The following is a 55,557-nucleotide window of genomic DNA, read 5'->3' as shown; positions in this document are numbered from 1 at the left end:
TCCTCTCCCTTGGCGTGCCAAGTCTAGCCCGCCGTCGACGCAAAAATGTGGCCCCGCATGGAAGGCTGCACAAGGGATCGACTCAGAATCGCACGCGCAAACTGCTTGGATGACGAGCATCGCCCCTCTAAAGCCGGTTCAGCACTGTCAAAAGCTCGGGGAACGCCATGAAACTCGACTCCTCCCTCGCCGCCATCGTCACCGGCGGCGCCTCCGGCCTCGGCGAAGGCACGGCCCGCATGCTCGCCAGCCATGGCGTCAAGGTCGCCCTGTTCGATCTCAATGCCGAGCGCGGCGAAGAGGTCGCCAAGGAGATCGGCGGGCTGTTCTGCCCCTGCGATGTCACCAGTGAGCAGTCGGTCGACACGGCCCTGGAGAAAGCACGCGCCGCCCATGGCGTCGCCCGGATCGTCGTCAACTGCGCCGGCATCGCGCCGGGCCGCCGCGTCGTCTCGAAGAAGCGCGACACCGGCGAGCTCGTCGCCCATGACCTCGCCACCTTCGAGAAGGCGGTCGCGATCAACCTGACAGGTACTTTCCGCGTCATCGCCAAATCGGCGGTCGCGCTCGCCGCGCTCGATCCGGTCACCGAGGATGGCGGCCGCGGCGTCTTCGTCTGCACGGCCTCCGTCGCCGCCGAGGACGGCCAGATCGGCCAGGCCGCCTATGCCGCCTCGAAAGCCGGCGTGGTCGGCTTGACGCTGCCGGTCGCCCGCGATCTCGCCGGCGTCGGCATCCGCGTGGTCACGATCATGCCCGGCCTGTTCGAGACACCGATGTTCGCCGGCCTGCCCGACGACGCCCGCGCCTCGCTCGCCATCTCGGTGCCGCACCCCTCGCGCCTCGGCCGGGCGTCGGAATATGCCGCGCTGGTCAGGAGCATCGTCGAGAATGACATGTTGAACGGCACCGCGATCCGCCTCGACGGCGCCATCCGCCTCGCGCCGAAGTAGGCTTCAGCCGAACTTCACCAGGTTCAGCACCGGCAGCGGCCCGCCCGGGAACTGGGCAAGGCGCGCGCCGACCGCGAGCGCGCCGAGATCGATGCCGAAGAAGCCGAGGCGGTCGATCAGGCCCGCAACCTCGGCCTTCGCCGCCGCGTCGTCGCCCGAAAGGAACAGTACGCGCGAGCCGCCTTCGGCGCGCGGATCACTTTCGAGCAACTTCGCCAGCAGATGGTTGAAGGCCTTGACCAGGCGGGCGCCGGGCACCAGCCCTGCGACGATCTCGCTCGAGGTGCGGCCATTGAGTTCGGCCGGCTTGAACAATGGCGCCTCGATCGGATTGTTGGCGTCGATCACGATCCGGCCGTTCCAATCCGGTAATCCGGCGAGTGCCACCGGCAGCTTCGACCAGTTCACGGCAACGAGCACGATGTCGGCGGACGCCGCCTGCTCGCGCGTTCCGGCCGTGATCACCGGGCCGAGTTCGCGCACCAGGCCGGCGAGCGAGTCCGGTCCGCGGCTGTTGGCGATGGTTGCCGGGATGCCCGCTTTGGCGAGCGCCCGGGCGAAGGCGGTGCCGATCTGGCCGGCGCCAATGATACCGATGCTGGACATGGGATTAGTTCCTTTCGGTTTGGGGTCTGGATGGCAGAGGTTCAGTTCGCCGCGCCGAGCTGGCGCAGCAGGCCGGCGGCGTCACCGACGCCCCAATGGTCGGTGATCCGCCCGTCGCGGACGCGCATGATGTCGATCACCTCGAAGCGGGTTTCGCGACCGGTCGGCGCAATGCCGAGGAACTCGCCGCGATGCGTGCCGAGATAGGTCTTGTGGGTGGTGACCAGATCGCCCTCGGCGATCTGGCTGTGAATCACCGCGCGCCAGTCGGGAAAGGCGCGGCGGAAGCCCTGGTAGATCGCGCGGGTGCCGTCGCGGTTCGGGGGGACGTCGCCAAAGGGCGTGCGATCGACATAATCCGGCGCGAAGAGCTGCTCGAACAGGGCGAAATCACCATCGCGCTGCACGCCCTCGATCAGCCGGCGCACCACCAGCTTGTTGGCTTCGAGACGATCGACCTCCGGGCTCTGGCCGATGGCCGGGCCGAGGCCCGACAGGGCAACCGCCGCGGAAGTGGCAGCGCCGAGCAGCATGCTGCGGCGGGTCGGGATGAGCGATGCGAAGTCCATGACCCTCTCCTTCAGGAGCTTCAGCCCCGAAGCGGTGCTGACGGGACTGGATATCGCCCATTCACTCCCTCGCGATTAGCCAGTAATGATTGGAATCATTTTCAAGCTTTGATTGAAGGTGGTTATGGAATCGCTCGCCAACCTCGAGGCCTTCGCCCGCAGTGCCGAGACCGGCAGCTTTTCGGAGGCCGCGCGCCGACTCGGGCTGACGCCGGCAGCGGTCAGCCGCAACGTCGCGATGCTCGAGCGCAATCTCGGCGTCAGGCTGTTCCAGCGCTCGACCCGTAAGCTCACTCTGACAGAGGCCGGCGAGAGTTTCCGGGAGGCCATATCCGGCAATCTGGAAGGGTTGCAGGCGGCGATCGCCGGGATTTCGTCAGCAGGCGGCGAGCCAGCCGGCGTGCTGAAGGTCTCGCTCAGCCCGACCTTCGGCACGAGCTATATCCTGCCGCTCCTGCCGTCTTTCCTTGCGCGCTATCCCCGAGTCAGGCCGGAATGGCACTTCGAGAACCGGCCGGTCGATCTCGTCGCCGAAGGCTATGACGCCGCGATCGGCGCCGGCTTCGAGCTAGCTCCGGGCCTCGTCACCCGCGCCTTGGCACCGGCCCATATCATCGCCGTCGCAGCGCCCGCCTATCTCGCAGGACGGCCACTGCCGATCGACCCATCGGGGCTCTCGGCCTTGGACGGCATCGTCATGCGCGCGAGCCGCACGGGCCGGGTCCGTCATTGGACGATGCGCGACGCGGCCGGAACGGAGATGGCCGCGACGCTGCCCGAAACGATCGTGCTCAATGATCCGGCGGCGATGCGCGAGGCGGCGCTGCTCGGGCTCGGCGTCGCCTTGCTCACCGTGCCCGACGTGTTGCCGCATCTGGAGAGCGGCGCCCTGATCCGGCTGATACCGCGCTGGTATGCCGATGCTGGCGCGATCTCGCTCTATTATTCGGGGCGGGCCTTGCTGCCGGCCAAGACCCGCGCCTTCATCGACCACGTGACCGAGGCGTTCCGCCGCGAGCAGCTGGCGCAGCGCTTCGCCGGCAGCCTCGGTTAGCGCAATCTCGCCTTGGCGAAATCGATGAAGACCCTGAGTTTCGGCAAAACCTGGTGGCGCGAGGGGAAATACAGGAAGAAGCCCGGCGTCTGCGGGCAGAACGGCTCGAGCACCCGTTCGAGCAGGCCACGCTGGCAAAGCGGCTCGGCGACGGGGTCGAGCATATAGGCGAGACCCAATCCCATCACCGCAGCTGAAATCATCACATTGGCCTCGTTGGCGATGATCGGCCCGTCGACGGCGAGCGAAAATTCGCGCCCGCCCTCCTCGAACTCCCAATGATAGAGACTGCGGTCGCTCTGGCGGAAATTGATGCAGGCGTGCCGCTTCAGCTCTTCTGGGCACTGCGGCCGGCCATGCCGGGCGAAATAGTCGGGTGAGCCGACCACGGCGAGCCGAAACGGCGCGCTCAACGGCACCGCCACCATGTCGGCCTCGACCAATTCGCCGATGCGGATGCCAGCGTCGAAACCCTCCGTGACGATGTTGGCGAAACTGTCGTCGACATGGATCTCGACCTGGACCTCCGGATAGCTTGCGCAGAACTCGGCTAGGATCGGCTCGATCAGGATCGGTAGCGCCACGCGCGGCACATTGAGCCGCAGCAGGCCGCTCGGCTTGTCCCCGAGGCTTGCCGCTTCCCGGAATGCCGAAAGGATGTCGTCGACCGCCGGCCGCGCCCGCTCCAGGAAGCGCCGCCCGGCCTCGGTCGGTGCGACATCGCGTGTCGTGCGTGCCAGCAGCGCGACACCGGCACGCTGCTCCAGCGCCTTCACACTCTGGCTGACGGCCGAGGGCGTGACGCCGAGTGAAGCCGCCGCCGCCGTGAAGGAGCGTTTCTCCGCCACGGTCAGCAGGGCCACGAGCCCGTCGAGGTCGCCACGTCGCATTATGCAGCAGTACTGAAAGATACGTTCAGAATATAGCCGATTATCACTGAAATGGTTGGCAATTAGGGTTCCCGCATCGGCCAGCACCGTTCGCAGGAGACCCCCATGACCGACCGACCCGACGACCGCCGCGCCTTCATCCGCACCGCCATGGCCGCCGGCCTCGGCGTCGGCCTGATCGCGACCGCCCGCGCCCAGCCGGCTCCGTCCGGCACTTTTGCCGGCAAGGTCGTGCTGATCACCGGCGCGACTTCTGGCATCGGTCGCATCACGGCCGAACTCTTCGCAGCGCAAGGCGCCAAGGTCGCCTTCTGCGGCCGGCGCGAGGCGCTCGGTCGCGAGGTCGAGGCCGGCATCCGCGCCAAGGGCGGCGACGCCTTCTATGTCCGGGCCGATGTCCGCGACGAGGCGCAGGTGAAGGCCTTCGTCGACGCCACGGTCGCGCGCTACGGCCGGCTCGACATCGCTTTCAACAATGCCGGCATCGACAAGCCGCCGGCCCCGATCGCAGCGACCGACACAGGCGAATTCGACGAGCTGATCTCGACCAATCTGCGCGGCGTCTTCCTCGGCATGAAGCATGAGCTGCCGCATCTGGTCGCCAGCCGCGGCGCCATCGTCAACATGGCCTCGATCGGCGGCCGTCATTCGCTGCCGAACATCGTCGGCTACGGCGCCTCCAAGGCGGCCGTGATGCACATGACCCGCTCAGCAGCGCAGGAATACGGGCTGAACGTCCGCGTCAACGCGATCGCGCCCGGCCCGATCGAGACTGCCATGCTGGAGCGCGTGCGCCATGACTGGAAGGTGACGAACGAGCAGCTCGCCTCGGCCTATCCGGCCAGGCGCATCGGCCGGCCCGAGGAGGTCGCCGAGCTCGTGCTCTGGCTGTCGAGCCCGGCAGCGTCCTATGTCAACGGCCAGATCGTCGGTGTCGACGGCGGTGGCTTCGCCTGAGAGGATCTATTCCGCCGCCTCGGTGCGCTTGATCTCGTGCTTCAGGATCAATGGCGTCTGGGCGAGGGCGAAGATCATGGTCAGCGGCATCACGCCCCAGACCTTGAACGCGACCCAGAAATCCTGGGTCTGCGTGCGCCAGACCCCCTCGTTCAGCACCGCGAGCACGAAGAAGAACAGACCCCAGCGCAGGGTCAGCTTGCGCCAGCCCTCCTCGTCGAGCTGCAGCACGCTGTCGAGCACCAGTGCGAGCAGAGAGCGGCCGAAATAGAGCCCGCCGAGCAGGATGCAGCCGAACAGCGTGTTCACGATCGTCGGCTTGACCTTGATGAAGAAAGCGTCGTCGAGCGCGAGCGTCAGCCCGCCGAAGACGGTGACCACGACGGCGTTGACGATCGCCATGCGCGGCAGGTGGTTCATCACGATCTTCGACAGCAGCAGCGAAAGCAGCGAAGCTGCGATGAAGATGCCGGTCGCGACGAAGATGCGCCGGTCCTCGGCGACGCCGAACCAGCGATCGCCATAGGAATTGACGAAGAAGAAGATCGCCAGCGGCCCGAATTCGAGCGCCAGCTTGAGCAGCGGATTGATCGGCTTTGCCGTTTCCGTCGTGCTCGCCGCCGTTTCGCTCATGCCGCTTCTCCCAATCCTGCCACCGCACGGGCGAAATCGCGCGCCGAGAACGGTTCGAGGTCGTCGACGCTCTCGCCGACGCCGATGAAATGCACGGGCAGGCCGAACTGCGCCGCCAAGGCCACGAGGATGCCGCCACGCGCCGTGCCGTCTAGCTTGGTCATCACCAGGCCGGTGACACCGGCGGTCTCGCGGAAGGCCTCGACCTGGCTGACCGCGTTCTGGCCGACCGTGGCGTCGAGCACGAGCAGCGCCGTATGCGGCGCTTCTGCATCGAGCTTGCGGATCACGCGCACCACCTTGGCCAGTTCGTCCATCAGCCCCGTCTTGTTCTGCAGTCGCCCAGCCGTGTCGATCAGCAGCACGTCGGTGCCATTGGCCTTGGCCTTCTGCAAGGCCTCGAAAGCGAGCCCGGCCGCATCAGCGCCCTGCTGGCCAGCGATCACTTCGGCTCCGGTGCGCTCGCCCCAGACCTTGAGCTGCTCGATCGCCGCGGCGCGGAACGTGTCGCCAGCCGCCAGCATCACCGACTTGCCCTCGGCCCGGAACTTGGCCGCGAGCTTGCCGATCGTCGTCGTCTTGCCCGAGCCATTGACCCCCACCATCAGGATCACGAACGGCTTTTTGGTGGCGTCGATCGCAAGCGGCATGGCGACCGGCATCAGGATCGCCTCGACCTCGCGCGCCAGGATCGCCTTCACCTCATCCGGCTCGATCTGCTTGTCATAGCGACCGTCTCCGACCGCCCTGGCGATCCGGGCCGAGGTCGCAAGGCCGAGATCGGCCTGGATCAGGATGTCCTCGAGATCCTCCAGCGTCGCCGCATCGAGCTTGCGCTTGGTGAAGAGGTCGCTGATGCCGGTGGTCAGCGCCGAGGAGGTCCGCGACAGGCCATCCCGCAACCGGCGCCACCAGCTGCGCTTCGGCTGCACCGGCTCCGGCACCGCGATCGGCAACGGCGCTTCCTCGCCGAGCAGGATTTCGGGCGCGATCGGCGCCTGCGGCTCTGCTTCCGGCACGATGTCGGCCACGGGCTCGACCGGCGGCTCGGGGAGAGGAGCGGGTGCCGGAGCAGGCGGCTGCGTCTCAGCCGGCTGGTCCAGCCCGAACAGCTTCGAGAAGAAGCCGCGTTTCTTCGGTTCGGTCTCGCTCATCACCCGTCCTGCCGCAATGCGCGGCAACGCTTCAGTTGCATGGCCTCGCAGCCTTGTTTAGCGCAATGCCATGACCACGCCCGAGCGACCAGCCCTTTCGCAGGATGATCCGCCCTTCGCGCTGCTCCATCGCGACGCGATGATGCTCGTCATCGACAAGCCCGCGGGGCTTCCGGTGCATCGCGGCCCGGCGGCGAAAGGCCGCATCATCCCGGTGCTGACCGATTATCTCGATGCCCTGCGCTTCGGTCTGCCGCGACGCCCGGAGGCCGCGCACCGGCTCGACAAGGACACGTCGGGCTGCCTCGTGCTCGGCCGGCACCCGCGCGCCATGGCCCAGCTCAACCAGCTTTTCCGCGACGGGCGCATCGAAAAGACCTATTGGGCGGTAGTCGAAGGCGATCCCGCCGAGGACCAGGGCCTGATCGACCTGCCCTTGGCCAGGCGCTCGCCCGAGCGCGGCTGGTGGATGAAGCCGGATCCGGCGGGCCTGCCCTCGCAGACACGCTACCGCGTGCTCGGCCGCGGTCGCTTCGATGGCTCGGCCGTCGCCTGGCTGGCGCTCGAGCCGCTCACCGGCCGCACCCACCAATTGCGCGTCCACTGTGCCGCCAGCTTCGGGCCGATTCACGGTGACGAAATCTACGGAACAGCGCCTCGCGACACCGGGCCGGGCTTGCACCTGCATGCGCAGAGTGTCGCGATCCCGCTCAACCCGAAGCGCGAGCCGGTGAAGGTTACGGCTCCGCCGCCACCGCATATGCACGCAGCGCTCGCGGCCTGTGGCTGGCCTGACGGCGATAAGCTTTCCTAAACCCTAACGCCGCGCCGACGTGCGACAAGACCTCGTCAACCATTCCCTAAGGCGTTCCTGCTATCCCCGGTTGCAGAGACTGCGGGGCTTTTCATGCTGGACAAGGTGGCGAGAACGGGGGAGGCGCGCGATGCGCTCCTGACCTTCGCGCAGGCGCGGGCCGACATCGCCGCGGAGCCCCAGACGAACGCCGCACTCGCCACGCTGCTGAGCTGGGTCGAGAGCTATCTGATGCGCGAGCATCCCGATCTCGGCCGCACCGGCGCTGTCTGTCCCTTCACCCGCCAAGCGGCACGCATCGACACCGCGCGCCTTGCGATCTGCACTGCCGGCCCGGGCGAGGAGGAGCGTGCCTTCACGCTGATCCGCAGCTGTTTCGGAGCGCTCGACGCCATTGCCTGCAAGCCGGGCATGGCGCATTTCCGCACAGTCATCATTGGCTTTCCCGGCTGCACCGACGAGCGCGGCATCGCGATGTTGCAACGCGTCCAGAAGCGGCACAAAGTCTATTCCCTGGCCCGTGGTCGCATGATCGGGCTGATGCATGAAACCTCCGAGGCGCCGGGGTTGTGGAACCATGACTTCCGGCCCTTGCGGGCGCCGCTGCCGGTGCTCGCCATCCGCCACATGGTCGAGCATGACGCACCCTTCGCTGCCCGCCATCCACTCCTGCTCGTGCCCTATCTCGCGAAGTTCCGTATGGCAGGTGGGAAGCGCCTGATCGACCATCTTCGCGGCCAGGGTTGAGCATGCGCGCCAGACCCGTGCGTACGGATGCCGACAGACCGCTCTCGCCTGATGGCAGGGCAGCCGCCGGCTTTAGCGTCGAAATTCTGACCGGACGCGATGCCTTCCTGGCCCTGAAGCCGGAATGGGACGCACTCTTCGCCCGCGCCGGCCTGCCGCATCAGCTTTTCCAACGCCACGCCTTCCTGCGGCATTGGTGCGACCACTACCTTGTTGCCGATGATCGCCTTTGCCTTGTCATCGGTCGCGAGGCCGGGCGCCTGGTCATGCTCTGGCCGTTGGAACGCCGGCACCGCCTCGGCCTCGTACTGGTACGCTTGATGGGAGCGCCAGTCGCGCAATTCGGTGATGTCCTGATTGAGGCCGACCCGCGGCGCGAACACTGGCTGGAGCGCGGCTGGGAGGCGCTGCGCCGGCGCGGTGTCGATCTGGTCGAGCTGCGCCTCGTGCGGGACGACGGGGCGCTCGGCCACTGCAACCGACTTGGTCTGACTACTCCTGTGGTGAGCCAGGAGGCGCCGTTCGCCGATCTGGCCTTGCGCGTGGCACCAGACGGACCGAGCCTTGCCTATCCCGGGCGCGACCGTTCCGGCTACCGCCGTCGCCTGCGCCGCCTCGCGGAGCGCGGCGAAATCGCCTTCATCAGCATCGCGCCAGGCAGGGAAGCGCGCGCTTTGGCCGAACAGGCCGTCGCGATGAAACGGGAATCGCTCGTCCAACACGGCGTCATCGCACCCACAGTGGCGGATCCGCGTTTCGCTCGCTTCTTTGCGGAACTCGCTGCCGACCTGGATGACGAAGCGGGCCTGCGCCTCTCCGTCGTCAGCTGCAGCGGCCGTCCGATCGGGATCGACCTGTCATTCGATTGCAAGGGACGCAGTTTCGGCCACGTCATCGCCAGCGATCCGGGTTTCGAGCGGGAAGGTCTGGGCCGCGTGCTGGTTCACCACGCCTTCGCCAGCGCCAGGGCACGCGGCAGCTCGATCTTCGACCTGCTGGCCCCCGCCGACCCCTACAAGCAAGAACACGCCGACGGGGCGGTGCCGGTGCGCGATTTCACCGTGCCGCTGAGCTGGCGCGGACAGCTCGCCTGTGATTTCGCCCTGCCGCATCTGCGCCCGACGCTGAAGGCAATCGCCAAGCGACTGCCTCCAAGCTGGGTCAGGCGCTTCGCTGGTCCAGGCTAGCTCGCCATCGCATCCATGGCGCGTGCCAGCCTGACGTCGAGCTCGGTCAAGCCGCCGGCATCATGCGTCGATAGCGTCACCTCGACCGTCTTGTAGACATTCGACCATTCCGGATGATGGTCGAGTTTCTCGGCGAGCAGCGCCACCCGGCTCATCCAGCCGAACGCCTCGTTGAAGTCGCGGAAGACGAAGCGCTTGCTCATCGCCTCGCGGCCCTCGACCAGCCTCCAGCCTGTGAGGACCGACAACGCCTCCTTGCGAGCCTCTGGACTCAAGCGTTTCGGCCGGTCGTGTCCCAATGTCACCTCCGCTGCGAAATCGCGCCGAGCGGGCGATTCGGATAGTGCAGACCGAGCGGATAGGCCGCCTCGAGCACATAGGGCCCACCGCCAATCGAATCGCGCGAGGACATCAGCGCGAACCGACGTGCCGTGAAGCTCATCGGGCGTACGATCGGATGCGTGGCGAGATAGTGCGCGACCTCGGCCGGCGAGGCATCGCGCAGCCGCGCCAGCGTCACATGCGGGATGAACTTGCGCGATTCGGGCGGCAGCCCGAGCCGGCGCATCAAACGTTCCAGCTCGGCCTGCAGCTCGTTCAGCTTCTGCGAGGGCTGGACCTTGGCAAAGACAGCGCGCGGCCGGTCGCCACCGAAGCTGCCGAGCTGATCGAGCGTGATCGACAGTGGCTCGCTGCCGACATCATTGAGAAAGCTGTCGACGTCATGGGCCGTGCGCCGGTCGACATCACCGAGGAAGCGCAAGGTGATGTGGTAGTCGGCGGGCTCGATCCAGCGGGCGCCGACCAATCCACCGCGATGCAGCGTCAGGCTCGAGGCGACCTCAGCGGGAACTTCCAGGGCGGTAAATAGCCGGGGCATGGCGAATCAGTGCCAGTGATTTGTGACTCTGGCGAGACGCGAGCGTCGCACCATGCATCGCTGCCGACAAGCCAGCTCTGCTTCCCGCTCATGGGCAAGGGTTGCCGACCCGCTGGTGGATCGCATCGATCTTCGCCTCGAGCTCGGGTGAGATCGCGACTGAGGCCGAACCAATCGCCGTCCTGAGATGCTCCATGCTGGTCGCGCCGATGATGTTCGCGGTGAGGAAACAGCGCGAGGTTACGAAGGCCTGTGCCATTTGCACGGGATCGAGCCCAGCCTCGTCGGCGAGCGCGATATAGGCCTTGATTGCCAATTCTGCGCCGGCGGTCTGGTAGCGCTGGCCGCGATCGAACAGCGTGGTGCGCGCGCCGGCCGGCCGGGCGCCGTCGAGATACTTGCCGGAGAGGTAGCCCTGGGCGAGCGGGGAGTAGGCCAGCAAGCCGACCTGCTCGCGCATGGCGATCTCGGCCAGCGCCGTCTCGAAGGTACGATTCAGCAGGTTGTAGGCATTCTGGATCGACTGCACGCGCGGGCGATCATTTCCATTCGCTTCGGCGAGGAAGTTCATCGTGCCCCAGGCGCTCTCGTTCGAAAGGCCGAGATGGCGGATCTTGCCGGTCTTGACGATGTCAGCGAAGGCGTCGAGCTGCTCGGCGATCGGCGTCTCGTCCTCAGCCTGCGTGAACGCCCCCTGATTGAAACGCGTCGGGTTCGAGCCCCAGGCCATCGGCCGATCGGGGAAATGGATCTGGTAGAGATCGATATAGTCGGTCTGCAGCCGCTGCAGGCTCTTGTCGACGGCCTCCTCGATCTGCTTGCGATTGACGCGGCTCGGGCCCTTGTCGTCGCGGAACCAGTCATTGGCCGAGCGACCAACCACCTTGGAGGCCAGGATCACCTTGTCGCGATTGCCGCGCGCCTTGAACCAGGTGCCGATAATCCGCTCGGTCGAGCCCTGCGTCTCGGCCGTCGGCGGAATCGAATAGAGCTCGGCTGTATCGAAGAAATTCACGCCCTGGTCGAGCGCATAATCCATCTGCTCATGGCCCTCGGCTTCCGTGTTCTGCTGGCCCCAGGTCATCGTACCCAGGCAGATCGCCGAGACCTTGAGGTCGGTGCGGCCGAGACGGCGGTATTCCATGGCGAAAGGCTCCGACGGCGGACGCACCGGACATGCGCCGCGCATAACTGGGGTGATGGCAGGATGCGCCCTGGCTCAGGAGCGCGGGCGCAGGGAGGCGAGGAACCGCTCAACCGTCGGCAGGATGCGCTGCGCGATGACGCGCACGCCCTCAGCCTTCGGATGCAGCATGTCGGGCTGGTTCAATACCCGGTCCCCGGCGATCCCGTCCAGAAAGAAGGGATAGAGAATGAGCCCGTGCTTCTCGGCGAGTTTCGGATAGATCGCATCGAAACGGGCGACATAATCCGGACCATTGCTGCGCGGCGCGTACATGCCAGCGAGCAGGACCGGAATGCCGCGCGCCTTGAGCCCGGTCACGATTGCGTCAAGCGACCTCTCGGTCAGCGCCGGATCGACCCCGCGCAGGGCATCATTGGCGCCAAGCTCGAGGATGACACCATCGGTTCCATCAGGCACCGACCAGTCGAGCCGCTCCAGCCCGCCTTGCGAGGTGTCGCCGGAGACGCCGGCATTGGCGATCTCGACCGATATCCCCTTGTCGCGCAGCATCTTCTCCAGCACCGTCGGAAAGGCGGCACTGCCCGGCAGGTTGTAGCCGGCAGTCAGGCTGTCGCCGAACGCGACCAGCTTGAGGGGCTTGGTCTGGGCGAAGGCAGAGCTATTCATCAAAAGAGAACCCAGACTGGCGAAGACGAGCAGCATCACCACCCAAAAACGCGGCGACAGCTGGATTCGGGCAGCTAAGCGCCCATATCGGTTGGCGGCGCGACGCATGGCGGTTCTGGTCCCTTCGGCTCGGAATGACAGTCGAAGCGGCGGCATCGGATGGGATGAAAGCGGAAACATGGCGGTGAGCGAAGGAACCCCGGCGGTGATCGAACTGAGCGACGTCGAGCTCAGTCTGGGGCGCGGCGCCGCCCGCGTCCATATCCTCAAGGGCGTTTCGCTGGCGATCCCGCAAGGGCAGGCCACCGGTCTCGTCGGCCCGTCCGGCTCCGGCAAATCGACGCTGCTGATGACCATGGCCGGGCTGGAGCGGCCCGATTCCGGGCTGGTGAAGGTTGCCGGCCAGGATCTCGGCGCGCTCGGCGAGGACGCGCTCGCCATCTTCCGCGGCCGCCATATCGGCATCGTCTTCCAGTCCTTCCACCTCGTGCCGACCATGACGGCGCGCGAGAACGTCGCGCTGCCGCTCGAACTCGCCGGCGTCGAGGATGCCTTCGAGCGTGCAGCCGCCGAATTGCGCAATGTCGGCCTGGGCGAGCGCATGGACCATTACCCGGCCCAGCTCTCCGGTGGCGAGCAGCAGCGCGTCGCCATCGCCCGCGCGGTCGCGCCCGACCCGGCGATCCTCGTCGCCGACGAACCGACCGGCAATCTCGACGAGGGCACCGGCCGCTCGATCGTCGACCTGCTCTTCGCGCTCCGGCGCGAGCGCGGCGCCACCCTCGTACTGGTCACCCACGATCTCTCGCTCGCTGCCACTTGCGACCGCACCGTGCGTCTGCGGGCCGGCCGCATCGAGACCGAGGCCGGAACCGAGGCGCTGGCGATCTGACATGCACGCTCCCGTCAGACCATCAGCTACTCCTTCCAGCCCCACGCGCAGGCCTGTCGGCCTCAAGCTCGCCCTGCGCCTCGCCTGGCGCGATCTTCGCGGCGGCCTGCGCGGCTTCGGCGTCTTCATCGCCTGTCTCGCACTCGGCGTCATGGCGATCGCCGCCGTCTCCTCGGCGTCGCGAGGTCTGAGCGAGGGCCTCGGCCGCGAGGGTCGGCGCATTCTCGGTGGCGATGCCGCCTTCAGTCTGATACATCGTGAGCCGACCGTGGAGGAGCACGCCTTCCTCGCCCGCCATGGCAGCGTGTCGACCATTGCGACGCTGCGCAGCATGGCCAATGCCGGCGAGAAGGGCGCGGCCCTGGTCGAAGTTAAAGCCGTCGACGGCTCCTATCCCGCCATCGGCGAATTGCGCACCGATCCGGCCCAGCCCACCGCCGACCTGCTCGCATTGCGCGACGGCGTCTATGGCGGCGTCGCCGATCCCGTCCTGTTCGGCCGGCTCGACCTCAAGCCGGGCGACACCGTGCTGATCGGCTCCGCAAGGGTGCAATTGCGCGCCAGTCTTGTCTCCGAGCCCGACAAGATCGCGGCCGGTGTCGGCTTCGGCCCGCGCCTGATTCTCTCGCAGGAAGCGCTGCGCGCCTCCGACCTGCTCCAGCCCGGCAGCCTGGTGCGCTGGACAGCCCGCGTGGTCCTGCCGGCCGGAGCAAACACCGACGTCGCCCTCGATACCCTGCTCGCCAATGCCACGCGCGAACAGCCGAATGCCGGCTGGGAAGTCCGCTCGCGCGCCAACGCCGCGCCGAACTTCCAGCGCAATATCGAGCGCTTCACCCAGTTCCTGACGCTGGTCGGCCTGACCGCGCTCCTGGTCGGCGGCGTCGGCGTCGCCAATGCGGTGCGCCGCTTCGTCGAGGCCAAGCGGCTCGATTTCGCCACGCTGAAGGCGATCGGCGCCACCGGCGGCCGGGTCGTCGCCATCCATCTGATCGAAGTCATGCTGGTCGCCGGCTTCGGTATCGCGATCGGGCTCGCGCTTGGCGCCGCCGCCCCCTTCGCGCTGGGCTTTGCGCTCGCCGACATCCTGCCCTTGCCCTTCGAGCCGACCCTCGCCCCGGCCGAGCTAGCGGTCGCAGCGCTCTACGGTCTGCTCACGGCGCTGGTCTTCGCCATCATCCCGCTCGGCCGCGCTCATGACGTGCCGGTCTCGGCCCTGTTCCGCGACCAGGTCGAGCCCGATCGGCGCCAGCCGCGCTGGATCTACAGGGCGATCTTCCTTGCCGCGCTTGCCGGCCTCGTCGGCGTCGCGCTCGTCTTCGCTTATGACCGGCGTATCGCGCTGATCTATATCGGTGCTGCCGGCGGCGTCTTCCTGCTGCTGCGCCTGATCGCCTGGGGGCTGATGGCGCTGGCCCGCCGGGCCGGACGCCCACGCCAGCCGGCGCTGCGCCTGGCGCTCGCCAACATCTATCGACCCGGCGCGCTGACGCCTTCGCTGGTGCTGTCGCTCGGCTTGGGCGTTGCCCTGCTTTCGACCCTCGCCTTCATCGACGTCAGCCTGCGCCGGCAATTAACCCAGTCGCTGCCGCAGAAGGCGCCGAGCTTCTTCTTCCTCGACATTCCCAATGCCCAGGCGGCGGAGTTCGATCGCTTCCTCAGCGAGCAGCGCCCCGGCGCGCATGTCGAGCGCGTGCCGATGATGCGCGGCCGGATCGTCAGCGTGAACGACGTCCCCGCCGAGCAGATCAAGGCGAGCGAGCAGATGGCCTGGGTGCTCGAGGGCGATCGCGGCATCACCTATTCGGCGGGCATGCCCGAGGCCTCCAGGCTGGCCTCGGGCGAGTGGTGGCCGGAGAACTATCGCGGCGAGCCGCTGGTCTCCTTCGACGGACGCGCCGTCGAGGGGCTGGGGCTGAAGCTCGGCGACAGGCTCACCGTCAACGTACTCGGCCGCAATATCACCGCGCGCATCGCCAATTTCCGCGACATCGAATGGCGCTCGCTCGGCATCAACTTCGTCATGGTATTCTCGCCGAACACCTTTGCCGGCGCGCCGCACACCAATCTCGCCACCGTGACCGACAACGGCGCGCCGCCTGTCACCAGCGACGCCGCCCTGATGCGCCAGCTCGCGGTTTCCTTCCCGGCGGTGACGGCGGTTCGGGTCAAGGACGCACTTGAAGCGGTCAATACCATCGTCGGCCAGCTCGCCGGAGCGATTCGCGGCGCCTCCGGCCTTGCCATCAGCGCGAGCCTGCTGGTCCTAGCGGGCGCTCTGGCGGCCGGTCAAAGGGCGCGGCTCTATGACGCGATGATCCTGAAAACGCTGGGTGCGACCCGCCGATTCATACTTTCGTCGTACGTCCTCGAATACGCAGGCATCGGCGTCGTTTCGGCTCTGTTCGGGCTCCTTGCAGGTGCCGCGGCCGGATGGGGCGTCGTCACGCAAGTGATGAAGATAGATTTCGTCCTCGATCCAACGGGCGCTATTATCGCTGCGACTGCAGCCGTCGTGGTCACCGTCGTGTTCGGATTGGTCGGAACGCTACAAATACTGTCAAAAGCGCCGGCTTCTCATCTGAGGAATTTATGAGTTCTGACTCATCGCAGCGCGGCATAGACATGAACTGACGGTAATGTTGCATGGCTCGGCAAGCGAATTTCTATGCCGGTGACGCCGCTAACCATGCTGGCCCCTTGTAAGACCGCTCGTTCCCCCTCATATTTCGCACTGTCGCCACGATGGTGCGCGACGGTGGGCGTCGCAAGGGCGATGTCCGCCCGGCAAAGTTTCAAGGGGAATTCTCTCCATGAGCGATTTCGACCGCAACGCTCAAGTCTGGGGTGCCGGCCGCGCACAGCAGACCAGCGCTGCTGAGCTGGACCAGGGCCTGCGCTCGTTCATGCTCGGCGTCTACAACAACATGACGATCGGCTTGGCCATCACCGGCCTGATGGCGATCGGCATCTCGATGCTGGCGATTGCCGGCTACTCGCCTTCGGGCAAGGTCACCGCGCTAACGCCGCTTGGCCAGGCGCTCTACCTTAGCCCGCTGAAGTGGGTGGTGATGCTGGCTCCGCTGGCCTTCATCTTCTTCTTCTCGTTCAAGGCCGAGAGCATGAGCTCGTCGACGGCCCGCGCCATGTTCTTCGCCTTCGCGGCGGTGATGGGCGTCTCGCTGTCGTCGATCTTCGTCGTCTTCACCGGTGAATCGATCGCCAAGGTGTTCTTCATCACCTCGGCGGCTTTCGGTGGCCTTAGCCTCTTCGGCTACACCACGAAGAAGTCGCTATCGGGCATGGGCTCCTTCTTGATCATGGGCCTGATCGGCCTGGTGATCGCCTCGGTCGTCAACATCTTCCTGGCCTCTAGCGCTCTGTCCTTCGCCATCTCGGTGATCGGCGTGCTGGTCTTCGCCGGCCTGACTGCCTGGGATACGCAGCGCCTGAAGGAAATGTACCTGTACTCGGACCTCGACTCCGAGTCGGCCGCGAAGCTTTCGGTGAACGGCGCCCTGTCGCTCTACCTGAACTTCGTCAACATGTTCCAGATGCTGCTCTCGCTCTTCGGCTCCAAGCAGGAGTGATCAGGGCGACAGCCTGAAAACACGAAGCCCCGGCCGCAAGGCCGGGGCTTTTCTTTTTGGGCCAGCCTGGCGCGGCGATCTCAGCTCACCACGCTCAGCCGCTTATCGAGCACCTTGAGCACCCGGCTCAGCTCGGCTCCACGCTTCAGGATCAGCCCGGTCGCGGTCACCACCGAATAAGTGCCCTGTCGCCTCGCCAGCGACGGGTCCTTGACGATCCGGTAGAGCGGCACCTCCGCTGCGCGGCGAAAGACCGAGAACTGCGCCTTGTTTCGCAGGAAATCGATAGCGTAGTCGCGCCACTCACCGGCCGCAACCATCCGGCCATAAAGGTTGAGCAGCTCGTTCAGCTCACGGCGGTCGAAGGTGACGGAAGAGGGCGCGGTGGCAGCCGGAAAGGCGACGACCGCGCCTGCTCGCTGCGCTGGCGGAGTTTCGCTTTCACTCATCGCGCCTCCTGTTCATCGCCTGCCGTTGCCCGGCAAGGGATGATGCGCCCGCCTCCCGACGCTGGCAAGACAGCTTGATGACAGTGCCGACATCTTCTTCCGCTTTCATCGCGATTGCCATGATTTTGCCGCGCTTGCGCCAAGCGAGCGCCCCGTTGCGGCATTCAACTCCGATTCGTTGCCTAGACGGCCCGACCTGTCCGGCTCCGGACACGTCAGCCCCCCAGCCCCTCCGGCGCTGCGGCGGGTCGGGCCAACTAGTCCAGGCTAACTTACGGCTGGCGGTTTCCGCCGGCCGTTTTCTTTGACCGGAAGCTTAGCGCGACGCGCCGTGATATTCGGGATTGGGCCGCATATCGACCGCCGAGGCGATCCGGTTCGACATGTTGAAGAAAGCGGCGACCGCGCCGATGTCCCAGATGTCGCGCTCGCCAAAGCCGGACTGGCGCAAGCCTTCCCGATCCTCCTCCTCGATTCGATGCGGCGTCTCGGTCAGCTTCACCGAAAAATCGAGCATGGCGCGGTGGCGCTGGGAGAGTTGCACCGCGCGAAAGTTCATCACCATCATCTCGCCGAGCACCGGATCGCCGGAGAGCTGACGCACCGCTTGACCATGCGCGGTGAGGCAGTAGTAGCAGCGATTCACGCTGGAGACCGCGACCGCGATCATCTCGCGCTCCAGCTTCGACCAGCCGGACGGCGCCAGCATCAGATCGTTGTAGAAGCTGGCGAAGGCCTGGAGCTTGGCATCGTCGTGCGCATAGGCGGTGAGGACATTCGGGACATAGCCCAGCTTCTCCAGGCATTTCGCGAAATAGGCCTCCATCTCCGGCGACAGCTCTGCCTGCGGCAGCGCGAGTGCCATCACGGCAGGCGGCGCGTCCTGCTTCGCCGGCTGCTCGCCCACCATCGCTTTGTCATGCTTCTTCGTCATCTCTGCACTCCTCGCGCTGATATCCGCGCGGATCGGGCACAAGCTGCCGTTTCCGCGCCATATTGGTGCAATCTGGCTGTCGCGATACGACGAAAGTTGCAGCGGCCGGTGAGCTATGTCATCGCTGCGGCAAAATAGCAGGGGGAAGACGACTATGGCCAAGCGCGAAGCGAATGCCACGGCTGCAGCCGTCACCGCGATCGAAGCTGCTGCCCGTGAGCTCGGTTCGGCGATGCCCGCGGAATTCCCCAAGCTGCTCTATGGCCGCACCGTCGCCGAGGATCTCGTCGCGCTGCCGCCGGACCTGCTAGCCCGTGCTGCCGACGCCGCCTATGCCCACCTGACCAGCCGGCGCAAGCCCGGCGAGCCCAATTTGCGCTTCCGCGACGAGGCGGTGAAGGCGGATGGGCGCGAGCGCCAGATCACCGTCCTCGAGGTCGTCAACGACAACAAGCCGTTCCTGCTCGACTCCACCCTCGCCGAGCTGGCCGAGCAGGGCTATGAGCCGCGCCTGGTCGCCCACCCCATCCTCGCTGTGGTGCGCAAGGACAATGGCACCTTCGAATCGCTCGCCGGCGAAGCGGCCGGCCGCGCCGTCGAGGGCACGCGCCGCGAGAGCCTGATCCATATCCATCTCGACCGGATCGACACAGCCGAGGCGCGTGACCGGCTCGCAGCCGGTCTTGCCCGCGTCTATGTCGATGTCGGCCTCGCGGTCGACGACTGGGCCGCGATGCGCGGCCGTATCACCGAGGTAATCCAGTCCTACCGCGCCAACCCGCCGCCGCTGCCGGAGGACGAAGTCACGGAAGCGCTGAACTTCCTCGAATGGATCGCCAGCGACAACTTCACTCTGCTGGGCGTGCGCGCCTATCGCTTCGCCGGCGGTGACACCGCTGCCGACCCGGTCGATTCCTCCGGCCTCGGCATCCTGCGCGACCCGGATGTCCGGGTGCTGCGCAAGAACCGCGAGCTCGTGGTGATGACGCCGGAGATCCGCGCCTTCCTGGCCAAGCCGCAGGCGCTGATCATCACCAAGGCCAACGTCAAGAGCCGCGTCCATCGCCGCGTCCATCTCGACTATGTCGGGATCAAGCTCTTCACCGCCGATGGCCGGCTCGACGGCGAATTGCGCATCGTCGGCCTTCTGACCTCGAACGCCTATACCGGCACCGCCCGCTCGATTCCCTATCTGCGCCTCAAGGTCGCGCGCGTGCTCAAGAGCACCGGCTTCGATCCGTCGAGCTATTCCGGCCGCGCCCTCTACAACGTGCTCGACGCTTTCCCGCGCGACGAGCTCTTCCAGATCGACGTCGAGACGCTGGAGCGCTTCGCCCTCGACATCATGCAGTTGACCGAGCGGCCGCGCATCCGGGCGCTCGCCCGCGCCGACGAGTTCGACCGCTTCGTCTCGGCGCTCGTCTTCATCCCGAAGGACCGCTACGACACCACGGTGCGCCGCCGCGTCGGCGAATTCCTCGCCCGCGTCTACCAGGGCCGCGTCTCTGCTGCCTATCCGGCCTATCCGGAGGGTCCGCTCGCCCGGACGCATTACATCATCGGCCGCGACGAGGGCCGCACCCCGAAGATCGACCGCAGCACGCTGGAAGCCGGCATCGCCGCGATCGTCCGCACCTGGAGCGACGGCCTCAAGGACGCGCTCGACGCCGGCAAGGCCGGGCCCGCCGCTCGCGCGCTGGCAGAGCGCTATGCCGAGGCCTTCGGCGCCGCCTATCGCGAGCGTTATTCCGCCGAGGATGCGCTGGTCGACGTCGACATGCTGCAGAAGCTGTCGGACGAACGTCCGCGTGCCGTGAACCTCTACCGCCGCGAGGGCGACGGGCCGACCCGGGCCAACCTCAAGCTGTTCTCGCGCGGCGCCGCGATCTCGCTCTCCGAGCGCGTGCCGATGCTGGAGAACATGGGCTTCCGCGTCGTCAACGAGCGCACCTTCAACATCACGCCGCAGCAGAACGGCGGGAGCAGCGCCGACACCCGCGTCTGGCTGCACGACATGACGCTGGAGCGCGCCAGCGGCGGCGAGATCGACATCGAGAACCTCGATCCGACGATCGAGGCGGCGCTGATGGCGCAATTCCGCGGCCTCACCGAATCCGACCGCTTCGACCAGCTCGTGCTGGCCGCCGGGCTCGCCTGGCGCGAGGCGGCGCTGCTGCGGGCGCTTGGCCGCTATCTGCGCCAGGTCGGCGCGCCCTATGCGCAGGACTACATCGCCGATGCGCTGACGCGCCATTCCGGCATCGCCACCGGGCTGGTCAAGCTCTTCATCGCCAAGTTCGATCCGCGCCTCTCCGACAAGAAGCGGGCCGAGCAGGTGAAAGCCGAGCGCGAGCAGATCGAAGCCGCGCTCGCCGACGTCACCAGCCTCGACGAGGACCGCATCCTGCGCCGCTTCGTCAACCTGATCGACGCAGGCCAGCGCACCAACTTCTTCCAGATCGGCCCCGACGGGCATCCGCGCGGCACGATCTCGTTCAAGTTCGCCTCCGGCCAGGTCGACGGCATGCCGCTGCCGCGCCCGCTCTACGAGATCTTCGTCTACTCGCCACGCGTCGAGGGCGTGCACATGCGCTTCGGCAAGGTCGCGCGCGGCGGCCTGCGCTGGTCGGACCGGTCGCAGGACTTCCGCACCGAGGTGCTCGGACTGGTCAAGGCGCAGCAGGTCAAGAACGCCGTCATCGTCCCGGTCGGCGCCAAGGGCGGCTTCGTGCCCAAGCATCTGCCGCCGGCGAGCGACCGCCAGGCCTGGCTTGCCGAAGGCACCGAGAGCTACCGCATCTTCGTGCGCACCTTGCTCGAGCTCACCGACAATCTCGACGGCGAGACGGTCGTACCGCCGCCGGACACGGTCCGCCATGACGGCGATGACCCGTACCTCGTCGTCGCCGCCGACAAGGGCACCGCGACCTTCTCCGACACCGCCAACGCGCTCTCGGCCGAGAAGCATCACTGGCTCGGCGACGCCTTCGCCTCCGGCGGCTCGCAGGGCTATGACCACAAGGGCATGGGCATCACCGCGCGCGGCGCCTGGGAAGCGGTGAAGCGCCATTTCCGCGAGATCGACGTCGATATCCAGACAACGCACTTCACCGTGGCCGGCGTCGGCGACATGTCGGGCGACGTCTTCGGCAACGGCATGCTGCTCTCGCCGGCGATCAAGCTCCTCGCCGCCTTCGATCACCGCGACATCTTCCTCGATCCCAATCCGGACCCGGCCAAGAGCCTGGCCGAGCGTCAGCGCATCTTCGCCCTGCCGCGCTCGTCCTGGGCCGACTACGACAAGTCGCTGATTTCCAAGGGCGGCGGCATCTTCTCGCGCCAGGCCAAGAGCATCGCGCTCTCAGCCGAGATTCGGCAGGCGCTCGACTTCGACAAGGCGCAGGTCACGCCGGCCGAACTGATGACGGCGATCCTGAAGGCGCCGGTCGACCTGCTCTGGTTCGGCGGCATCGGCACCTATATCCGCGCCGGCGACGAGACCGACGCCCAGGTCGGCGACCGCGCCAATGACTCAATCCGCGTCACCGGTTCCGATCTGCGAGCGAAAGTGATCGGCGAAGGCGCCAATCTCGGCGCGACCCAGCGCGGCCGCATCGAGGCGGCGCGCCAGGGCGTGCGCCTCAACACCGACGCGATCGACAACTCCGCCGGCGTCAACACCTCCGACGTCGAGGTCAACATCAAGATCGCACTCGCCGACCCCGTCCGTGACGGGCGCCTGCCCGAGAAGAAGCGCAACGCCCTGCTCGCGCAAATGACCGACGAGGTCGGCCTGCTCGTCCTGCGCAACAACTACCTGCAGAGCCTGGCGCTCTCGCTGACCGAGGCGCAGGGCATCCAGGCGACGCCGCACCTGCGCCGGCTGATGGTTCAGCTCGAGGAGGACGGCCGGCTCGATCGCAGCGTCGAATATCTGCCGTCCGACGCCGTGCTGATCGAGCGCGAAAAGCGCGGCGAGGGTCTGACCCGGCCGGAGCTCGCAGTCCTGCTCGCTTATGCCAAGCTCGCTCTGCACGACGCGTTGCTCGAGTCGGCCATTCCCGACGATCCCTATCTGAAGAGCGAGCTCGTCCGCTATTTCCCGCAGCCGCTGCGCGAGGGCTATGGCAAGGAGATCGCCGGCCACAAGCTGCGCCGCGAGATCGTCGCGACCCAACTCGCCAACGCCATCATCAATCGCGGTGGCCCGGCCATCGTCTCGACTCTGGCCGACCAGACCCGCGCCGAGGCTCCGGCGATCGCAGCCGCCTACGCCGTCGCCCGCGATTCCTTCGACCTGATCGCGCTGAACGGCGCCATCGATGCGCTCGACGCCAAGCTGCCAGGCAAGACCCAAACCGGGCTCTATGCCGCCGCGCAGGAATTGGTCGTCGATCGGATGCGCTGGTTCCTGCGCCGCGGCGTCGCCACGCCCGGCGCGATCGAGCAGACCGTGGCGCACTATGCCAAGGGCGTCGCGGCGCTCGAGGGTGCCTTGGCCGAGTTGTTGCCTGAAGCGGCCGCCCAGGCGCGCAACGCCCGCATCGCCGCGCTGACGGCCGAAGGCGTGCCCGAGCCGCTGGCAGTGCGCGTCGCCAGCCTGCCCTGGCTCGCCGAGGCGACCGACATCGTCGACATCGCAAGCCGCACCAAGCGCGACATCGTCGAAGTCGCGCGGATTCATTTCGCTGCCGATTCGGTCTTCGGGTTCTCGACGCTGGCCTCGGCGGCCGCTGCCGTACCGGCCACCGACGACTATGAGCGCCTGGCGCGCCAGCGCGCGGTCGAGACGCTGACCGACGCCCATGCCGGGATGACGCAAGAGATCGCGACTGGCAAATCGGGGCCCGATGCGCTGAAGGACTGGCTGGCAGAACGGGGCGCCGACGCCGAACGCACCCGCGCCACCGTCTCGGCCATTGCCATGTCCGGCCTCTCCCTGCCAAAGCTGATGGTTGCGGCCGGCATGCTGGCCGATCTGCCGCGTCGATAAGGCCGAGAAGAGAGTTTGGCGATGAGCCCTGAAGACGAGAGCATGGTTCCAGCGGCGACGCGGATCGATCCGAAGCTGCTGGAGATCCTCGTCTGCCCGGTCACCAAGGCGACATTGGAATACGACGCCGCGCGTCAGGAACTGATCAGCCGCGCCGCCAAGCTCGCCTACCCGATCCGTGACGGCATCCCGATCATGTTGCCGGAAGAGGCGCGACAGCTGGAAGGGTAGTGACGCAAAATCACGGGTCCTACTTGGGCTGACTCAAGTAAGATTCGGGTAGCCGCACCGAGGCTTGCTGCTTGATCCACCGAGAACCGACAGGCCCGACTCGGTATGACCGGACATGACTCCGGGTCACCGCAACAGGTAGTGCCTACAGCATCTCGCCTTTGAGCAGGCGCGGCATCGATCCTCCCAACCCGGCCGCCTCGCGGATGAAGAAGCGTTTCAGCCCCGGCATCCGCTCGACCAGGCCGAGCCCGAGATCGCGCGCCAACCTGAGCGGCGTCGAGTCGTTCGAGAACAGCCGGTTGAGCCCGTCGGTGACGACGCCCATCGCAACCGTGTCGAAGCGCCGACCTTTCTCATAGTCTTCCAGCACATCGGAGCTGCCGACATCGAGGCCGAGCCGGGCCGCATCGACGATCACCTCGGCGAGGGCAGCAACGTCCTTCAGGCCGAGATTGAGCCCCTGGCCGGCGATCGGATGGATGACATGGGCGGCATCGCCAAGCAGCGCCAGCCTATCACCGACGAAGCGGCGCGCCACGCCGAAGGACAGGGGATAGGCGCCCGGACGGCTTTCCAGCGTGATTTCGCCGAGCTCGAGGCCGAAACGACGCTCGACCTCGAGGAGGAGGTCGCTCTCGTCGAGCGCCAGCAGCGCTGGGACGTTCTTGGTCGCTTCCGTCCAGACGATCGAGGAGCGATGGCCGAGCTTGCCGCCATCGGGCAGCGGCAGGATCGCGAACGGGCCGGACGGCAGGAAATGCTCGACTGCCCGTCCCTCATGCGGCCGCTCATGGCCGATGGTCGCGACGATCCCCGATTGCGGATAGGACCAGCCGACCCAGCCTATGCCGGCCTGCTCGCGAAGCTTGGAACGCGCGCCGTCCGCCGCGACCAGCAAGGCGCAATCGAGGCTCTCGCCGTCCGCGAAGTTCACCGTAGTCATACCGCCGTCGTCGACTGCACTCGAGCGGACGCCCTCGGCCCGCAATTCGACGCCATTGGCGCGCGAGACCTGGAGTAGTGCCGCCATCAGCGCACCATTTTCGACCATATGAGCAAAGGGCTGGCCGGGTTCGACCTCGCCATCGAAGCTGAGGAAGACCGGCCGCACCAGATCCGGTGTGCGGCTGTCGGTGATGACCATCTCGGTCATCGGCGTCGATGCTGCCTCCACCAGACGCCAGACGCCGAGCGCCTCCAGCATGTTGCGCGCCGCCGCCGCGACCGCATAGGCACGGCTGTCGGCACGCGCCGGCCCGGCCAGCGCCGGATCTGCGACGATGACGCGGAAGCTCTCGCCCAGCGCCTGCTTCAGCGCGACCGCCAGAGTCAGCCCGGCGACGCCGCCGCCGGCGATGACGATGCGCCGGCTCGAACTTTCGGAACTCTGGGCCATCGCCTTCCTCGCATCGCGCCGCTTGACGCCGCCGGATCGCTCGTTGCTGATGCTTCCCGTCTTGCCCATAGCCGGCCCGGGCCGCAAGCCCGCGCCAAGCCGGTTTCCTGCCGATGAACCCAGCCGCGAACACACTGCTCCCGATCTTCGATCTCGAATCGCTTGGACACAATCGGTTCCAGGGTCGCAGCCCCGACAATGGCTGGACTCGCGTCTTCGGCGGCCAGGTGATCGGCCAGGCGCTTTATGCCGCCTGCAAGACGGTGGAGGAGCGCCAACCCCATTCGCTGCATGCCTATTTCATGTTGCCGGGCGATCCGACGATTCCGATCGTTTACGAGGTCGAGCGGCTGCGCGACGGCGGCTCGTTCTCGACGCGGCGCGTGCTGGCACTGCAAAAGGACGCGGCGATCTTCGCGATGTCGGTTTCCTTCCAGATCGCTGAGCCCGGCTACGACCACGAGATGCCGATGCCGGCCGTGCCGATGCCGGAGGATTTGCCGGACCGCGATGGCATGGAGCGCGATGTACTGCCGCATATGCCCGAGGCGGTGCGCGCCTATTACCGGCGTGAGCGGCCGATCGAGATCCGCCCGGTCGAGATGAGCCGCTATGCTGCGGATGGGCCGCGGGAGCCGAAATTCAATGTCTGGGTCAGGGCGTCGCAGAGACTGCCCGATGAACCAGCGCTGCACCAGAGCGTGCTCGCCTATGCCTCGGACCTGATGCTGCTCGATTCCAGCCTGATCGCTCACGGCACCAGCGTCTTCGACCGACGTGTCCAGAGCGCCAGCCTCGATCACGCAATGTGGTTCCACCGCCCCTTCCGGGCCGATGACTGGCTGCTCTATGCCCAGGATAGCCCCTCGGCCTCGGGCGCGCGAGGCTTCTCGCGCGGGCTGATCTTCGATCGAGAGGGACATCTCGTCGCCTCGGTCGCGCAGGAAGGCCTGATCCGGCCGCGCCCGGACCGCGCCTGAGCACGCGCCCGCCTGCTTTCACGGCATCTGCCTAATTATTAGCCATTCTGACTCGCTGAGCGCCGCCTGATCATGGCGGAATCGCGGCATTGCCCGCTCGCGCGCCACATCTTCCGGTTGGCACGGGCCTTGATAGGTCCACCCCGACGCGCCTGGCTCGAAAGGGCGCGAGAGGCGCAACGACGTCGCTTGGACCGCGGTCCGGCGCGCACAAGCGGGGACAACCCAGCCATGAAGATCGTGATGGCTATCATCAAGCCGTTCAAGCTGGAGGAGGTGCGCGACGGGCTCACCGCCATCGGCGTGCACGGGCTCACCGTGACCGAAGTCAAGGGCTATGGCCGCCAGAAGGGCCATACCGAGATCTACCGCGGCGCCGAATACGCCGTGAGCTTCCTGCCGAAGATCAAGATCGAGGTCGCCGTCACCGACGATCTCGTCCCCAAGGTGATCGAGGCCATCACCGCCGCCGCCCGCACCGGCCAGATCGGTGACGGCAAGATCTTCGTTTCGTCGATCGAGAAGGCCGTGCGCATCCGCACCGGCGAGACCGACGGCGACGCCCTCTGATCCCGACCTTCCGTCCAGGAGTTACACGATGAACATCAAGACCCTTAACCGGGCCGGGCTGGTCGGGCTGGCGCTCGCCGCGATGGCCGGCGCCGCGATGGCGCAGGCTCCCGCTGCACCGCCCGCCCCTGTGCCCAACAAGGGCGATACCGCCTTCATGATGAGCTCGACGATCCTCGTCCTGCTCATGACCGTGCCCGGCCTCGCTCTCTTCTATGGCGGCCTCGTCCGCAGCAAGAACATGCTCTCGGTGCTGACCCAGGTCTTCGCCATCGTCTGCATCGTTTCGCTGATGTGGATCATCTTCGGCTACTCGCTCGCCTTCACCAATGGCGGCGGCCTCAACGACTTCGTCGGCGGCTTCTCCAAGGCCTTCCTGCGCGGCGTCGACGGCAATTCGACCGCCGCGACCTTCTCCAACGGCGTCGTCATCCCGGAATATGTCTACATCGCCTTCCAGATGACCTTCGCCTGCATCACCCCGGCCCTCATCGTCGGCGCCTTCGCCGAGCGCATGAAGTTCTCGGCGCTGCTGCTCTTCATCGTGCTCTGGGTCACCTTCATCTATTTCCCGATGGCCCACATGGTCTGGTACTGGGGCGGGCCTGACGCGGTCGGCAATGCCGCCAAGGCGCTGGCCGAGGCCGGTGCGGACGGCAAGGTGGCGGCCCAGGCAGCGCTCGACGCGGTCAACGCCGATGCCGGCATGCTGTTCAAATGGGGTGCGCTCGACTTCGCCGGCGGCACCGTCGTGCACATCAATGCCGGCATTGCGGGCCTCGTCGGTTGCGTGCTGATCGGCAAGCGCATTGGCTTCGGCCGTGAGCTGATGGCTCCGCATTCGCTGACCATGACGCTGATCGGCGCTGCCCTGCTCTGGGTCGGCTGGTTCGGCTTCAACGCCGGCTCCAACCTCGAAGCAAACGGCACCGCCGGGCTCGCCATGATCAACACCTTCGTCGCCACGGCGGCGGCGGCGGTGGCCTGGCTGTTCGTCGAATGGGCGGTCAAGGGCAAGCCCTCCATGCTCGGCATGGTCTCGGGCGCCGTCGCCGGCCTCGTCGCGATCACCCCGGCGGCAGGCTTCGCCGGCCCGATGGGCTCGATCGTGCTCGGCCTCGTTGCCGGTGCAGTCTGCTTCGTCTTCTGCTCGACGGTGAAGAATGCCCTCGGCTACGACGACTCGCTCGACGTCTTCGGCATCCACTGCATCGGCGGCATCATCGGCGCGCTCGGCACCGGCATCCTGGTCAACCAGGCGCTCGGCGGCGCCGGCATCCCCGACTATGCGACCAAGCCGGGCGAGCTGGTCGCCGCGACCTACGAGTTCGGCACAGCTTTCATGGCCCAGCTCAAGGCGGTGCTGTTCACCCTGGTGTTCAGCGGCGTCGGCTCGGCGATCCTCTACAAGATCGTCGACGTGATCATCGGTCTGCGGGTCCCGGCCGACCAGGAGCGCGAAGGTCTCGACATCGCCGAACATGGCGAGCGCGCCTATCACGACTGAGCGCTGACTGGCCTCACGTGAAACATCGCCCCGGCGGGAAATCGCCGGGGCTTTTGTTTGCGCCTCTCAATCGCGGCTCTCGGCGCGGTCGAGCACGATCTCGAGGACTTGCACTCCCTTCGGCAATTCGATCAGGAACTCGGCATCACGTTCGAGATGATGGATCTTGCGCGGATCGGGTCCGGCGAAGCGCGACATCGCCTCGACGCTCTCCCAGTACGAGATCGTCACGAACTCGCTCTCGGTCTCGCGATCCTCGCGAAACATCTGCGCACCGAGCGCCTTCCTGGCCAGCGGCCTGATGCCGACCTCGAGCAGATAATCCGCGTAGGCATCGGCCTTTTCCGGTACGGTCCGGCCCCGCCAGATCCGGGCAATTCTCGCAATTCTGTCGTCGCCTTCGGCCATCTCGCCCTCCTCGCTATCGCTTGTCGAAGAATGCTTTGCTCGCGCCATCGTTCCCGAGGCCCACGACAGCGCGCGGCGGCAGTGCAAGGTTAAGCGCGCCTTAACCGGACCTTCCTAACCTGCCGGTTCGATGGGGCGGTCTTTGCCGCCTTCCTCATGCCCGCAGACCACGGCCCGATGCGCACGATCCGACGCTCCTCATCGCTGATCGACCGCCTGCCCGATCCGGTGCGGGAGTTCCTGTCGCGCCGCGCCGCCGAGATCGGTGGCATGGCGATGCTCGCGCTGATGGTCGCCGTCGCGGTCGCCCTCGCCACCTGGTCGGTGGACGATCCTAGCCTCAACAACGCCACCCGCGGCACCGTACGCAACCTGCTCGGCCGGCCGGGCGCGATGATCGCCGATCTCGCCATGCAGTTGCTCGGCCTCGGCGTGGTCGCGCTGCTGCTGCCCCCGCTGCTCTGGTCGCTCAGGCTGATCCGCTTCCATCTCTTTGATCGCAGCGCGCTCAAGCTCGTGCTCTGGGTCATCGGCATCGTCTCGACCGCCGCAGTGGCGAGCGCCCTGCCGGCAACCCCGCGCTGGCCGCTGCCGACAGGCATGGGCGGTGTGATCGGCGACGCGCTGCTGCATGGCACCCGCAACATCGTCGGGCTCTCCGGCACCGCGCTCGGCGGCCTCGTCGCCTTCGTCTTCGCCGGCATCGCCATCCTCTCGGTCACGGCAGCAGCTGGCTTCGGCCTCGTCACAGACGCGGATCCCGAGCTCGACAACGACGATGATCCGGCCTGGGCCGATTCGGAAGACCGCCGCGATGACGAGCCGGGCCTGTCGGTGATCCTGATCGGCTGGCTTGCCCATGGCGCCATGGCTCTGAAGGCCGCGATCATGCGTCGCCTGCCGCGACCGCCACAGCCCGCCTCGGCAGGCGCCGGCTCGGTGCCCGTACCGGTGCAGACCGGTAGGGTCCGCCGCGAGCCGAATTTTACCGGCGGGCCGGAGCCTTATCGGTCGCCCGTCGTTGCGCCCGAACTTGCTCGCGCCGCTGCCATCAGGCCGAAACCGAACGCTCCCGCGGCCTATGACGACGACGAGCCATTCGAGGCGCAGGACGTGCGCGACCTCAACGCCCCGCGCGTGACGCCGCCGGTCGGCGCGCCCAAGCCGGGAAAGCGGTTGACGCGCGAGGCGCAGCCCTCCTTGCTCGATCGCGACACCTTCGAACTGCCTCCGTTGACCTATCTCGCCGAGCCGAAGAAGCTGCCGGCCAACACCGTCTCGACCGACGCGCTGGAGCAGAACGCCACCCTGCTGGAAGGCGTGCTCGAGGATTTCGGCGTGCGCGGCGAGATCAGCCAGGTCCGCCCCGGCCCTGTGGTCACGCTCTACGAGCTTGAGCCCGCCCCGGGGACGAAGAGCTCTCGTGTCATCTCACTTGCGGACGACATAGCGCGGTCGATGAGCGCGATCTCGGCGCGCGTTGCGGTGGTGCAGGGCAAGAACGCGATCGGCATCGAGCTGCCCAACGCCAAGCGCGAGACCGTCTTCCTGCGCGAATTGCTCGCCAGCCAGGACTTTGAAGGCACCAAGCACAAGCTCGCGCTCTGCCTCGGCAAGACCATCGGCGGCGAGCCGGTGATCGCGGACTTGGCACGTATGCCCCACCTTCTAGTGGCGGGCACCACCGGCTCGGGCAAGTCGGTCGCGATCAACACCATGATCCTGTCGATCCTCTACCGGCTGAAGCCGGAGGAGTGCCGGCTGATCATGGTCGATCCCAAGATGCTCGAGCTTTCCGTCTATGACGGCATCCCGCATCTGCTCACGCCCGTCGTCACCGACCCGAAGAAGGCGGTCGTCGCGCTGAAATGGGCGGTGCGCGAGATGGAGGAGCGCTACAAGAAGATGTCGAAGCTCGGTGTGCGCAACATCGACGGGTTTAATTTACGAGTGGCGGAGGCGGCCGCGGCAGGAGAGGTCATCACCCGCACGGTCCAGACCGGCTTCGACAAGCATTCGGGCGAGGCGATCTACGAGGAGGAGGCGATGGACCTGTCGCCTCTGCCCTATATCGTCGTGATCGTCGACGAGATGGCCGACCTGATGATGGTCGCCGGCAAGGAGATCGAGGGCACGATCCAGCGCCTGGCGCAGATGGCCAGAGCCGCCGGCATCCATGTCGTCCTCGCCACCCAGCGGCCCTCGGTCGACGTGATCACCGGCACGATCAAGGCGAACTTCCCGACGCGGATCTCCTTCCAGGTGACCAGCAAGATCGACAGCCGCACGATCCTGGGCGAGATGGGCGCCGAGCAGCTGCTCGGCCAGGGCGACATGCTCTACATGGCCGGCGGCGGCCGGATCACCCGCGTGCACGGCCCGTTCGTCTCGGACGCCGAGGTCGAGAAGGTCGTCGCGCATCTGAAGACGCAAGGGCGGCCGGACTATCTCGACGCGGTCACCGCCGAGGAGGAGGCTGCCGGAGCCGAGGACGAGGACGGCGCGGTCTTCGACAAGAGCGCGATGGGCGCCGAGAGCGACGACCCCTATGAGCAGGCGGTTGCGGTGGTCTTACGCGACAAGAAGGCCTCGACCTCCTACATCCAGCGCCGTCTGCAGATCGGCTACAACCGCGCCGCCTCGATCATGGAGCGGATGGAGAACGAAGGCATCGTCGGCCCCGCCAACCACGCCGGCAAACGCGAGATCCTCGTCGAAACCGGAAGAGCACGCGAAGACGAGGACTGAGGCGCGGCTGCGGCCAAGTGGCGCGAAACCGGTCCTGAAAATGCCATCACCCCGGTGCAACTTCTCCGCCGACTGAAGCGTTGAACCCTTGCCGGCCAGCCTTGGCGGCACGATATTCCGCCAGAAGGCGGCCAACCGGACATCCGAGTTCCATGACCACTCTCTCGCCCATGCCAGCCCTCGCAGCCGCCGCTCTGGCGCTCGCGCTGGCGTCGGGCCCGGTCTTCGCCCAGCCGCTCGATATCAAGCCCGCGGCGCAGCCAGCGGCGCCGCGTGCCGCCCAGCGGGCATTTCCGTTGCCGCCGGTCCGGCCAGCGGGTCTCGGCCTGCCGCGAACCGAGGCCGCTGCACAGCCCGCCTCGACCGCATCGGCACCGCCGCCCGCGCAGGAGCCGGTCGTCACCGCGAACAACGAGCCGCGCGCGACGCCGGCAGCCAAGCCGTCGCGGCCTAGCACTCCCCTGTCGAAGGCCGAGGCCGTCGAGCGGCTGAACACCTATTTCAACGGTTTCTCGACGCTGCAGGGCGATTTCATCCAGTTCGCCGCCGACGGCCGCCGGTTCGAAGGCAAGCTCTATATCCAGCGTCCGGGCAAGATGCGCTTCGAGTACCGGCCGCCCGTGACGATGGAGGTCATCGCCGACGGGACTTCGGTGGCGATTCGTGACCGCAAGCTCGCCACCCAGGACCTCTACTCGATCGGCCAGACGCCGCTGAAGTTCCTTCTCAAGGAGCAGATGAACCTTGAGAAGGACACCATCGTCACTGGCGTAAGCACCAAGGGCGACATTCTCTCGCTCAAGCTCGAGGACCGCTCGACCTTGGGCGGCACCTCGAAGATCACGCTGAACTTCGACCTTGCTGCCAACGCGCTCCGGCAATGGGTGGTGATCGATCCGCAGGGCTACGAGACCTCGGTCTCCGTCTATAATCTCGACACCCAGCGGCGGCCCGATCAGAAGAATTTTGTCATCAACTATGAGCGCGTGCTCTGAGCGGCCGCCGTTGCGAGCAGCGGAGCGCTATAGTTCTCGCGATGGCAAGCACGGCACAGCAGCGCTTGCTTTTCGCAGCCTGACGACCCAGGTTCCGGCTCCCATCCCGGCCGGAACTCCCCTGTGAAGCTCGACGTCACCACCTGGAACATCAATTCGGTGCGCCTGCGCATCGGGATGGTCACTGACTTCCTGAAAACCCACCAGCCCGATGTCCTCTGCCTGCAGGAGACCAAGACGCCGGACGAGCAGTTTCCGGCCAAGGCCTTCACCGAAGCCGGCTACGTCCATCAGGCCTTCATCGGCAACAAGGGCTATAATGGCGTCGCCATCGTCTCGAAGCTGCCCTTCTCCGAGCAGGAGGCGATGGCGATGTGCGAGCGCAACGACGCCCGCCATATGACCGTCGTGCTCGACGCCGGCGCGGGGGCTGCAGCCGGCATCGCAATCCATAATTTCTACATCCCGGCCGGCGGTGATATCGCCGATCCCGAAGCCAATCCGAAATTCGCCCACAAACTGCAGTTCCTCGATGCCATCGGCGCCTGGGGCATCGCCCGCAACCCGGCGGGTCGACCGAGCATTCTGGTCGGCGATCTCAACATCGCACCCTACGAACACGATGTCTGGAGCCATAAGCAGCTGCTCGACGTCGTCAGCCACACCCCGATCGAGACCTCGACCCTGGAGAAGCTACGCAGCGAGCTCGGCTGGACCGACGCCGCCCGCACGCTCAGGCCTGAGCCAGAGAAGCTCTACAGCTGGTGGAGCTATCGCGCCGCCGACTGGCAGGCCTCGAATCGCGGCCGCCGTCTCGACCATATCTGGCTTTCGGACGGGCTGAAACCGACGCTGCGCGACCTCTCCTTCCTGAGCGAGGCGCGCGGCTGGGAGCGCCCCTCGGACCATGTTCCGGTGACGGTCCAGCTGGAGCTTTGACCGCGGTCAGCGCAGGTCGATAGCCCTGAGCGCCGCTCCGACCGAGGCGAGCTCGCTGTTGAAATCATGCAGTCGCTCAGCGACCGCAGCGGCGATCGCCTGAGCCGAATCGGGTGATTCGCCGAGGACGCGGCGCATTACGCTACGCGCCAGCCGCATCACCTGGGTCGGTTCCCGCGCGATCGCCGTCACCGGCCGCTCCAGCGCCGTGAACAGCGCGAGCTCGCCGATCAGTGCGCCTGGCCCCACGACCTCGTCCGCCGGCCGGCCGTCATCCTCACGCTTCAGCGCCACCGTCCCGGATACGATGAGGAAAGCTCCGTCCGAGCCTTCGCCGCGCCGGAACAGCACATCGCCGGCGCGCAGGGTCCGGGTCTCGGCCGCGAAGGCGACGAGACGCAGCGCATCGCGATCCATCAGGCCCAGCAGCGGCTGACGGGCCAGCAAGGTGATGTCGTCGTTGAGCGACATTCAGACTACGGATTCAGCCGGTAGCCGCCGGCATCGGTAACGAGCAGCCGTGCATTGGCGGGGTCCGGCTCGATCTTCTGGCGCAGGCGATAGATATGGGTCTCGAGCGTGTGCGTCGTGACCTGGGAATTATAGCCCCAGACCTCCTGCAGCAGCGTCTCGCGCGCAATCGGCTTGCGACCGGCACGGTAGAGGAAGCGCAGGATCGCCGTCTCCTTCTCGGTGAGCTTGGTCTTCGAGCCCTTGGCGCTGACTAGGAGCTTCGAGCCGGGGTGGAATGTGTAGGGCCCGACCTGGAAGATCGCGTCCTCGCTCGCCTCGTACTGCCGCAGATGCGCGCGAATGCGCGCCAACAGCACCGCGAACTTGAACGGCTTCACCACATAGTCGTTGGCACCGGCCTCGAGTCCAAGCACGGTGTCGGCGTCCGAGCCCTGCCCGGTCAGCATCACCACCGGCCCCTTGAAGCCGTTCTTGCGCATCAGCTTCACGGCCTCACGGCCGTCCATGTCGGGCAAGCCAACATCCATGACGACGAGGTCGATGCGCTCGGCCTGCACGGCCTTCAGGCTCGCTGTCGCGGTCGGCGACGACGACACCTTGAATTCGTCATAGAGAGCAAGCTGCTCGGCGAGCGCATCGCGCAAGGTCTGGTCGTCGTCGACGAGCAGGATATGGTGGGTGGCCGACATGGAGCGATTTAGCCCGTTCTGCGTTCGCGCGACATTAGAGCATGTTCCGGAGAAGTGGGAGCCACCTTTACGGGCGGGCCCATACTCCAACATATTGAGTTCAGCGCAGATTCTGACTGCCCGGCTGGCACCGGTCAAACGGAAAGCAAGCTGGATGGCGCCAAACCGACCGTAGATCACGCAAGATGGATGTCCTGTGAAAAGACGTGATGATGGTGCCGCCACCGGCAAGCGGCTGACTCGTATCGTGGTGGTGCGCTCTGTGCGTGATCGCCGCCAGGGTTTCCTGATCGCCGGTGCCGCGACCTTTCCCTGCGCGCTTGGCCGCTCCGGCGTTGTCGTCGCCAAACGTGAGGGCGATGGCGGCACGCCGCGTGCCAAGTTGCCGCTGCGCCGGGTCTTCTATCGCGCCGACCGGCTGCCGCGCCCTTCGAGCCTTCTGCCGGTACGCGCCATCACGCCGCGCGACGCCTGGTGCGACGATCAGAAGGATCGGCGCTATAATCGCTTGATCGACCGGCCGCCGGGCGAGGCCGAGGAGCGACTGGCCCGCGCCGACAACCTCTACGACGTCATCGTCGAACTCGGCTGGAACGATGCTCCGGTCGAGCGCGGCCGCGGCAGCGCCATCTTCTGGCATCTCGCCCGACCGGGCTTCACGCCAACGGCCGGCTGCGTCGCCGTCACCGGCGATATTTTTGGTAAAGTCCTGCCCAGGCTGGCCCGGCACTGCGCGATCGTGGTGCGCTAGCCGCTTGCAACTCAGCGCAGACCGGAGATACTGACGCTGAGCACCGTCTCGCCGATCGATTTCAGGAACGCCGGACTTACGCGGGCACCGTCCCGTTCAGCGAGGCCGATTCCCAGCTAGAGACTGTGCCATGACTGATTCACCCTCGACCGAGATCGGCTTCGGCCGTGTCGCCGCGATGTTCCCCGTCAGCGACATGGAACGCGCATGCGCCTTCTATGTCGGCGTGCTCGGCTTTACCAAGACTTTCGAGAACGGCCAGCCGGTCGGCTTCATGATCCTCAAGAAGGGCAAAGCCGAAATCCATCTGACCCTGCAGAAGGATCATGAGGCCGCGCCCTTCAATATCGCCCATATCATGGTCGATGACGTCGATGCCTTTCACGAGCTTTGTCGTGGCCACGGGCTGCGCATCGTCAAGGGCCTGCGCGATCAGGACTACGGCCTGCGCGCCTTCGTCTTCGAGGACCCCGATGGCAATCGCATTGACGTCGGCCAGCCAATCTAGCTGACCGACGGCGCGGCCTTCTTAGCCCCGCGCGCCAAAGATCGCGCTGCCAACCCTGACGTGGGTGGCGCCAAGCTGGATCGCCGCCTCGTAATCCGCACTCATGCCCATCGACAGGATCGCCAGGCCGTTGCGCTTGGCGATCTTGGCGAGCAGGCCGAAATGCGGCGAGGGCTGATCCTCGGCCGGCGGAATGCACATCAGACCAGCGATCGTGAGGCCGTAGCGGGTCCGGCACAGCTCGAGGAAGGCGTCGATCTCCCCGGGCAGAACGCCGCCCTTCTGCGGCTCGGCACCGGTATTGACCTGCACGATCAGCTGTGGCGCCTTGCCGGCGCGTTCGATCTCGCGCGCCAGTTCCTTGGCGAGGCTCTCGCGGTCGAGCGAATGGATCACGTCGAACAATGCGACCGCATCGCGCGCCTTGTTGGACTGTAGCGGGCCAATCATGTGCAGCCTCGTTTGCGGGAAGCGCCCGCGCAGCGCCGGCCACTTGGCGCTGGCCTCCTGGACGTAGTTCTCGCCGAAATCGACCTGTCCGGCCTCCAGCGCCGGCAGGATCGCCTCCGCCGGCTTGGTCTTGGAGACCGCGACCAGCGTCACGACCTCGGGCTTGCGGCCGAAATCGCGCGCGGCGCGGGCAATCGCCGCCCGCGTCTCCTGCAGCCTTGCCGCAACATCCTGCATCGCCATCGCCTTTCGTCCGCCACGCACGGCGCCCAAACCGTTCTGAACGTTGACCCGGCGCGCTGCTTCGTGTCCTAGTCCGCGCAACTCCGATCACGCAAGAACGACACGATCAGCATGGCCGTCGAACGCTATAATCCGAAGGAAGCCGAGCCGAAATGGCGCAAGGTCTGGGATGAGCGCAAGCTCTTCGAGACCCGCAACGACGACCCGCGGCCGAGCTATTACGTGCTCGAAATGTTCCCCTATCCGTCGGGGCGCATCCATATGGGCCATGTCCGCAACTATGCGATGGGCGACGTGGTCGCGCGCTATAAGCGCGCCAAGGGCTTTGCCGTACTGCATCCAATGGGCTGGGACGCCTTCGGCCTGCCGGCCGAGAACGCCGCCAAGGCCAACAAGGTCCATCCGCGCGACTGGACCTATGCCAATATCGCGACCATGCGCGGCCAGCTGCAGTCCATGGGCCTGTCGCTCGACTGGAGCCGCGAGCTCGCCACCTGCGACGCCAGCTATTACCAGCACCAGCAGAAGCTCTTTCTCGATTTCCTGAAAGGCGGGCTGGTTGATCGCAAGACCGCCAAGGTCAACTGGGACCCGGTCGACGAGACCGTGCTCGCCAACGAGCAGGTCATCGACGGCCGTGGCTGGCGCTCCGGCGCGCCTGTCGAGATCCGCGAGCTGACCCAATGGTTCTTCAAGATCACCGCGTTCGGTCAGGAGCTGAATGACGCGCTCGACGGCCTCACGCGCTGGCCGGACAAGGTCCGGCTGATGCAGAAGAACTGGATCGGCCGTTCGGAAGGGCTGCTGGTTCGTTTCGCAATCGAATCGAATTCACTCAACCAGAACGAGGTCGAGGTCTACACGACACGCCCCGACACTCTGTTCGGCGCGAAATTCATCGCGGTCGCGCCTGATCATCCTTTAGCCAAGGCTGCAGCCGAAACGAATCCTGCACTGCAGGACTTTATTGCCGAGTGCAAGAAGACTGGCACCGCTCAGGAGAACATCGACAAGGCCGAGAAGCAGGGCTTCGACACCGGCTTGCGTGCCGCTCATCCCTTTGATCCGTCTTGGACTTTGCCGGTCTATGTCGCGAACTTCGTCCTGATGGAATATGGCACCGGCGCGATCTTCGGCTGCCCGGCGCATGACCAGCGCGACCTCGACTTCGTCAACAAGTATGGGCTCGGAAACACCCCCGTCGTCTGCCCTGAAGGCGCGGACCCGGCGAGCTTCGTCATCACCGACACCGCCTATGTCGACGATGGCCGCATGATCAATTCGCGCTTCCTCGATGGGATGACCATTCCGGAAGCGAAAGAAGAGGTCGCCAGACGCCTCGAGGCCGAGACCCGCGGAAACCGGCCTGTAGCCCAGCGCAAGGTCAATTTCCGCCTGCGCGACTGGGGCATCTCGCGCCAGCGCTATTGGGGTTGCCCGATCCCGATCATCCATTGCGAGAGCTGCGGTGTGGTGCCGGTGCCGGAGCAGGATCTGCCGGTCAAGCTTCCCGACGACGTCTCATTCGACAAGCCCGGCAACCCGCTCGACCATCATCCGAGCTGGAAGAATGTCGCCTGCCCGCAATGCGGTAAGCCGGCGCGGCGCGAGACCGACACCATGGACACTTTCGTCGATTCGTCCTGGTACTTTGCCCGCTTCACCGATCCCTGGCGCACGGACAGCCCGACCGACCGCAAGGCCGTCGACCGCTTCCTGCCGATCGACCAGTATATCGGCGGCGTCGAGCATGCGATCCTGCACCTGCTCTATTCGCGCTTCTTCACCCGGGCGATGAAGGCGACCGGCCATGCCGACCTTGACGAGCCTTTCGACGGCATGTTCACGCAAGGCATGGTAGTCCACGAGACCTATCGGGCTGAGGACGGCTCCTGGGTCGAGCCCGGCAATGTCCGGATCGAGGCGGCCGGCAATGAGCGCCGCGGCTTCGATGTCGATACCGGAGCTCCGATCGAGATCGGCTCGATCGAGAAGATGTCGAAGTCGAAGAAGAATGTCGTCGACCCCGACGACATCATCGCGTCCTACGGTGCCGACACCGCTCGCTGGTTCATGCTCTCCGACTCGCCGCCCGATCGCGACGTGATCTGGAGTGACGAAGGCGTGCAGGGCGCAGCCCGCTTCGTGCAGCGGCTCTGGCGCCTCGTCAGCGAAATCGGTGAGCGTGTGGGCGGGGTGCCCGCCAAGCCGGCGAGCTTCTCAGAAGCCGCGCTGGCCTTACGCAAGGCGAGCCATCGCGCTCTTCATGCTGTCGGCGCCGATATCGAGCGGCTCGCCTTCAACCGCTGCGTCGCGCATATCTACACGCTGACCAACGCGATCGGCAAAGCCCTCGACGCTGCAGCCGAGTCGGCCGATGTCCCGGCAGATATCGCCTTTGCGCTGCATGAATCCGCCATGATCGCCACGCAGCTTGTCGCTCCGATGATGCCGCATCTGGCCGAGGAATGCTGGCAGGCTCTCGGCTTGCCCGGCCTCGCCGGCGAAGCCGCTTGGCCTGAGGCGGAAACGGAATTGTTACAGGATGACAGCAAACTGCTGCCGGTACAGGTCAACGGCAAGAAGCGGGCAGAAGTGACGGTGCCTGCCGATGCCGATACGGTGGCGGTCGAGGCGATCGTGCGCGCCTCCGAGGCAGTCGCCAGGGCTCTCGAGAACCGGCCGATCCGCAAGGTGATCGTGGTGCCGGGGAGGATCGTAAATGTCGTCGTATGAGACCGGAGCCATGTCGCGCCGCCGCCCGCTGGCGTTGGCTGCGGCCCTCGCCCTTGCAGCGCTTGCCGGCGGCTGCTTCCAGCCGCTCTATGGGGAAGGCACTGTGAGCCGAGTCGGCGGCAATGTCCGCAATGCCATGCTCGGCATCGAGGTGCCGGAGATCAAAGGATTGGTCGGCCATTATCTGCGCAACGAGCTCGTCTTCGAGTTCGACGGCGGCGGGGCGCCGGACCGGCAGAAGATCCTGAAGCTCACCGCGACCACAAGCGAATCGCTCGAAGTCATCACGGTCGACTACGCCAATGGCCGTGCCGATTCGGCGATTCTGGTTGCCACCGCCGACTGGCAATTGGTCCGCGCCGGTTCGAACGAAGTGGTGGCTTCGGGCCAGAGCGTCGTACGGGCGCCTTATGAGCGCTCGCAGCAGCGGTTTGCCTCGCTGCGCGCCGCGCGCGATGCGCAAGTGCGTGCTGCGAAGAACCTGGCTCAATTGATCAAGGCTCGCGTTGCTGCCGCCCTCGTCAGCGGCTGAGGCCGCTTTCGATGGCGATGATCAAGGCGCATGAAGCCGACCGCGCGCTTGCGCGTCCGGACCCATCCTGGCGCCTGTTCCTCTTCTATGGTCCCGATGCCGGGTTGATCTCCGAGCGGGCCGCAGCGCTGGCCCGCAGCAGCGTCGACGACCCGCAGGACGCCTTCCAGCTGATCCGCATGGACGGTGACGCGGTCGCCTCCGATCCGCTGAAGCTGGTCGATGAAGCCAACACGATCGGACTGTTCGGCGGGCGCCGCGCGATCCGCGTCTCGCCGACCTCGCGACCGCTGGTAGCCGCGATCGAACCATTGCTGGCAACGCCCTCGCAGGACGCGATCGTAGTCATCGAAGCCGGCGATCTGCAAAAGAGCAACCCGCTGCGGACCGCCTGCGAACGTGCGAAATCCGCGCTTGCCGTACCCTGTTATGGCGATGCAGCCCGCGACCTCGGCACGATCGTCGACGAGATGGTCCGCGCATCCGGCAAAAGCATTGACCGAAGCACCCGCGATCTCCTGACCAGCCTGCTTGGCGGTGATCGCCAGACCTCGCGGAAGGAGATCGACAAGCTGATTGTCTATGCTGGCAACGACCCGGCCTTGACGGCCGATCATGTCGAAGCGGTGGTCGGCGATACCGCTCAGCGCGAGCAGGCCGGCGTGGTCGACGCCGTCTTCGCCGGTCGCCTGCCTAGCCTTGATCTGGCGCTCGCCAAGCTGGCTGGTGAGGGGCTCGATCAGGGTGTGCTGCTTGGCGCGGTGCTGCGCCATGCGCTGGCTTTGCTGAAGGCGAAACTGGCTATCGAGGGCGGCAAGCCAGCGCGCGAAGCGGTCGGCGCCATGCGAATGCCCTATCCGCGCCTCGCGACCGCGGAAGCGGCGCTCAATGCCTGGCCGGCAGCCAGATTGCGCGACGCCGTAACCATCCTGGGAGCGGCGATCCTCGCCGTGCGCCGCGATAGCGACATGGCAAGGCCCATCGCTGCGCGTGCGCTCTGGACGCTCAGCCGAATGTCCGGCAAGGGCCGCTGATCAGGCCTTCAGCCGCCGGCAGAGCGCATCGAGCTGCTCCAGCGTCTTGTAGCTGATCTTCATCTCGCCGCCACCATTGGCACGGTGCTGGATCGAGACGCCAAGGCCGAGTGCCTCTTCCAGTGCCTTCTCGACTGCGCGCGTGTCCGGATCCTTCTCCGGCTTCGGCACGGCGGCAGCCCGCACTGGCTTGTTCTCGCTGCGGGCTTCATCCTGGCCGAGACGCTCGATATCGCGCACGGTAAGGCTTTGTTCGACAATGCGTTTCGCCACCTGTTCCGGATCCGAAACAGCGAGAAGTGCGCGCGCATGGCCGGCCGAGACTGAGCCTTCGCTAACCATTTGCTTGACGGGCTCAGGCAATTTGCTCAGGCGCAGCGTGTTTGCCACATGCGAACGGCTCTTGCCGATCACCTTGGCAAGGTCGTTCTGGGTATAATCGAATTCGGCGATCAGCCGCTCATAGCCGGCCGCCTCTTCCATCGCGTTGAGATCAGCGCGTTGGACGTTCTCGACAATCGCAATCTCGAGCGCCTCGCGGTCATTGGCCTCGACCAGGATGACCGGGACATCGTGCAGCTCCGCTCGCTGCGCGGCACGCCAGCGCCGCTCGCCGGCAATGATCTCGTAGGCGTCGATCATACCCGGGATCGAGCGCACGATGATCGGTTGCAGGATACCGCGCTCGCGCACCGAAGCGGCGAGGTCCTCCAACTCCGCATCATTGAAGGTCTTGCGCGGGTTGCGCGCATTCGGACGCAGGAACTCGACGGGAACCTTGCGCTGACCACGCGCGCGCTCGAGCGCGCCGATCTCGTCTCCGACATCGCCTATCAGCGCAGCGAGACCCCGGCCAAGACGCGAACGCCCCTGTTCCTCGACCATTGCCATTCCTCTTGAACCTTTTTTGTGCCGATCAGGCGGCGCGCAGCGTGCGCTCGCGCTTGATCACCTCCGAGGCCAGCTTCAGATAGGCCTGCGAGCCCGCGCAGCGCAGATCATAGAGCAGCGCCGGCTTGCCATAGGATGGCGCCTCCGAGATTCGCACATTGCGCGGAATCACCGTCTCGTAGACCTTGTCGCCAAGAAAATCGCGGACATCGGCCATGACCTGGCCGGAGAGGTTGTTGCGCGGGTCGTACATGGTCAGCACCACGCCCTGGATCATCAGACGCGGGTTTAGGCCGGCGCGAACCTGCTCGACCGTCTTGAGCAGCTGACTGAGGCCTTCGAGCGCAAAGAACTCGCATTGCAGCGGTACCAGCACAGCATCCGCCGCCGTCATAGCGTTGATGGTGATCAGGCTGAGCGAGGGCGGGCAGTCGATCAGGATGTAGGTCAGGTCGCTGCAGCGCTGGTCGTCGACCAGCTCGTCGATCGCCTTCCTCAACCGTGTCGCCCGATCCTTGGCGCTGGCGATCTCGAGCTCGACGCCAAGTAGGTCGAGCGTCGACGGCGCAAGGAACAGATTGGGAACGGCCGTTGCCTGCATCGCCATGCCCAGCCCGATATCGCCGCAGAGCACGTCATAGGTCGACGCTTTCCGGCTCTTGCGATCAACGCCGAGCCCGGTCGAGGCGTTACCCTGCGGGTCGAGGTCGATGATCAGCACCTTCTCGCCGATAGCAGCGAGCGCGGTCCCAAGGTTGATCGCGGTCGTGGTCTTCCCGACCCCGCCCTTTTGATTGGCGAGCGCCAGCACGCGCGGACGCGTGGGAATGGAGATAGGCTGAGAATCGGTCATCAATCGGCCCGTTTCTCGGCGCCGCTGATCACCAGGATAGCGGCCGCCGAATCCGTCAAGGATGGAAACGTTGTGGCCTGAATCTTCCAATATTTAGCCGCGGCGGTCAATTCCGCATCTAGATATTGTCCCTTGGGAAAGACTCCCGTCACCCCGGTTCTCAACAGCTCTTTGCACCAGTCGAGCAGGAGCGGCAGCGGCGCCAGAGCCCGCGCCGTCACGGCCCCGACCGTGCCGACGAAATCGTCGACCACATCCTCGATGCGAGCATTATGCACCCTCACCGGCGCCCCGGTCAGCCGCGCGGCGTGGCGCAGGAAGGCGCATTTCCGGGTATTACTTTCGACGAGGTCGATATGGCCGCCAAGCTCGGCAAGTCTGATGCCGAGCACGAGACCTGGGAAACCGCCACCCGAGCCGAGGTCGAGCCAGCGCCGCGCCTGCGGCGCCCGGTCGAGCAACTGCAGGGAATCGGCGACATGCCGGGTCCAGACCGCATCAAGCGTCGCGTCCGAGACGAGGTTCTTTGCCTTCTGCCAACGCCGCAGCTCCCCAACAAGAACGGCGAGGCGCTCCTCTGTTTCACGTGAAACAGGCGTCAAGCGAAAAGCGTGACGGCGATCCTCGTTATCCCCCTTATCAACAGAACTCACAGGGTTCATGCTCCGGCACCGGCGGCCGCGCGCCCGGCATGTCGCTTGCGGGCATGCGCTGCCAACAGGGTCAGCGCCGCCGGCGTCATGCCCTCGATGCGCCCGGCTTGCGCCAGATTATCCGGCCAGGAGGCCTGGAGCTTGGCGCGCAGTTCATTCGACAGGCCCGAGATTCCATCGAGGTCCAGATCGCTCGGCAATGGGAGCACCAGATCGCGCTGATAGGAATCGATCTCGGCCGCCTGCCGGTCGAGATAGACCGCATAGGTGGCATCTGCCGCGACACGCGCCCGTGCCGCCTCGGAAAACGCCTCAAGATCAGGCCAGACCCGGACCAGTGCCCCAAAGTCGACCGCCGGATAGGACAGGATCTGGAAGGCTGCGCGCCTGACTCCATCCCGGTTCAGCTCCAATCCGGCGGCGGCTGCCTCGGTCGGCGACAGGGCCCGCTGACGCAACACTTCGGTAAGCTTAACGATCTCTGACTGTCGGCTCTCATAGCGCTCACGACGGGCACTGCTGATCAGGCCATGCGCGATACCAAGCGGCGTCAGGCGCTCATCGGCATTGTCGACCCGGAGCGACAACCGGAATTCGGCGCGGGAGGTGAACATTCGATACGGCTCCGTAACGCCGCGCGTCACGAGATCATCGACCATCACGCCGATATAGGATTGCGTGCGGTCCAGGCTGACGGGCTCACTGCCACCGGCTCTCCGCGCTGCGTTGAGACCAGCGAGCAACCCCTGCGCTGCTGCTTCCTCGTAGCCGGTAGTTCCGTTGATCTGACCTGCGAGGAAGAGCCCGTCGATGGCCCGCGTCTCCAGCGTCGGCTTCAGCGCGCGTGGATCGATATAGTCATACTCAATCGCATAGCCCGGCCGCAGCATCGCTGCCCGCTCCAGGCCCGGGATCGTCTTCAATAGCCCGAGCTGAACATCCTCCGGCAGCGAAGTCGAAATCCCGTTCGGATAGACGGTAGGATCGTCGAGGCCTTCGGGCTCGAGAAAGATCTGATGCCCATCGCGATCACCGAAGCGGCCGACCTTGTCCTCGATCGACGGGCAATAGCGCGGTCCGCGCCCCTCGATCTGGCCGGAAAACATCGGCGCCCGGTGCAGATTGGCGCGGATCAGCTCATGCGTCGCCAGCGTCGTCCGCGTCACCCCGCAGCTGATCTGTGGCGTAGTGATCGCATCGGTCATCGCCGAGAACGGCTCCGCCGGATCGTCGCCGGGCTGCATCTCCAGGCCCGACCAGTCGATCGTGCGGCCGTCCAAGCGCGGCGGTGTCCCTGTCTTCAGTCGGCCGAGCGGAAAGCCATGGCGTTCCAGCGTGGCGGAGAGGCCGAGCGAGGGCGCCTCGCCGACGCGGCCGGCCGGAATCTTCTTCTCGCCGATATGGATCAGGCCGCGCAGGAAGGTGCCGGTGGTGAGCACGACCGTTCCGCAGGCGAATCGACGGCCGTCGACGAGCACGACGCCAGCAACCTGACCAGCGACGATATCGAGATCGAACGCTTCGCCCTCAATCAGCGTAAGTCCGTCCTGGGCAGCCAGCGCAGCTTGCACTGCTTCGCGATAGAGTTTGCGATCGGCTTGGGCGCGCGGCCCGCGTACCGCCGGCCCCTTGCGCCGGTTGAGCATGCGGAACTGAATGCCACCTTGGTCAGCGCAGCGTGCCATGATCCCGTCGAGCGCATCGATCTCGCGGACGAGATGGCCTTTGCCGAGACCGCCGATCGCCGGGTTGCATGACATCGCGCCGACAGTAGCGATCTGCTGGGTGATCAGGGCCGTCCTGGCGCCGGCTCGCGCCGCCGCGGCCGCGGCTTCCGCCCCGGCATGGCCGCCGCCCACCACGACGACATCGTAGTGCTGATTCACCTGTGCATCCGACATGTCCAATTCGCTAGCCAAGCAGGACCGCAAGGTCAACGAAAACCGCCTATTTGCCGATGCAGAAGCCAGAGAACAGGCTGTCGAGCACATCCTCGACGTCGACCTTGCCGATCAAGCGCTCCAGCGCTCTGACCGCGATGCGCAGCTCTTCCGCGATCAGCTCCGGCTGCTCATGCGATAGCGCGCCGGCACGTTCGATCGCAGCAGCGGCGTCGGCCACTGCGATGCGCTGGCGCTCGCGGGTGACGAGCGCAGGCTCTGCCTGGCCGAGCTTGCCAAGCCGAGATGCGATAATGTCGATCAGTTCGGGCAGACCTGCGCCAGTTGCCGCTGACACGCCGATTTCCCCAGGACGGGCAGCTCCACCAAGGTCGATCATCGTCGCCACAGCAAGGTCGTCCCCCTCACTGTCGGCTCGTTCCGGATCCGAATCGGGCGACCGCAACCGCAGCACCAGATCGGCATGTGCTGCTTTCTGCCGGGCTCGCCTTACGCCCTCGGCCTCGATCGCGTCACTGCTCTCGCGCAGACCGGCAGTATCGACTAGCACAACGGGGATGCCGCCCAAGTCCAGCCTGACCTCGATGGCATCGCGGGTCGTTCCGGCAATGGGCGAGACGATAGCAACGTCGCGTCGGGCGAGCGCATTGAGCAGGCTGGATTTGCCGGCATTGGGTGGTCCGGCGAGCACGACGACGAAGCCCTCGCGAACCCGCTCACCCGCTGCGAAGCTGCCGAGTGCAGAACGCAGGCTGTCGAGCACGCCCTGTGCTTCAGCAACGGCGTCAGCGATCAACGGGCCGCCGACATCGCCTTCATCCGAAAAATCGATCTCGGCCTCGAGCAACGTCATCGCCTTGATCAACGCGCTTCGCCATTCACCGGCAGCGCGCCCGAGCGCGCCTTCCATCTGCCGCAGCGCCTGCTTGCGCTGCCATTCCGTCTCCGAATCGATCAGGTCGACTAAGCCCTCGACGGCAGCGAGGTCGAGCTTACCTGCCTCGAAGGCACGACGGGTGAACTCACCAGCTTCTGCCAGGCGCAGGCCTGGCAAGGACGTGAGCACCGACAACAAGCGTGACAGCACTGCGCGCGAGCCATGGATATGGAACTCGGCGACATCCTCCCCGGTGAAGCTCGCCGGTGCGGGGAAGAACAGCACCAGGCCATGATCGATGATCGCGCCGGCGGGATCGCGAAGCGCTCGATAGACGGCTCTGCGCGCCTCCGGCACAGACCCAGCGATCGTTTCGAGAGCGAATCTAACTTGTTCACCCGAGACCCGTACGACCGCGACACCGGCGCGCCCGCTGCCGGAGGACAGTGCCACAATGGTCGGATAGGCTTGCATCCTCAGGCGCCCTTTTCACCAGGGCTGGAGCTTTCGCGATGAACCGTCTGAAGCATGCCGCCAGTCCCTATCTGCTGCAGCACCGCGACAACCCTGTCGACTGGTGGGAATGGAGCGACGAGGCCTTCGCGGAAGCGCGCGCCAGCGATCGCCCCGTCCTGCTTTCTGTCGGCTATGCCGCCTGCCATTGGTGCCACGTCATGGCGCATGAGAGCTTCGAGAACCCCGCTATTGCTGCGGTGATGAACGAGCTCTTCGTGAACATCAAGGTCGACCGCGAGGAGCGGCCCGATATCGACCATGTCTATATGAGCGCCCTGCATACCCTCGGAGAGCAGGGCGGCTGGCCGCTGACCATGTTCCTCGACAGCCAGGGCGCGCCGTTCTGGGGCGGCACCTATTTCCCACCGACATCGCGCTACGGCCGTCCGGGCTTCATCGACGTGCTCCGGCAGATCTCCGGTCTCTATCGCAGCGATCGCGAGCGCATCGGGCGCAATGCCACGGCTATCGGCGATGCCTTGCAGCAGAGCCTGCAGCGCGCCACGGAGACCGCCGAGCCGGATCTCGACCAGATCGCAAGCCAGATCGCGCGCCGCTTCGATCGCGACCATGGCGGCCTCGGCGGAGCACCAAAATTCCCGAACCCCGGCCTGGTCGAACTGCTCTGGCGCCATGGCGCGCGCAGCCGCGATGAGGCCTCCCGCGAAGCCGCCAACCGCACCTTGGTGCAGATGGCGCGCGGCGGCATTCACGACCATCTCGCCGGCGGCTTCGCCCGCTATGCCGTCGACGAGCGTTGGCTCGTGCCGCATTTCGAGAAGATGCTCTACGACAACGCCCAGCTGCTGCCGCTCTACGCGCTCGAGGCCGCGCGCACCAACGATCCGCTTCTGCGCGAGGCCGCGGAGGGGATGGTCAGCTGGCTGAAACGCGACATGCTGCTCCCCGAAGGCGCGTTCGCCGCCAGCCTCGATGCCGACTCGGAAGGGGTGGAGGGCAAGTTCTATGTCTGGGCACTTCCCGAGCTGACGGAGATTCTCGGGCCTGACGATGCCGTCCTCTTCGCCCGGCACTATGACGTGACCCCAGGTGGAAATTGGGAAGGCCACACCATCCTCAACCGGCTTGATACGCCCGATCCCCTTCCCGAAGTCGCAGCCAACCTCGCCGAGCTCCGTGCCCGTCTGCTGGAGGCCCGTAGCGAACGCATCCCGCCCGGGCTCGACGACAAGATCCTCGCCGATTGGAACGGGCTGATGATTTCGGGCCTCGTTCGGGCCAGCGGCATCCTCGAGCGCAAGGACTGGATCAATCTTGCCGCTGATGCCTTTCGTTTCGTTGCCGAATCCATGGCCGATGGTGACGGGCTCGCGCACTCCTATCGCGCCGGCCGGCTGATCACTCCGGGCTTTGCGCTTGATCACGCCGCGATGGCTGACGCCGCCCTCGCTCTCCACGACGCGACCGGCGAGCGGCACTACTTCGATCTCGCCAGGCGCTGGAGTTCCCATTTAGATCGGCACTACCGCGAGGCAGACTCAAACCTTTTGCGCATGACTCGCGCCGACAGCGCGGCACTACCGGTCATACCCAGGCCGACTCACGACGATGCCGTACCGAACGCCAACGGACTGCATGCAGCAAATCTGCTGCGCATCGCGGCTCAGACCGGATTGCCGGAGAACCGCGAGCGGGCCGACCAATTCCTGGCGGTCATACTGGCCGCCGCAGCTCATCCTCCGATGGCGCATGGCTCGGTGCTCAACGCCTATGACCTCGCGCGCAACGGCGTCGAGGTCGTGCTGGCTGGCCCGAACCGCGGGACGTTCCGCGAGGCAGCCCTGGCACTACCTCACCTGACGACCATGCTGGTTGATTGTCCCGACCCGGATGGATTGCCGGCCGGGCACCCCGCCCATGCCTATGCCAAGCAAGCCGGAGAAGGCGCCGCCTTCGTCTGCCTGCATGGGCGCTGCCTGCCGCCCGTCACGGACCCGAATCGATTGGCCGAGATCGTCGCCAGCGCCCGTTGAGGCAGGTGCGCGCGGGACATGAAAAAGGCCACGGCGAGCTGCCGTGGCCTTTTTGCGTTCCAGAATTGCTGAAACCGTCAGGTGTTCATCGAGTCGAAGAACTCGGAGTTCTGCTTGGTCTGGCGCAGCTTGTCCAAAAGGAACTCGATCGCGTCCTGCGGGCCCATCGGGTTGAGGATGCGGCGCAGCACATAGGTCTTCTGCAGGTCGGAGCGCGGCGTGATGAGCTCTTCCTTGCGGGTGCCGGACTTGATGATGTCGATCGCCGGGAAGATGCGCTTGTCGGCCACCTTGCGGTCCAGAATGATTTCCGAGTTACCGGTGCCCTTGAACTCCTCGAAGATCACCTCGTCCATGCGGCTGCCGGTGTCGATCAGCGCCGTCGCGACGATGGTCAGCGAGCCGCCTTCCTCGATATTACGGGCCGCACCGAAGAAGCGCTTCGGCCGCTGCAGTGCATTGGCGTCGACACCACCGGTCAACACCTTGCCGGAGGACGGCACCACCGTGTTGTAGGCGCGGCCGAGACGGGTGATCGAATCGAGCAGGATGACGACGTCGCGTCCGTGCTCGACCAGGCGCTTGGCCTTTTCGATCACCATCTCCGCGACCTGGACGTGGCGGGTCGCCGGCTCGTCGAAGGTCGAGGACACCACTTCGCCCTTCACTGAGCGCTGCATGTCGGTGACCTCTTCCGGGCGCTCGTCGATCAGCAGCACGATCAGATAGCACTCGGGATGATTGGTGGTGATCGACTGCGCGATGTTCTGCAGCAGCACGGTCTTGCCGGTGCGCGGCGGCGCCACGATCAAAGCGCGCTGACCCTTGCCGATCGGCGCCACGATATCGATCACGCGCGGCGAGAAATCCTTCTTGGTCGGATCCTGCACCTCGAGCTTGAGACGCTCATCGGGATACAGCGGTGTCAGGTTGTCGAAGTGGATCTTGTGCTTGATCTTCTCCGGATCCTCGAAGTTGATCGTGTTGACCTTGAGCAGGGCGAAATAGCGCTCGCCATCCTTGGGGCCGCGGATCGGGCCTTCGACGGTATCGCCGGTGCGCAGGCCGAATTTCCTGATCTGCGAGGGCGAGACGTAGATATCGTCCGGCCCCGGCAGGTAGTTCGAATCGGAGGAGCGCAGGAAGCCGAAGCCATCCTGCAGAACCTCGACGACGCCTTCGCCGAGAATTTCTGTTTCCTGGGAAGCGAGCTGCTTCAGGATCGCGAACATGAGTTCCTGCTTGCGCATCGTGCTCGCGTTCTCGACCTCCATGCCTTCGGCAAAGGTGAGCAGCTCGGTCGGCGATTTCGCCTTGAGTTCGTGGAGTTTGATTTCCCGCATGGGGCACCCGGGTTGAGCAGGCCTGCATAGAGGCGGGCCAGACGGCAGTGAGGGATCGACGGGACGAAGGGCTGGGAGCCCCACTTGTCAGGATGTCGTGTCGGCTGGCGAAAGCAGCCGCGGCACGAACCGTCGACGATAGGGAAGGACGCGAACAGAAGGCGCAGAGGCTTGATAACCGCTTTCCCCGCTTGGCTCAAGCGGGAAACCGCGCCGATATCAGAACGGCTTGACGATCACCAGGATGACGATTGCAGCCATCAGCAGCGCCGGTACCTCGTTGAGAATGCGATAGAAGCGCGCCGGCTTGTCGTTGCGGTCTTCGGCAAAGGCCCTGACCCTGCCGGACAGATAACCATGCAGGCCCGAGAGGACAAGGACCAGCGCGATCTTGCCGTGCAGCCAGCCGCCCTTGAAGCCAAAAGCGCTCCAAGCGAGGTAGAGCCCGAGCACCCAGGCGACGATCATCGCGGGGTTGATGATCCCCTTGAGCAGCCGGCGCTCCATGATCTTGAAGGTCTCGGACTGGATCGAGCCGGTCTGCGCCTCGGCATGATAGACCATCAGCCGCGGCAGATAGAGCATCCCGGCCATCCAGGCGATCACCGCCATGACATGGAAAGCCTTGATCCATTCGTAGGCCATCGGATCGATCCTTTAGGCGCGCACCAGCTCGACCAGCCGCTCGACATGAGCGATCGGCGTATCCGGCAGAATGCCATGCCCGAGATTGAACACGAACGGACCTGCGCCGAATGCCGCACGGATCGCAGCGATCTCGCGATCCAGCTCCGAGCCACCAGCGCGCAGTAGCTGTGGGTCGAGATGACCCTGCACAGGGACCAGTGCCTGGATCGCCTCGCGCGCAAACGTCCGGTCGATATCGGTTTCGAGCCCGACGGCATCGACGCCGGTCCCGCGAACATAATCTGGAATGCCGGCACCGGCCCCGCGCGGGAAGCCGATGATCTTGGCCTGCGGATGACGCGCCCGAACCAGATCGACGATGCGCCGGGTCGGTTCGATGCACCAGCGCTTGAAATCCTCCGGCCCGAGCGAGCCCGCCCAGCTGTCAAAGATCTGCACGACATCGACACCAGCCTCGATCTGGGCACCGAGGTAGGCCGCGGAGTTCACGACGAGCCGATCGATCAACCTGGCAAACAGCTCAGGGTCACATCGGAACAGATCCTTGGCTGGCCCCTGATCTGGGGTACCTTGCCCAGCGACCATATAGGTCGCCACCGTCCACGGCGCCCCACAGAAACCGATCAGCGCCGTTCCAACAGGGAGAGCTGCCTTCACCCGTCGAACGGTCTCGTAGACCGGCGCCAGCACGTCCGGATCGATCTCCTCGCGGATTTCGCCAAATCGGCCGTGGTCGGCGACGGGTTCGAGCCGCGGTCCTTCGCCTTGTGCAAACCAGAGCTTTTGCCCGAGCGCATGCGGTATCACGAGAATATCGGAAAACAGGATCGCGGCATCGAAGCCGAAGCGCTTGATCGGCTGCAGAGTCACTTCCGCGGCCATGTCCGGGTTGTAGCAGAGCTCGAGGAACCCGCCTGCCTTGGCGCGAAGTTCGCGATACTCCGGCAGATAGCGGCCAGCCTGACGCATCATCCAAAGCGGAGGCTTCGGCAGCGTCTCACCGGAAAGAGTGCGGAGGAAAAGGCTCTGGCTCATGTAAGGCACCGGGCGCTGGGCCCTTCTTCTAAAAAGAATCTCTTCTAAGAGAGTCTTCTATTTTAACTCTTGGATAGGGGCACATAGCCCGCCCCAAGATTGTCCACAACCGGTCCACAGGCCGCACTCGGGTGAGCGGGATGGCCATTGTGCCGGAGGAGGGCTCTTAACAGTTTCTTAACGAATTACTTTTCGCTCTAAGACGCGGCCTCGCGCCGCGTCTCAGAATGATTCACGTGAAACATCGAGATTCCGCCCACAGGCCGAAGCCTGTTGAGCTTTCGCCGAGTTATCCCGCCCGCCTCTGGCAGGGTTCTGATTCCGCCCAGTTATCCCCACTTGTCCCGGCCATCACAAACCTATGCGCAGGCCGCTCGCCGGGAGGAAAAGGGGATTCCCACGCTGGCGGAACAGCTCTAGAGCTGATTCGAGAACAGCCGGCGGGGGAAGCCGTGGCGCGCAACTATTTTCACCTGCACCTCGTCTCCGACGCGACCGGCGAGACCCTGATTGCGGTCAGCCGCGCAGCAGCAGCGCAATATGAAGCGGTCTCGGCGATCGAGCATGTCTATCCGCTCGTCCGTTCCGAGAACCAGTTGTCGCGGGTGCTCGCCGAGATAGAGACCTCTCCGGGGGTGGTGCTCTATACGCTGGTCGAGCCGGAATGGGCCGAGCGGCTGGAGGCCTTCTGCCGCGAGATTGGCTGCCCGTGCCTCTCGGTGCTGCAACCGGTATTGTCGCTGTTCCAGTCCTATCTTGGCCAGGCTGCGGCGCCGCGGCCTGGTGCCCAGCACATGCTCAACGCCGAGTACTTTCGGCGTATCGACGCGATGAACTACACGCTGATGCATGATGACGGCCAGCTCGGCGGCGACCTCGAAAGCGCTGACGTCATTCTCGTCGGCATCAGCCGGACCTCAAAAACGCCGACGAGCATCTATCTCGCCAATCGTGGGATCAAGACCGCCAATATACCGCTCGTGCCCAACGTACCGCTGCCCGTCGAACTCGAAGGCTTGAAGAAGCCGTTGGTCGTCGGTCTCGTCGCCAGCGCGGAGCGCATCATCCAGATCCGGCAGAACCGGCTCCTGTCGCTGAAGGCGGATGACGAGACGCCCTATGTCGATCCCGATGCGGTCGCTGACGAGATTACCCAGTCGCGCCGACTCTGCGCGCGGCGGGGCTGGCCGGTTATTGATGTCACCCGTCGTTCGATCGAGGAGACGGCAGCAGGAATCCTTGATCTGCTGCGCGATCACCGCATGAAGTTCATCGCGACGTGACCGGCCAGGCGACATTCTGGCGCAGTGAAGCGCCGCTCATCCTCGCCTCCGGCAGTGCGACGCGCCTGCAGCTGCTCGAAGCGGCTGGCCTCCCGGTCGAGGTGATCAAGCCGATCGTCGACGAGCGCGCGATTGAAGCAGAATATTTGGCCATGGGCGGCCCACCGATAGGGGTTGCCGCAGCATTGGCGGAAGCCAAGGCTTTGTCGGTCTCGCCACTTGCTCCTGGTCGCGTCGTGCTCTCGGCCGACCAGATGCTGACATGCGAGGAGCGTCCGTTCCATAAGCCCGACGATGCCGCCGCTGCTCATCGGCAGATCGCAGCGCTTGCCGGCCGGCGGCACGAGCTGACCTCCGCTTTTGTGTTGGCGCGGGACGGACAGGTCGTCGGGCGGGGCGCCAGCAGCGCGATGCTCGCAATGCGTCCGCTGACGCAGGATTTCATTGAGCGTTATATCGCCCAGGCTGGGCAGGCAGCGACCACGAGCGTCGGCGGCTACCAGATCGAAGGCCTCGGCGCCCATCTGTTCGAGGCGATCGAGGGGGATCATTTCACTATTCTCGGGCTGCCGATGCTGAGCCTGCTCGCCACGCTCCGCGATCTCGATCTCATCCCATGACCAGACGCTGCTTCATTATCGGCCATCCGGTTGCGCATTCCCGCTCGCCGTTGATCCATGGTCATTGGCTCGCCGAGCACGGCCTTGCCGGTAGCTATGAGCGCGTCGATGTCCCGCCTGCCGAAGTGCCGGCCTTCATCGCTCGGCTGCGCTTCGGCGAATTCGTGGGCGGCAACGTCACCGTGCCGAACAAGGAAATCGTGCTGCCGCTGCTCGATCACGTCAGCGAGACGGCGCGGGCCATGGGCGCTGCCAATACCCTCTGGATGGAAGGCGACCGGCTCCATGGTGACAACACTGACGCCTATGGCTTCCTCGCCCACCTCGACGCCCTTGCGCCGGACTGGCTCGCGCGATGCGAGACTGCGCTGGTCGTCGGTGCCGGTGGAGCGGCACGCGCTGTGATCCACGGCCTTGCCGGGCGCGGCGTCCGCCGCATTCTCCTGGTCAACCGCAGCTCCGAACGGGCTCACGAGCTGGCGGCAGCGTTTCCGAAGGTAGTCGAGACGCGGCGCTGGGAGGATACTTCCGGACTGGTCGGCGAGAGCGATCTGATCGTCAATACGACCTCGCTCGGCATGCGTGGGCAGCCGCCTCTGGAGATCGATGTCTCCGGCTTGCGTCCTGGCACGATCGTCGACGACATCGTCTACGTCCCGCTGGAGACGCCATTGCTCGCCGAGGCCAGGCGTCGTGGCGGTATTCCGGTCGACGGACTCGGGATGCTGCTGCACCAGGCGGTGCCTGGTTTCGAGCGCTGGTTCGGTGTCCGTCCGCAGGTGACGGCCGAGCTCCGGGCCAAGCTCGAAGCCGACATTCCCGCCGCATGAGTGCGAGGCGGAGGTGATGCGATGACCTTCCTGCTCGGCCTCACCGGTTCGATCGGCATGGGCAAGTCGACGACATCGGCGATGTTCCGTGCTGCCGGGGTGCCTGTCCATGATGCCGACCAGGCGGTGCATGACCTCTATGCCGGTGCCGCTGCACCGCAGATCGAAGCAGCTTTTCCCGGAACCACCGCGAACGGCATCGTCGATCGCACTAAGCTGTCCGCCGCGGTGCTCGGCCGGCCGGAGGCGCTGGCGCAGCTCGAGGCCATCGTTCATCCGCTGGTGCGCGCTGCAGAACAGGCCTTCCTGGTCCGAGCCCGCAGGAGCGGTGCGACCGTTGCTGTACTCGACATACCGCTTTTGCTGGAGACAGGCGGGGAGGGTCGTTACGACGCGGTCGTCGTCGTCACGGCCCCGGCCGAGGTCCAACGCAAGCGTGTCCTCGGCCGTCCGGGTATGACGGAAGAGAAACTTGCCGCGATCCTCGCCCGCCAGATGCCGGATGCCGAGAAGCGCCGCCGGGCTCACTTCCTTGTGGACACTTCGCTTGGGCTCGTGGCCGCCGAGCGTCAGGTCCGCTCTATCCTGAACGCTGTCGCGGGCCGCTTCGGCCGCGTGATGAGGGCGGATTGATCATGCGCGAGATCGTTCTCGATACGGAAACCACCGGCGTCGAACCGCTGAAAGGCGACCGCATCGTCGAGATCGGCTGCGTCGAGCTGGTCAATCACTGCCCGACCGGCCGCAATTACCATGTCTACATCAACCCCGAGCGGGACATGCCGGACGGCGCCTTTAGGGTGCACGGGCTTTCCGCGGCTTTCCTCTCGGACAAGCCGGTTTTCGCCGCCATTGCCAGCGAGTTCGCTGCCTTCATCGCGGATGCCAAGCTGGTCATCCATAACGCGGCCTTCGACGTCGGCTTCATCAATATGGAGTTCGGCCGGCTCGGCCTGCCCGCGGTCGTACCGGCGCTCGTGGTCGATACGCTCGCCATGGCCAGGCGCAAGCACCCCGGCGCCAGCAACAGCCTGGACGCGCTCTGTTCGCGCTATGGCATCGACAACAGTCGCCGGACCAAACACGGCGCGCTGCTCGATTCCGAGATCCTGGCCGAGGTCTATATCGAGCTGATCGGTGGCAAGCAGACGAGCCTCGGGCTCGGCAGTGCCGTCACCGGTAAGGCCGGCGCCGGGATTTCAGTCGCGATCGAGCGGCCGATTCGCCAGCGGCCGCTGGCAGCGCGCCTCACGCCGGAGGAGCGGGCGGCCCATGAGGCCTTCGTGGCGAAGCTCAAGGGGCCGCTTTGGCGCGGCTATCTCGGCTTGCCTGAAGAGGCGTGAGACCGGCCGTCAGGCTCGGCCTGAGCCGAGCCTGACGATCACATCGATTATTCGACGCGCTTCCGAGTCGCGCGGCGCGACATCATGTTCAGCCCCTCGATCAGGGCCGAGAAGGCCATGGCCGCGTAGATGTAGCCCTTCGGGATATGGGCGCCGAAACCTTCGCCGATCAGCGTGCCGCCGATCATCAAGAGGAAGCCGAGCGCCAGCATCACGATCGTCGGGTTCTTGTCGATGAAGCGGGCCAGCGGATCGGCTGCAAGGAGCATCACCAGCACGGCGACGATGACGGCGATCACCATCACCGGGACATGCTCGGTCATGCCGACGGCCGTGATGATGCTGTCGATCGAGAAGACGAGGTCGAGTAGCAGGATCTGGAAGATCACGCCGCCAAAAGTCACGGCCGCGGCCGCGCCGCCGTCGAACATATCAGGTCCGTGATCGGGATCGACCTTGTG

53 protein-coding genes (1 of these 53 running past the window's edge) are annotated in these 55,557 nt (G+C 65.8%); 28 read left to right on the top strand and 25 right to left on the bottom strand.

Features of this window, described 5'->3' with window-relative positions:
- Positions 1–167 precede the first annotated feature (167 nt).
- Positions 168–953: an SDR family NAD(P)-dependent oxidoreductase gene (locus tag BLM15_RS21795; RefSeq protein ID WP_126114728.1), complete on the top strand. Its 786-nt coding sequence runs from the start codon at positions 168–170 to the stop codon at positions 951–953.
- A gap of 3 nt (positions 954–956) precedes the next feature.
- Here the strand turns inward: BLM15_RS21795 and BLM15_RS21790 are convergent, their stop codons facing one another.
- Both BLM15_RS21790 and BLM15_RS21785 read right to left on the bottom strand, forming a co-directional pair.
- Complete coding sequence (locus BLM15_RS21790; RefSeq protein ID WP_126114727.1) at positions 957–1,559, bottom strand: NADPH-dependent F420 reductase; 603 nt, start codon at positions 1,557–1,559, stop codon at positions 957–959.
- A gap of 41 nt (positions 1,560–1,600) precedes the next feature.
- On the bottom strand, positions 1,601–2,128 hold the full coding sequence (locus BLM15_RS21785) for an ester cyclase (protein WP_126114726.1): 528 nt from the start codon (positions 2,126–2,128) through the stop codon (positions 1,601–1,603).
- A 124-nt stretch (positions 2,129–2,252) separates the two neighbouring features.
- Between BLM15_RS21785 and BLM15_RS21780 the strand changes: the two genes are divergently transcribed.
- Complete coding sequence (locus BLM15_RS21780; RefSeq protein WP_126114725.1) at positions 2,253–3,182, top strand: LysR family transcriptional regulator; 930 nt, start codon at positions 2,253–2,255, stop codon at positions 3,180–3,182.
- Here BLM15_RS21780 and BLM15_RS21775 read toward each other — a convergent pair.
- Complete coding sequence (locus BLM15_RS21775; protein WP_126114724.1) at positions 3,179–4,072, bottom strand: LysR family transcriptional regulator; 894 nt, start codon at positions 4,070–4,072, stop codon at positions 3,179–3,181. The genes BLM15_RS21780 and BLM15_RS21775 overlap by 4 nt on opposite strands.
- 105 nt (positions 4,073–4,177) lie before the next feature.
- On the opposite strand from BLM15_RS21775, the gene BLM15_RS21770 reads away from it, so the two are divergent.
- The gene (locus BLM15_RS21770) at positions 4,178–5,029 is read left to right on the top strand and encodes an SDR family NAD(P)-dependent oxidoreductase (RefSeq protein ID WP_126114723.1); all 852 of its coding nucleotides are present in this window, start codon (positions 4,178–4,180) and stop codon (positions 5,027–5,029) included.
- A gap of 6 nt (positions 5,030–5,035) precedes the next feature.
- Here the strand turns inward: BLM15_RS21770 and BLM15_RS21765 are convergent, their stop codons facing one another.
- Positions 5,036–5,662: a septation protein A gene (locus tag BLM15_RS21765; RefSeq protein WP_126114722.1), complete on the bottom strand. Its 627-nt coding sequence runs from the start codon at positions 5,660–5,662 to the stop codon at positions 5,036–5,038.
- Positions 5,659–6,816, bottom strand: a complete 1,158-nt coding sequence (gene ftsY / locus BLM15_RS21760) for a signal recognition particle-docking protein FtsY (RefSeq protein ID WP_126114721.1) — start codon at positions 6,814–6,816, stop codon at positions 5,659–5,661. The genes BLM15_RS21765 and ftsY overlap by 4 nt, the downstream gene beginning before the upstream one ends.
- A 70-nt stretch (positions 6,817–6,886) precedes the next feature.
- Here ftsY and BLM15_RS21755 point away from each other — a divergent pair, with 70 nt between their 5' ends.
- The 3 genes from BLM15_RS21755 to BLM15_RS21745 all read left to right on the top strand — a co-directional run bounded on the left by BLM15_RS21755 (position 6,887) and on the right by BLM15_RS21745 (position 9,564).
- A complete protein-coding gene (locus tag BLM15_RS21755) occupies positions 6,887–7,630 on the top strand; it encodes an RluA family pseudouridine synthase (protein WP_126114720.1) in 744 nt (247 codons plus the stop codon).
- A 93-nt stretch (positions 7,631–7,723) separates the two neighbouring features.
- Entirely contained in the window at positions 7,724–8,377 is a 654-nt protein-coding gene (locus BLM15_RS21750) for a DUF6875 domain-containing protein (RefSeq protein WP_126114719.1), read from the top strand.
- Between the two features lie 2 nt (positions 8,378–8,379).
- Positions 8,380–9,564 (top strand): GNAT family N-acetyltransferase, encoded by a 1,185-nt coding sequence (locus BLM15_RS21745; protein WP_126114718.1) that lies wholly within the window; start codon positions 8,380–8,382, stop codon positions 9,562–9,564.
- Here BLM15_RS21745 and BLM15_RS21740 read toward each other — a convergent pair.
- The 4 genes from BLM15_RS21740 to BLM15_RS21725 form a co-directional block, all read right to left on the bottom strand.
- Complete coding sequence (locus tag BLM15_RS21740) at positions 9,561–9,863, bottom strand: 4a-hydroxytetrahydrobiopterin dehydratase (protein ID WP_126114717.1); 303 nt, start codon at positions 9,861–9,863, stop codon at positions 9,561–9,563. The genes BLM15_RS21745 and BLM15_RS21740 overlap by 4 nt on opposite strands.
- Before the next feature lie 2 nt (positions 9,864–9,865).
- Positions 9,866–10,444 (bottom strand): RNA 2',3'-cyclic phosphodiesterase, encoded by a 579-nt coding sequence (gene thpR, locus BLM15_RS21735; protein ID WP_126114716.1) that lies wholly within the window; start codon positions 10,442–10,444, stop codon positions 9,866–9,868.
- 88 nt (positions 10,445–10,532) lie between these two features.
- On the bottom strand, positions 10,533–11,588 hold the full coding sequence (locus BLM15_RS21730; RefSeq protein WP_126114715.1) for an aldo/keto reductase: 1,056 nt from the start codon (positions 11,586–11,588) through the stop codon (positions 10,533–10,535).
- Positions 11,589–11,663: 75 nt separating this feature from the next.
- Complete coding sequence (locus BLM15_RS21725) at positions 11,664–12,257, bottom strand: arylesterase (RefSeq protein ID WP_236846373.1); 594 nt, start codon at positions 12,255–12,257, stop codon at positions 11,664–11,666.
- A gap of 184 nt (positions 12,258–12,441) precedes the next feature.
- Here BLM15_RS21725 and BLM15_RS21720 point away from each other — a divergent pair, with 184 nt between their 5' ends.
- The 3 genes from BLM15_RS21720 (at position 12,442) to BLM15_RS21710 (ending at position 16,739) form a co-directional block, all read left to right on the top strand.
- Entirely contained in the window at positions 12,442–13,149 is a 708-nt protein-coding gene (locus BLM15_RS21720) for an ABC transporter ATP-binding protein (protein WP_236846372.1), read from the top strand.
- 1 nt (position 13,150) lies between these two features.
- Entirely contained in the window at positions 13,151–15,745 is a 2,595-nt protein-coding gene (locus BLM15_RS21715; protein ID WP_126114712.1) for an ABC transporter permease, read from the top strand.
- 217 nt (positions 15,746–15,962) lie between these two features.
- Positions 15,963–16,739 carry a Bax inhibitor-1/YccA family protein gene (locus BLM15_RS21710; protein ID WP_126114711.1) on the top strand — a complete coding sequence of 259 codons (777 nt, stop codon included), beginning with the start codon at positions 15,963–15,965 and terminating at the stop codon, positions 16,737–16,739.
- An 80-nt stretch (positions 16,740–16,819) separates the two neighbouring features.
- On the opposite strand, the gene BLM15_RS21705 is transcribed toward BLM15_RS21710, so the two are convergent.
- Both BLM15_RS21705 and BLM15_RS21700 read right to left on the bottom strand, forming a co-directional pair.
- Positions 16,820–17,188: a DUF2794 domain-containing protein gene (locus tag BLM15_RS21705; protein WP_126114710.1), complete on the bottom strand. Its 369-nt coding sequence runs from the start codon at positions 17,186–17,188 to the stop codon at positions 16,820–16,822.
- Positions 17,189–17,504: 316 nt separating this feature from the next.
- The gene (locus tag BLM15_RS21700) at positions 17,505–18,098 is read right to left on the bottom strand and encodes a peroxidase-related enzyme (protein ID WP_126116288.1); all 594 of its coding nucleotides are present in this window, start codon (positions 18,096–18,098) and stop codon (positions 17,505–17,507) included.
- A gap of 178 nt (positions 18,099–18,276) precedes the next feature.
- On the opposite strand from BLM15_RS21700, the gene BLM15_RS21695 reads away from it, so the two are divergent.
- Positions 18,277–23,115, top strand: coding sequence for an NAD-glutamate dehydrogenase (locus BLM15_RS21695; protein ID WP_126114709.1), 4,839 nt, complete (start codon positions 18,277–18,279; stop codon positions 23,113–23,115).
- Positions 23,116–23,136: 21 nt separating this feature from the next.
- Entirely contained in the window at positions 23,137–23,346 is a 210-nt protein-coding gene (locus tag BLM15_RS21690) for a Trm112 family protein (protein ID WP_164547602.1), read from the top strand.
- Positions 23,347–23,491: 145 nt separating this feature from the next.
- Here BLM15_RS21690 and BLM15_RS21685 read toward each other — a convergent pair whose 3' ends face one another.
- Complete coding sequence (locus BLM15_RS21685) at positions 23,492–24,745, bottom strand: ubiquinone biosynthesis hydroxylase (RefSeq protein ID WP_126114708.1); 1,254 nt, start codon at positions 24,743–24,745, stop codon at positions 23,492–23,494.
- Between the two features lie 113 nt (positions 24,746–24,858).
- Here BLM15_RS21685 and BLM15_RS21680 point away from each other — a divergent pair, with 113 nt between their 5' ends.
- The 3 genes from BLM15_RS21680 (at position 24,859) to BLM15_RS21670 (ending at position 27,802) form a co-directional block, all read left to right on the top strand.
- The gene (locus BLM15_RS21680; RefSeq protein ID WP_126114707.1) at positions 24,859–25,725 is read left to right on the top strand and encodes an acyl-CoA thioesterase; all 867 of its coding nucleotides are present in this window, start codon (positions 24,859–24,861) and stop codon (positions 25,723–25,725) included.
- Between the two features lie 231 nt (positions 25,726–25,956).
- Positions 25,957–26,295 carry a P-II family nitrogen regulator gene (locus tag BLM15_RS21675; protein WP_110493299.1) on the top strand — a complete coding sequence of 113 codons (339 nt, stop codon included), beginning with the start codon at positions 25,957–25,959 and terminating at the stop codon, positions 26,293–26,295.
- Between the two features lie 28 nt (positions 26,296–26,323).
- Positions 26,324–27,802, top strand: coding sequence for an ammonium transporter (locus tag BLM15_RS21670; protein ID WP_126114706.1), 1,479 nt, complete (start codon positions 26,324–26,326; stop codon positions 27,800–27,802).
- A 66-nt stretch (positions 27,803–27,868) separates the two neighbouring features.
- Here the strand turns inward: BLM15_RS21670 and BLM15_RS21665 are convergent, their stop codons facing one another.
- Positions 27,869–28,210, bottom strand: coding sequence for an antibiotic biosynthesis monooxygenase family protein (locus tag BLM15_RS21665; protein ID WP_126114705.1), 342 nt, complete (start codon positions 28,208–28,210; stop codon positions 27,869–27,871).
- A gap of 177 nt (positions 28,211–28,387) precedes the next feature.
- On the opposite strand from BLM15_RS21665, the gene BLM15_RS21660 reads away from it, so the two are divergent.
- The 3 genes from BLM15_RS21660 (at position 28,388) to xth (ending at position 32,892) form a co-directional block, all read left to right on the top strand.
- A complete protein-coding gene (locus BLM15_RS21660; RefSeq protein WP_126114704.1) occupies positions 28,388–30,958 on the top strand; it encodes an FtsK/SpoIIIE family DNA translocase in 2,571 nt (856 codons plus the stop codon).
- A 152-nt stretch (positions 30,959–31,110) separates the two neighbouring features.
- Positions 31,111–31,953 (top strand): outer membrane lipoprotein carrier protein LolA, encoded by an 843-nt coding sequence (locus BLM15_RS21655; RefSeq protein WP_126114703.1) that lies wholly within the window; start codon positions 31,111–31,113, stop codon positions 31,951–31,953.
- Between the two features lie 123 nt (positions 31,954–32,076).
- Complete coding sequence (gene xth / locus BLM15_RS21650; protein ID WP_126114702.1) at positions 32,077–32,892, top strand: exodeoxyribonuclease III; 816 nt, start codon at positions 32,077–32,079, stop codon at positions 32,890–32,892.
- A gap of 6 nt (positions 32,893–32,898) precedes the next feature.
- On the opposite strand, the gene BLM15_RS21645 is transcribed toward xth, so the two are convergent.
- Both BLM15_RS21645 and BLM15_RS21640 read right to left on the bottom strand, forming a co-directional pair.
- Positions 32,899–33,363 carry a cyclic nucleotide-binding domain-containing protein gene (locus BLM15_RS21645; RefSeq protein ID WP_126114701.1) on the bottom strand — a complete coding sequence of 155 codons (465 nt, stop codon included), beginning with the start codon at positions 33,361–33,363 and terminating at the stop codon, positions 32,899–32,901.
- A gap of 5 nt (positions 33,364–33,368) precedes the next feature.
- Positions 33,369–34,055 carry a response regulator transcription factor gene (locus BLM15_RS21640; protein ID WP_126114700.1) on the bottom strand — a complete coding sequence of 229 codons (687 nt, stop codon included), beginning with the start codon at positions 34,053–34,055 and terminating at the stop codon, positions 33,369–33,371.
- Between the two features lie 196 nt (positions 34,056–34,251).
- Between BLM15_RS21640 and BLM15_RS21635 the strand changes: the two genes are divergently transcribed.
- Positions 34,252–34,806 carry a L,D-transpeptidase family protein gene (locus BLM15_RS21635; protein ID WP_126114699.1) on the top strand — a complete coding sequence of 185 codons (555 nt, stop codon included), beginning with the start codon at positions 34,252–34,254 and terminating at the stop codon, positions 34,804–34,806.
- Positions 34,807–34,936: 130 nt separating this feature from the next.
- Positions 34,937–35,314, top strand: a complete 378-nt coding sequence (locus tag BLM15_RS21630; RefSeq protein WP_126114698.1) for a VOC family protein — start codon at positions 34,937–34,939, stop codon at positions 35,312–35,314.
- A gap of 21 nt (positions 35,315–35,335) precedes the next feature.
- Here the strand turns inward: BLM15_RS21630 and BLM15_RS21625 are convergent, their stop codons facing one another.
- On the bottom strand, positions 35,336–36,007 hold the full coding sequence (locus BLM15_RS21625) for a YggS family pyridoxal phosphate-dependent enzyme (protein ID WP_126114697.1): 672 nt from the start codon (positions 36,005–36,007) through the stop codon (positions 35,336–35,338).
- Positions 36,008–36,118: 111 nt separating this feature from the next.
- On the opposite strand from BLM15_RS21625, the gene leuS reads away from it, so the two are divergent.
- From leuS to holA, 3 genes are read left to right on the top strand one after another with little or no spacing between them, the layout of a single operon-like run.
- On the top strand, positions 36,119–38,743 hold the full coding sequence (leuS, locus tag BLM15_RS21620; protein WP_126114696.1) for a leucine--tRNA ligase: 2,625 nt from the start codon (positions 36,119–36,121) through the stop codon (positions 38,741–38,743).
- A 10-nt stretch (positions 38,744–38,753) separates the two neighbouring features.
- Complete coding sequence (gene lptE / locus BLM15_RS21615; protein WP_164985407.1) at positions 38,754–39,275, top strand: LPS assembly lipoprotein LptE; 522 nt, start codon at positions 38,754–38,756, stop codon at positions 39,273–39,275.
- Positions 39,276–39,286: 11 nt separating this feature from the next.
- Positions 39,287–40,309: a DNA polymerase III subunit delta gene (gene holA / locus BLM15_RS21610; protein ID WP_126114694.1), complete on the top strand. Its 1,023-nt coding sequence runs from the start codon at positions 39,287–39,289 to the stop codon at positions 40,307–40,309.
- Here the strand turns inward: holA and BLM15_RS21605 are convergent, their stop codons facing one another.
- Genes BLM15_RS21605 through mnmE form a run of 5 tightly spaced genes read right to left on the bottom strand, consistent with a single transcriptional unit; the run spans position 40,310 to position 45,958 of the window.
- Positions 40,310–41,194: a ParB/RepB/Spo0J family partition protein gene (locus BLM15_RS21605; protein ID WP_126114693.1), complete on the bottom strand. Its 885-nt coding sequence runs from the start codon at positions 41,192–41,194 to the stop codon at positions 40,310–40,312. It abuts the gene before it with no gap.
- Positions 41,195–41,225: 31 nt separating this feature from the next.
- Complete coding sequence (locus BLM15_RS21600) at positions 41,226–42,053, bottom strand: ParA family protein (RefSeq protein WP_126114692.1); 828 nt, start codon at positions 42,051–42,053, stop codon at positions 41,226–41,228.
- On the bottom strand, positions 42,053–42,715 hold the full coding sequence (gene rsmG / locus BLM15_RS21595) for a 16S rRNA (guanine(527)-N(7))-methyltransferase RsmG (RefSeq protein WP_126114691.1): 663 nt from the start codon (positions 42,713–42,715) through the stop codon (positions 42,053–42,055). Before rsmG ends, BLM15_RS21600 begins: the two co-directional genes overlap by 1 nt.
- The gene (mnmG, locus tag BLM15_RS21590; protein ID WP_126114690.1) at positions 42,712–44,607 is read right to left on the bottom strand and encodes a tRNA uridine-5-carboxymethylaminomethyl(34) synthesis enzyme MnmG; all 1,896 of its coding nucleotides are present in this window, start codon (positions 44,605–44,607) and stop codon (positions 42,712–42,714) included. The genes rsmG and mnmG overlap by 4 nt, the downstream gene beginning before the upstream one ends.
- Before the next feature lie 46 nt (positions 44,608–44,653).
- Positions 44,654–45,958 carry a tRNA uridine-5-carboxymethylaminomethyl(34) synthesis GTPase MnmE gene (gene mnmE, locus BLM15_RS21585; RefSeq protein WP_126114689.1) on the bottom strand — a complete coding sequence of 435 codons (1,305 nt, stop codon included), beginning with the start codon at positions 45,956–45,958 and terminating at the stop codon, positions 44,654–44,656.
- A gap of 38 nt (positions 45,959–45,996) precedes the next feature.
- Here mnmE and BLM15_RS21580 point away from each other — a divergent pair, with 38 nt between their 5' ends.
- Positions 45,997–47,994, top strand: a complete 1,998-nt coding sequence (locus BLM15_RS21580) for a thioredoxin domain-containing protein (RefSeq protein ID WP_126114688.1) — start codon at positions 45,997–45,999, stop codon at positions 47,992–47,994.
- Positions 47,995–48,071: 77 nt separating this feature from the next.
- Here BLM15_RS21580 and rho read toward each other — a convergent pair whose 3' ends face one another.
- The 3 genes from rho to hemE form a co-directional block, all read right to left on the bottom strand.
- Positions 48,072–49,337 carry a transcription termination factor Rho gene (gene rho, locus BLM15_RS21575; protein ID WP_126114687.1) on the bottom strand — a complete coding sequence of 422 codons (1,266 nt, stop codon included), beginning with the start codon at positions 49,335–49,337 and terminating at the stop codon, positions 48,072–48,074.
- A 219-nt stretch (positions 49,338–49,556) separates the two neighbouring features.
- A complete protein-coding gene (gene hemJ, locus BLM15_RS21570) occupies positions 49,557–49,982 on the bottom strand; it encodes a protoporphyrinogen oxidase HemJ (RefSeq protein WP_126114686.1) in 426 nt (141 codons plus the stop codon).
- A 12-nt stretch (positions 49,983–49,994) separates the two neighbouring features.
- Positions 49,995–51,029 (bottom strand): uroporphyrinogen decarboxylase, encoded by a 1,035-nt coding sequence (gene hemE, locus BLM15_RS21565; protein ID WP_442859388.1) that lies wholly within the window; start codon positions 51,027–51,029, stop codon positions 49,995–49,997.
- Positions 51,030–51,472: 443 nt separating this feature from the next.
- On the opposite strand from hemE, the gene BLM15_RS21560 reads away from it, so the two are divergent.
- Genes BLM15_RS21560 through dnaQ form a run of 5 tightly spaced genes read left to right on the top strand, consistent with a single transcriptional unit; the run spans position 51,473 to position 55,096 of the window.
- Positions 51,473–52,303 (top strand): pyruvate, water dikinase regulatory protein, encoded by an 831-nt coding sequence (locus BLM15_RS21560; RefSeq protein WP_126114684.1) that lies wholly within the window; start codon positions 51,473–51,475, stop codon positions 52,301–52,303.
- Complete coding sequence (locus BLM15_RS21555) at positions 52,300–52,923, top strand: Maf family protein (protein WP_126114683.1); 624 nt, start codon at positions 52,300–52,302, stop codon at positions 52,921–52,923. The genes BLM15_RS21560 and BLM15_RS21555 overlap by 4 nt, the downstream gene beginning before the upstream one ends.
- Complete coding sequence (locus BLM15_RS21550) at positions 52,920–53,753, top strand: shikimate dehydrogenase (RefSeq protein ID WP_126114682.1); 834 nt, start codon at positions 52,920–52,922, stop codon at positions 53,751–53,753. Before BLM15_RS21555 ends, BLM15_RS21550 begins: the two co-directional genes overlap by 4 nt.
- Positions 53,754–53,774: 21 nt before the next feature.
- On the top strand, positions 53,775–54,386 hold the full coding sequence (coaE, locus tag BLM15_RS21545) for a dephospho-CoA kinase (RefSeq protein WP_126114681.1): 612 nt from the start codon (positions 53,775–53,777) through the stop codon (positions 54,384–54,386).
- 2 nt (positions 54,387–54,388) lie between these two features.
- On the top strand, positions 54,389–55,096 hold the full coding sequence (dnaQ, locus tag BLM15_RS21540) for a DNA polymerase III subunit epsilon (protein ID WP_126114680.1): 708 nt from the start codon (positions 54,389–54,391) through the stop codon (positions 55,094–55,096).
- A 47-nt stretch (positions 55,097–55,143) separates the two neighbouring features.
- Here dnaQ and BLM15_RS21535 read toward each other — a convergent pair whose 3' ends face one another.
- Positions 55,144–55,557, bottom strand: the 3' portion of a protein-coding gene (locus tag BLM15_RS21535; RefSeq protein WP_126114679.1) for a TerC family protein. The gene runs 330 nt beyond the window's last position; 414 of the gene's 744 nt are visible here — the last part of the coding sequence; the start codon falls outside the window, past its right edge — the gene reads right to left on this strand; the stop codon is at positions 55,144–55,146.

The sequence above is a fragment of the Bosea sp. Tri-49 genome, assembly GCF_003952665.1.
Lineage (GTDB): Bacteria > Pseudomonadota > Alphaproteobacteria > Rhizobiales > Beijerinckiaceae > Allobosea.
This window is presented reverse-complemented; position numbering and strand designations above follow the sequence as displayed.

What these genes read in the sequence shown, in the direction of transcription:
- BLM15_RS21795 (WP_126114728.1), top strand. Translation starts at nt 168, where the DNA reads ATGAAACTCGACTCCTCCCTCGCCGCCATCGTCACCGGCGGCGCCTCC.
- BLM15_RS21790 (WP_126114727.1), bottom strand. Translation starts at nt 1,559, where the DNA reads ATGTCCAGCATCGGTATCATTGGCGCCGGCCAGATCGGCACCGCCTTC.
- BLM15_RS21785 (WP_126114726.1), bottom strand. Translation starts at nt 2,128, where the DNA reads ATGGACTTCGCATCGCTCATCCCGACCCGCCGCAGCATGCTGCTCGGC.
- BLM15_RS21780 (WP_126114725.1), top strand. Translation starts at nt 2,253, where the DNA reads ATGGAATCGCTCGCCAACCTCGAGGCCTTCGCCCGCAGTGCCGAGACC.
- BLM15_RS21775 (WP_126114724.1), bottom strand. Translation starts at nt 4,072, where the DNA reads ATGCGACGTGGCGACCTCGACGGGCTCGTGGCCCTGCTGACCGTGGCG.
- BLM15_RS21770 (WP_126114723.1), top strand. Translation starts at nt 4,178, where the DNA reads ATGACCGACCGACCCGACGACCGCCGCGCCTTCATCCGCACCGCCATG.
- BLM15_RS21765 (WP_126114722.1), bottom strand. Translation starts at nt 5,662, where the DNA reads ATGAGCGAAACGGCGGCGAGCACGACGGAAACGGCAAAGCCGATCAAT.
- ftsY (WP_126114721.1), bottom strand. Translation starts at nt 6,816, where the DNA reads ATGAGCGAGACCGAACCGAAGAAACGCGGCTTCTTCTCGAAGCTGTTC.
- BLM15_RS21755 (WP_126114720.1), top strand. Translation starts at nt 6,887, where the DNA reads ATGACCACGCCCGAGCGACCAGCCCTTTCGCAGGATGATCCGCCCTTC.
- BLM15_RS21750 (WP_126114719.1), top strand. Translation starts at nt 7,724, where the DNA reads ATGCTGGACAAGGTGGCGAGAACGGGGGAGGCGCGCGATGCGCTCCTG.
- BLM15_RS21745 (WP_126114718.1), top strand. Translation starts at nt 8,380, where the DNA reads ATGCGCGCCAGACCCGTGCGTACGGATGCCGACAGACCGCTCTCGCCT.
- thpR (WP_126114716.1), bottom strand. Translation starts at nt 10,444, where the DNA reads ATGCCCCGGCTATTTACCGCCCTGGAAGTTCCCGCTGAGGTCGCCTCG.
- BLM15_RS21730 (WP_126114715.1), bottom strand. Translation starts at nt 11,588, where the DNA reads ATGGAATACCGCCGTCTCGGCCGCACCGACCTCAAGGTCTCGGCGATC.
- BLM15_RS21725 (WP_236846373.1), bottom strand. Translation starts at nt 12,257, where the DNA reads ATGAATAGCTCTGCCTTCGCCCAGACCAAGCCCCTCAAGCTGGTCGCG.
- BLM15_RS21715 (WP_126114712.1), top strand. Translation starts at nt 13,151, where the DNA reads ATGCACGCTCCCGTCAGACCATCAGCTACTCCTTCCAGCCCCACGCGC.
- BLM15_RS21710 (WP_126114711.1), top strand. Translation starts at nt 15,963, where the DNA reads ATGAGCGATTTCGACCGCAACGCTCAAGTCTGGGGTGCCGGCCGCGCA.
- BLM15_RS21705 (WP_126114710.1), bottom strand. Translation starts at nt 17,188, where the DNA reads ATGAGTGAAAGCGAAACTCCGCCAGCGCAGCGAGCAGGCGCGGTCGTC.
- BLM15_RS21700 (WP_126116288.1), bottom strand. Translation starts at nt 18,098, where the DNA reads ATGGTGGGCGAGCAGCCGGCGAAGCAGGACGCGCCGCCTGCCGTGATG.
- BLM15_RS21695 (WP_126114709.1), top strand. Translation starts at nt 18,277, where the DNA reads ATGGCCAAGCGCGAAGCGAATGCCACGGCTGCAGCCGTCACCGCGATC.
- BLM15_RS21690 (WP_164547602.1), top strand. Translation starts at nt 23,137, where the DNA reads ATGAGCCCTGAAGACGAGAGCATGGTTCCAGCGGCGACGCGGATCGAT.
- BLM15_RS21685 (WP_126114708.1), bottom strand. Translation starts at nt 24,745, where the DNA reads ATGGCCCAGAGTTCCGAAAGTTCGAGCCGGCGCATCGTCATCGCCGGC.
- BLM15_RS21680 (WP_126114707.1), top strand. Translation starts at nt 24,859, where the DNA reads ATGAACCCAGCCGCGAACACACTGCTCCCGATCTTCGATCTCGAATCG.
- BLM15_RS21675 (WP_110493299.1), top strand. Translation starts at nt 25,957, where the DNA reads ATGAAGATCGTGATGGCTATCATCAAGCCGTTCAAGCTGGAGGAGGTG.
- BLM15_RS21670 (WP_126114706.1), top strand. Translation starts at nt 26,324, where the DNA reads ATGAACATCAAGACCCTTAACCGGGCCGGGCTGGTCGGGCTGGCGCTC.
- BLM15_RS21665 (WP_126114705.1), bottom strand. Translation starts at nt 28,210, where the DNA reads ATGGCCGAAGGCGACGACAGAATTGCGAGAATTGCCCGGATCTGGCGG.
- BLM15_RS21660 (WP_126114704.1), top strand. Translation starts at nt 28,388, where the DNA reads ATGCGCACGATCCGACGCTCCTCATCGCTGATCGACCGCCTGCCCGAT.
- BLM15_RS21655 (WP_126114703.1), top strand. Translation starts at nt 31,111, where the DNA reads ATGACCACTCTCTCGCCCATGCCAGCCCTCGCAGCCGCCGCTCTGGCG.
- BLM15_RS21645 (WP_126114701.1), bottom strand. Translation starts at nt 33,363, where the DNA reads ATGTCGCTCAACGACGACATCACCTTGCTGGCCCGTCAGCCGCTGCTG.
- BLM15_RS21640 (WP_126114700.1), bottom strand. Translation starts at nt 34,055, where the DNA reads ATGTCGGCCACCCACCATATCCTGCTCGTCGACGACGACCAGACCTTG.
- BLM15_RS21630 (WP_126114698.1), top strand. Translation starts at nt 34,937, where the DNA reads ATGACTGATTCACCCTCGACCGAGATCGGCTTCGGCCGTGTCGCCGCG.
- BLM15_RS21625 (WP_126114697.1), bottom strand. Translation starts at nt 36,007, where the DNA reads ATGGCGATGCAGGATGTTGCGGCAAGGCTGCAGGAGACGCGGGCGGCG.
- leuS (WP_126114696.1), top strand. Translation starts at nt 36,119, where the DNA reads ATGGCCGTCGAACGCTATAATCCGAAGGAAGCCGAGCCGAAATGGCGC.
- lptE (WP_164985407.1), top strand. Translation starts at nt 38,754, where the DNA reads ATGTCGCGCCGCCGCCCGCTGGCGTTGGCTGCGGCCCTCGCCCTTGCA.
- holA (WP_126114694.1), top strand. Translation starts at nt 39,287, where the DNA reads ATGGCGATGATCAAGGCGCATGAAGCCGACCGCGCGCTTGCGCGTCCG.
- BLM15_RS21605 (WP_126114693.1), bottom strand. Translation starts at nt 41,194, where the DNA reads ATGGTCGAGGAACAGGGGCGTTCGCGTCTTGGCCGGGGTCTCGCTGCG.
- BLM15_RS21600 (WP_126114692.1), bottom strand. Translation starts at nt 42,053, where the DNA reads ATGACCGATTCTCAGCCTATCTCCATTCCCACGCGTCCGCGCGTGCTG.
- rsmG (WP_126114691.1), bottom strand. Translation starts at nt 42,715, where the DNA reads ATGAACCCTGTGAGTTCTGTTGATAAGGGGGATAACGAGGATCGCCGT.
- mnmG (WP_126114690.1), bottom strand. Translation starts at nt 44,607, where the DNA reads ATGTCGGATGCACAGGTGAATCAGCACTACGATGTCGTCGTGGTGGGC.
- mnmE (WP_126114689.1), bottom strand. Translation starts at nt 45,958, where the DNA reads ATGCAAGCCTATCCGACCATTGTGGCACTGTCCTCCGGCAGCGGGCGC.
- BLM15_RS21580 (WP_126114688.1), top strand. Translation starts at nt 45,997, where the DNA reads ATGAACCGTCTGAAGCATGCCGCCAGTCCCTATCTGCTGCAGCACCGC.
- rho (WP_126114687.1), bottom strand. Translation starts at nt 49,337, where the DNA reads ATGCGGGAAATCAAACTCCACGAACTCAAGGCGAAATCGCCGACCGAG.
- hemJ (WP_126114686.1), bottom strand. Translation starts at nt 49,982, where the DNA reads ATGGCCTACGAATGGATCAAGGCTTTCCATGTCATGGCGGTGATCGCC.
- BLM15_RS21550 (WP_126114682.1), top strand. Translation starts at nt 52,920, where the DNA reads ATGACCAGACGCTGCTTCATTATCGGCCATCCGGTTGCGCATTCCCGC.
- coaE (WP_126114681.1), top strand. Translation starts at nt 53,775, where the DNA reads ATGACCTTCCTGCTCGGCCTCACCGGTTCGATCGGCATGGGCAAGTCG.
- dnaQ (WP_126114680.1), top strand. Translation starts at nt 54,389, where the DNA reads ATGCGCGAGATCGTTCTCGATACGGAAACCACCGGCGTCGAACCGCTG.